This is a genomic window from Halomonas jincaotanensis (assembly GCF_018448785.1).
Taxonomy (GTDB): Bacteria; Pseudomonadota; Gammaproteobacteria; order Pseudomonadales; family Halomonadaceae; genus Halomonas; species Halomonas jincaotanensis.
In genome coordinates, this window is record NZ_JAHCLU010000027.1 from 1 (window position 1) to 45,810 (window position 45,810).

Consider the following 45,810-nt stretch of genomic DNA (forward strand, 5'->3'; position numbering starts at 1 on the left):
GAAGAGGACGAGATGCAGGCCCTGCGCCGGCAGCCGGAGGACGAGGACGAGATGCAGGCCCTGCGCCGGCAGCCGGAGGAAGAGGACAAGACGCAGGCCCTGCGCCGGCAGCCGGAGGAAGAGGACGAGATGCAGGCCCTGCGCCGGCAGCCGGAGGACGAGGACGAGATGCAGGCCCTGCGCCGGCAGCCGGAAGAAGAGGACGAGATGCAGGCCCTGCGCCGGCAGCCGGAAGAAGAGGACGAGATGCAAGCCCTCCGGCGCCAGACGGAGGTGGAAGAGGAGCCTGTTCATATGCTCCGCCGTGCCGGATCGCGGCTTGGGCTTGACCCGGAAACGGCGCCCTTCCCCGAGGAGATGCGCGACGAGGGGGAGCCTTCCCCCCTCTCTGCGCTGCGCCGTGAGGATGCGGTGGCGGTCGGGATGCCGCCGGCCTTCGATCCCGTCGCGATGCCGGGAGCGCCGCCGATCGACCCCCCACACGGCGACCGCTTCACACGCCCCGCTGTCCATATCGACCAACTCGACGTGCTGATTCACGAACCCGCCGCCGCACCCGGCGCGGGGCATAACGCCGACCGCAGCCGCGCCATCCGCGCGCGTTACCTCAGGAGGCTCTGACCCGATGCCGGTTCCAGTCTCGTCCCTCTCGGTCGCGGTACAGGGCATCGCCGATTTTCTCGACAGCCAGTTCGGGGAGGAGGTGACGATCACGGTGGCGCATCCGCAGCGCGCCTCGGAGATCGCGCGCGGGGCAGGGGTGACGGCCCATGTTCTGAACATCTTCGCCTATCGGGTGGCGCCCTCAGGCTTCCATGCCGATCTCGGTGCCCACCAGACTCAGTTCATCCGCATCAACACGCTGCTGACGCCGTTCCCGGCGGATATCGACAACGCCGCCGACGATGCCGACATGCGGATCCTCGGCCATGCCATCCGGGCCCTGCAAAGCCATCCCGTCCTGCCGATCCCCACCGAGCCGCCGCTGCCCGGCGCGGCGATCACCGAGCCGCCCGACCGCAAGGAGTATCGGCTCGAGGCGATCATGCAGGCCCCGCTGATGGAAGAGATCAACCATATCTGGACGACGCAGGGGGGCGAGCTAGCTTATCGGCTGTCAGCCGTCTACGAGTTCGCCCTGATCCCGATCGAGCCGCTAGAGCCCAGGGGCGAGGCCGCGCCGCCCGAGACGCTGATCATCGACACCCTGCCGAACATAGCGAGAGCACTGGCGGGTTTCCAGGAACTGGGACCCGACAGCCACATCGTGCCAGTGGGCGATGGCGTGACGCCCCCGCCGGTGAACTGGACGCCGGTGCAGATGTTCGTCGAGGGGGGCACGTTGATCAACACGATCTCGGTGCTCGCCACGGCGACCGAGGCGACCGTGGCCGTGGCGGGACCGGCCGGGGGCGAGGCGGCGCTGCAGGTGATCTGGCGGCTGGGTGACGACAGCGAGAGCCCGCAGGCAGTGCAGATCATCCCCGTCGGCGCCCCCCTTCTCGACAACCCGGACGCGCAGGTGGTGCTGACGCTGTCGGTCCCGGCCAGCGCGGTCACCGGGACGGTGCGGGCACAGCCGGCGGCCAGCGGGGCGCCCGTGCCGGACAGTCCCTTCGGTAACGCCCTGACCCTGACCGTGATGTGAGGTGGCGATGACCTGTCAGCAGGAAAGCCCGGAACTCGACCTTCGCGGCCTCGACATGGAATGGGTCCGGATCGGCATGATGCTGACGCTGGCGGAGGCGATGCGCAGCGGGGTCGAGATCGGCGAGGCGTTCTCGAAGGGGTTCGCCGAAACCGGCGCGGCAGTGGCGGAGAACCGCGGGCGCGGCGTCTGGGCTGGTCTCGCCTCGCTGGTCGACACCGGCCTGCTTCGCGGCTTCCTGCAGATCGACCTCGATCTCCTGACGCTGGCGCTGGCCCCGGTGGCGCGCCCGGCTTATGGCCCCCGCCTGCAATCGCTGCAGCCGCAGGTGAACGCGCCCTGGCCGAGCCTCGCACTGGCGCAGGAACTGCTGATGCTCGATGACGGGGCCGAGATCGGTGTGCTCTACAACCGACTGGACGCGACCGCGCCGCTCGTCGCCGCGGGGCTCGTGCGGGTCACCGGCGAGGGCCCCTACCAGATGATCCAGCCGACGCCCGTCGCGCAGCGTGCCGTGCTGATGCGCTCGGGCGATGTCACCGCGCCGCCGGGGGCTAACCTGGAAACCCGCAGGGGGCGATGGCCGGATCTTGTCCTTCCCGAGAAGACGATGCGGTCCTTGCGCGACTTCACCGCCTGGCTGAAGTGGCGCGACCAGATCGCCGGCTGGGGAGGACGTGCGGCGGGCGGGCCGCTGGCGCTGTTTTCCGGCGCGTCGGGGACGGGCAAGAGCTTCGCTGCCTTGGTCATCGCCGGGGAACTTGCCGAGGCGACGGGCAGCCCTTGGGCGCTCTACACGCTCGATTTGGGCCGGATCATGTCGAAATACGTGGGCGAGACGGAGGAGAACCTGAACCGCCTGCTCGACGCGCTTGACGGCAAGCGCGCGTTCCTGCAGATCGACGAGGCCGACGGGCTGCTGGGCAAGCGCGGCGAGGTCACCGATGCCCGCGACCGGTACGCCAACCTGGAGGTCAGCCACCTGCTGTCGCGCTTCGAGCGGCATGCGGGGCCGGTGATCCTGACCACCAACCTGCGCGCCAATATCGACCCGGCCTTCCTGCGCCGCTTCCAGATGGTGATCGACTTCCCGTCGCCGGACGCGGACGCGCGTGCGGCGCTGTGGTCCACGCTGCTGCCGCCGGGGGCGCCGCGCTGCGCGACGCTGGACGTGGAGATGCTGGCGGGGGCCGCGCGGCTGTCGGGCGGCGCGATCCAGAACGCGGCGCACTATGCCGCCGTCCTGGCCGCCGAGGAGGACGCGCCCATTGCCCCCTGTCACCTCGCCCGCGCCGTCTGGGCGGAACTGGGCAAGGAGAACCGCCAGATCCGCCGCAGCGAGATCGGCGCGCTGGCCGCACACCTGGAGGAGGACGCATGACCCGTATCCGCCGCATGACCATCACCCTGCCGCCGCGCCTGCGCCACGTGGCGGAACACGAGGCACGGCGCATCGCGCGCGAGGCGGCCGCCCAGCTGGGTGACGACGCGCCGCGCCGCCTGTCGGTCACGGTCGAGGGGCGGGGCTCCTCGGGCCACGGGCTCGCCGCCGCCGTCGGGCGGAGCGTTGCTACCAGCACGAAGGGGTGGGGCTGATGGCCGTAGCGACCAGGGGCGTGCTGTTCGAATACGGGCTGTCGATCCCGCCGCTGGCGCTGGTCTTCGACTTCAACCCGCAGTCGATCTCGCGTTCGCGCACGGTGACGATCAAGACCGGCGACGCGCCCGGCAACCGCACCGGCTACGACTTCCTTTCGCCGCTGGAGACCACGCGCGTCGCTCAGGGCGTCGAACTGGCCGCCGAGGGGTTTTCCGTCGATATCCTGCTCGACGCCACCGACAGGATGGACGCGGGCGACAATGTGGCCGCGATGTTCGGGGTGCAGCCGCAGATCGATACGCTACGCTCGATGGTGGAGCCGAAATCGCAGGGCCCCGGGGGCCTGAAGACCCTGTCCAGCCTCGGGATCGGCGGCGCGCGCGCCTTCGAGCGGCAGGAAACGGCCTCGGTCCTGATCTTCGCCTGGGGGTTACAACTGCTGCCCGTCTTCCTGACCGGCGTGACCCAGAAGGAGTCGCTGCACTTGCCGAACCTGATGCCCTACCGCGCAGAGATGGGCCTGACGATGCAGGTCATCGAAAGCAACAACCCCTTCACCATGGCCGACAAGGTGCGTCAGACCGCGATGACTGCCCTGAACGCCGCGACCGGGTTCTGAGGGAGGCGGGGAATGGCATTCTTCAAGGGATCGGCCTACGAGTTCACCCCATTATTCGATCGGACGGAAACAGGGGCGGAGATATTTCGTGGCCTGCGCGCTCGACGCATCCGCCATCCTGATCCGGTCCTGGAACATACCGTGGCGCTGAAGGAGCGGCTCGACGGCGTGGCGCATGAGTATTACTCGGAAAGCCGGGACTGGCGCTGGCTGGTGGAGGCGAACCCCGACATCCTGTTTCCCGAGGACCTTTTATGGGACACGCGCCCACCGGACTATGACGAGGACGGCGACATGACCGATCCCGGCACGCTGGATGAGAACGGCCGCGAACGTGTCGGCCAGGTCATCATCGTGCCCAGGCGTGGGGAGGCGAACTGATGGTTTCGCTCTCTGCCATCGGCGGGCTTCTGGACCCGGGCTTCCGCAACCCGGCCTCCTGCCTGATCGAGGCGGGAGCGGGCTATCAGAACATCGGCGCCATCGCGCCCCTTGTGGCGACGGTCGATCTGCAGATGAGCCGCGAAGAGGCCGGGGCAGGCACCATCGTCATCGAGGACCGCCGCGGCAGCGACGGCAAATGGGTGGCGGCCGATAGCGGTCTTTTCACTCGCTGGGCGCCGATCCGGGTCAGCGCCGATTTCGGCACGCGCCAGGACGTGATCCTGACCGGCTACATCCTGCGGCTGAGCCCCGAATATCCCGGCAACGCCGCGGAGGCCAAGCTGACATTGGAGGTGCAGGACGAAAGCGCGATCCTCTCACGTGAACAGATGCGCCGGGTCTGGGGCGAGGACACACCGATGCCCGATCTCGAAATCCTGCGCGAGCTTGCCTCGGATGTGGATCTGGCCGTCGATCCAATGTCGGGGCAGGGGCAGTCCAGCCGCGCGCTGTCGCAGGAGGGAACCCCGATCCAGTTCCTGCGCGAACGCGCGCGGGCGAACGGGTATGAACTGATCTTCCGCGAAGGCCAGGTCTATTTCGGCCCCAAGCGGCAGGATGGCACGCCGCAGGCGCCGATCATGGTCTATGCCGGCCGGGACACTAACTGCCGGACCTTCAACCTTGGCGATGCCGGGGACACGCCCGACCAGGTCCGCGCCGACCAGGCCCCACGTGAGGAAGGCGCGACGCCCGAGGTCATCACGCTGATCCCGGACGAGCCGGTCCTGGGCTCGACGCCCGCCGGGGCGGAGGGCGCCGGTCTGGGCGCGCCGTCGGTCTGGCGGGTGGGGGCGGAAGGTGACGAGACGATCGAGGAACGCACCGCCCGCGCCCAGGCGCTGGTCAACGAGCACGCCTTCAAGCTGCGCGGCTCGGGCGAGTTGGACGGCTCGCTCTATGGCCATGTCCTTCTGCCCGGCGCGCTGGTGACCATTGACGGGCCGGGGAGGCGATACGGCGGCCTCTATTACGTCGACAAGGTTTCCCATGCCTTCAATACCGAAGGCTATACCCAGACTTTCGAAGTGATGCGCAACGCCACCGGCGAAAGCGCCGCGCCAACCAGCCCGCTGAGCGGCGCGGCCTCGGCCCTGGGGGGTCTGTTCTGAGGAGAGTGCGATGGACGAATTTCAGCTTCTCGAAGATGTCGCTCGCAGGCAGGCCACGAAATACTGGGGCAAGTACCGTGGCTTCGTGACGAATACCGATGATCCGGAAAACCGGGGTCGGGTGAAGGTGACGGTGCCGTCCGTGCTGGGCGAGAGTGAATCACAATGGGCGGAACCGGCCTTTCCCTATGGGGGGGGCGCGGCCTTCGGCTTCGTCGCGGTGCCGCCGGTCGACAGCGCTGTCCTGGTCGAATTTCTCGAAGGCGACGCCTCGGCGCCGATCTGGACGGGGGCGCTGTGGCGCACGGCCGCCGAGGTGCCCGAAGTACATACCGGTCAGGAAACCAAGGTCTGGAAGACAGAAAGCGGCCATCGGCTGGTCTTCGATGATACGGACGGATCGGAGAAGGTCACGCTCCATTCCGCCGCCGATGCGGTGGTTGAGTTGAACCACGAGGGATCCTTGGCCCTGACCGACGCCTGCGGCGCCCATGTCACTATTGACGCGGCGGCGGGCGAGATCGTCATCGAGGACGCCAACGGCAACTCGATCACGCTGTCCTCGTCGGGCATCGCCTGCGCCGACGCGGCCGGGAACGAGATCGTCACGTCCGCGGGCGGCGTCGAGGTCAAGGGCACCACCGTCAAGATCGAGGGACAGTCGGTCAGCCTGGGCGGGGCGGGCGGCGAGCCGCTGATCAAGGGGCAGACCTTCATGGCGATGTTCAATTCGCACACCCATCCCTGCACGGCGCCCGGCTCGCCCTCCGGTCCGCCGCTGGTGCCGCTGACGCCTGCCGCGCTGACCATCAAGACGGTGGCGTCATGACGGGGCAGCACGAAACCCGGCTGCTGCGCGTGGCCTACATGAAGTTTCCCTTCCGTCTGGAGCGCGAGGGCCCGGCCACATCGACGCGGATGGACCATATCCGTGAGCAGGTGATGCAGGTCCTGTTCACCAGTCCCGGCGAGCGTGTCTTCCGCCCCGAGTTCGGCTTCGGCGCGCGCAGGCATGTGTTCGAACCCAACGCTGCGCCCTTGTGGGAACTGGCGCGCAACCGGTTGTTCGGATCGCTGGCCGAGGCGCTGGCGGGCGAAGTCGATCCCAAGACCTTGAAGGTGGAGGTTGGGCCGGGTCCGAACGAGCCCGAGGTCCTTCTGGTCACCATCACCTACACCATCGCGGCGTTGCAGAAGGAGGAGAGCCTCAGCTTCACCTTGTGAAGCGGGCATCAAGATCATGGCAGAGCTTCCCCCCCCCAAGCTCGAATTCGATCGCGGTTGCCCCGATTGCGGCGAGCGTCGCGTTGTGCTTCCGCCGCCGCTGCCCGGCGTTCCGGACGATTTCGACTGGAAGGCCCGCGACTACGACAGCCTGCGGCTTTTCCTGATGCAGGAACTGGCGTATCGCTTCCCGGCCCGCCGCCGCTGGACCCCGGCCGATATGGAAGTGGTCATCGTCGAGCTTCTGGCCGCCGCCTTCGACCGCGCCTCGCACGCGCTGGATGCGGTGCAGGGCGAAAGATACCTGGCCACGGCGCGGCGGCCGCCATCAGTCCGCAGGCTGCTGAAGCTGATCGGCTACGACGCCGCCGAACGCGTCCGCGACGAGGTGCTGGACAGCCTGCCGCCCCCGCCCGAAGGGGTGACCGAGACGCGCGAGGAACAGGTGGAACGTTTGTGGCGGCTGGAGCCGGGGCTGATGGAGGCCGCGCGCGCCGAAGGTCCGCGCCTGATCGCCGAACAGCGCCGGATGGTGACGCTCGACGACCATGAGACGGGTATTTCCGCCCATCCGCTCGTCTCCCGCGCGCAGGCGCGGCTTGTCTGGACGGGGGCGTGGAACACCATCCTCGTCGCCGCCCTGCTGGAGGCCGACCGTCGCCTGGACGAGCCGCTGCCGCTGCCGGAGGCGGGCGGGGAGGCCGACCTCCTCTGGCGGCGGATCGAGGATTTTCACCACGACCAGAGCATCCCCCTACCGGCTGCCGGCGGGTCCGTCACGTCCCGGCATCTCCTGCGGTCGCTGATCGAATTGCGCAGGATGATCGGGGCGGAGGTGTTCCTGGAGGATGCGAAACCGGCCGCCATCACCTTCACCCTCTCTATCCGCGCCAAGCCCGGCTACTTCCGCTCGGAGATGAAGCAGGCGCTGGCCGATGTCTTCTCCGCGGATGAAGGCGACTTCTTCCAGCCCGGGCGGCTCGATTTCGGCGACGACCTGTTTGCCTCCGATATCATCGAGGCGGCCATGGCCGTCGATGGTGTTGCGGTGGCCTGTCTCAACCGGTTCAAGCGTGTGGGCTCCGGCTGGCCCGACCGCAGCGCGCAGGGCTTCATACCGGTAGAGGCCGATGAATACGTCCGCTGCCTGAACATCCGGGGTGAGCCGGAGAAAGGCTATTTCCGCCTGATCGTAAATGGGGGAGAGACCGGATGAACGGCAACCCGGACCGTTTGAACAAGCTTACGGATCTCACGCACTGGAACAGGGCGGGGCTACCGCGGTTCGAGTATGTCGATGGGGACGCGGCGGTCTGGCTCGAAGAACTCCGGATCGCCATGATGGGTCTGGCCGCCCGCGGCGCGGAGATGGAGGAGCGCCTGCCGGAAACCTGGCGCGGTCGCTTCTCCCTGGACATGGACCAATGGCCCGAACCAGCGGAACGCGAGGCCTTCGTAGAGGCGCTCGTCTGGAAGACCCTGGCCCGTGCCTTCCCTGACCGGCCCGAGACTGCGCGGCGGCACAATGCCCGGCTGCTGAACCAATATGCGTTGAACAGCGGCGAATACGGCTGGGAGATCATGCGTGCGGCGGCGCGGGCGTCCCATGTGCTGCTCGGTCATCTGAACGCTTACGCGAACGAAGGGTATCTGCGGACCGCGACCCAGTGGGAGAACCTCGTAAGGCTGTCCTTTATGGTCAATCACCAGCCGGCGCCGCCGACCTCGGCCGTGACCACGGTGGGGTTGATCGTGGATCCCACCGATGACGGCAAATCCGTGGAAATCGGCCGGGGGCTGGCGATGAAATACACGCCGCCCGAGGGCGGGGCACCCGTCCTCTTCGAGACGCTGTCGCCGCTCAAGGTCCATCCCGATCTCAATGCCACCCGCGTGATCGGGTGGAATAGCGATCCCGATACGCTGCAGAAAAGAGATGACTGGATCGATGACCCCGAGGCCGATATCGCGCCCGGCTCGGTGGCAGTGCTGTTCGGTTCCGGGGCCTCACAGGCGGTGTCGGTTATGCACGCCGAGCGAAATGAGGAGACCGGGGTCGCGGATATCACGCTGGACGCGGCAGGACCGATGCCGACCCGGGGCAGCGCTATCCTGCATCTAGGCCCAAAGGCGGTCACCACCGCCGCGCCGCGATCGACGGACGGGGTGCTGGTTCTCCGGCTCGACACGGCGTCGAACTACCCGATCAACTCGATCATCCGGCTGCAAGACGCGGGGCTGTCGGGGCTGGACCGGCACCGCCGGGTGCTGGCGAATACCGACGGGTTCCTTAAACTCGATTTCGACGGCGTGCCCGCACTCGGCTCGGGCGACGTGGTGACTATCGAGTCCATGGTGCCGGTATCCGACGTGGGTTCGGGCGCGACAGCGTCGCGGGATTTCGGCAGCATCGCCTACTATGCCGATATCGACGGTGTCGTGCACGAGGCCGAGGGCGACCCGCTCTACGCCGAGGTCGGCAACGGTGTGCAGCTGTTCTCGATCCGGGCGCAGGACGAGATCGCCGATGATATCGTGAACCGTGGGATCGAGAGCGTCATCATCGGCTACAGCTATGCCGAGTATGTTGATGCCGTGGGGCCACTGTTCTCGCCCGTGCCCGGCTCCAAGCAGGAACGCGCCGCAGTCGTCAACGCCCCGCCCTGCGTTGTGCCGGACATCGACGCGCCCGAGCGTGTCGTCAGTTTCACGGGCAAGCCGCCGAAATCGCTGGAGGTGGGATCAGTCTATTTCCGCCGCGCCCGGGCCGGTTCCGATCCCGAGCTGCAGGGTGTCGAAGTGCTGAACGCCGCCCTTGTCGTCGCCGGGGTCGCCGTGACTGCGGATGGCTATGCGATCCAGTTCGACGGCCGGGTGTGTACCGGTATGGCCGTGTTCAAACCCGATGCGCACGATTTCCACGGCCCGATGACGCGACGTCTGCGCCCCGTCGATCATGACCGCAATCCGACACCGGCCTTCGACGGACCGGAAATCATCCTGACCGGTATCGGGCAATTCGCGCGCGAATTAATCCGGCTGGGCAAGCCGTGCCTGGTCGAGGACGAAACCGGCGCGGTCGATCCGGTGCGCGCGGTCCTGGTCGAGGCGGTCGAGGTGGAGACCGGCGGCACGGGGCTGTTAAAGCTTCTCTTCGAGCCGGCCGAGGGGCTGGCCGGGTTCCGCAAGGGCTGGACCACCCTGAACCTCAACGCGGTCGAGTGCAGCCATGGTGAAACGAAGAGTCCCAAAGTTCTTGGATCGGGCGACGCCGAGAAGGCCGCGCAGCGTTTCGCCCTCGGCGCGCGCGAGGTCAGCTTCGTTCCCTCGACGGTGGCGGAAACCGGCGTGGCGCCGGATATGGACATCTCCGTTGACGGAGTGCTTTGGTCCTATCGCGACCTGATCGATCCGACGGCGGACGGCACCGAAAGTTACGCGGTGTCGATGACCGAGGAAGGCCGGCTCGTGGTCCATTTCCGCCGCCGCCTGCCCACGGGCACGGACAATGTCGTCGTCAGCCGCTACCGCACCGGGGTCGGCCCCAAGGGGGCGGTTCCAGCGTGGTCCTTCGCCAAACCGATGAAGAAGCATCGTTACGTGCGCGCTCTGACGCAGCCTTTCGCGGCGACGGGCGGCGCGGATCGCGAACCGGTCGGCGATCTGCGCGTCAATGCGCCCGCGCGACTGGCCGCGAATGGCCGGGCGGTGTCGCTGAAGGATTTCGAGCGGCTCTGCCGACGCCGGTCGGATGTCTGGCAGGCCTGGGCGCGGCCGGTGGTTCAGCCGGGTGTCCGACGCCGCGTGGCCATCGTCATCGTGCCGGCGAATGGCGGGACCATCGGCCCCACCTTGCGAGAAGTGCTGACGGAGTTCGTCGAGGCGCGCGCCTTGCCCGGTATCCGGGTCGATCTGGAGGATTACGAAGCCATCCGCCTGATCATCACCGCCAAGATCCGTATCGATATCGAGACGTTCGACAAGACGGAGATACAGGCGGCGGCCCAGGCCGTGCTGATCACCGAATTCGCGCTTAAGCGCCGGGGTCTTGGCCAGCCCGCCTATATCTCCGAGGTGGCCGCAGCGCTGGAGCGGGTCGAGGGGGTGGAGACGGCAACTGTTCCCGGCTTCGCCGTCCAGCCCACGACCGCCATCCGCCGCACGGCGATGTCCGGCGGCGCGCCCTCGGCCTTCTTCCCCTTCGAGAACCAGGTCATCTTCGCCGCGCCGAAAACCGCCGGTGCCGACATGACCGTGCAGGTGGAGCCGATATGATGGAACCGTCGGACCTCAAATCCCGCGCGGGCCAGCTTCTCTACCGCGAATTGCCCGAGGAGTATCGCTACCGGGACCCGGCTCCCGAACCGGGCGAGTTGGGAGATCTGGAAGCCTATCTCCACGGTTTCGGTCACCTACTGGACCTGATCCGCGGCACAACCGAACAGGCCTATGCCGACGCCTTCGCCGAAACCGCGGATAACGGCCGTGAGATCCAGGCCTGGCTGATCCCATACCTTGCCGAACTGGTGGGCGCGGAGCTCCGCGCGCCCGACCCGCCGGCGCGGCGGCGGGAATTGAACGAGACGGTCGCCTGGTACAAGTCCAAGGGAACGCTGACCTCTGTCGACGAGATTTCGGACGTGATCAGCGGAGCCGAGGCCGTGGTGGTCGAGGGCTGGCGCCGCACCCTGACCACGCCGCGCATGACCCTGCCGCCCTTCACCTCACCGGCCGTCTCGATGGGCGACGGAAGCCCGATGGCGGCCCCCGGACTGCCGCAGGGGACACCGGATATCCGCTACGCGAACCGCGCGGCGATCGACGAGGACGGCGCCAATCCACTCTACGCGATCCGCGTGCCGCAGCGCGACGATTTCGGCCGCGAGATCGAGCCGCTCGTCCTTCATTGGCAGCCCCGGAACCGGCGCGGAGCGCCCTGCTTCCCCGGCGCCTACGACGATACCTCACTCCGTTCGCCCGACCTGCGCGCACCCACGGTCCGCGACGTCGGTCCTCATCCTAACCGCACCATCGTCCATGTCCGCCCGCCCGAGGGGTTTTTCGCCAGCGGGCTTAACGGCAGCGAGTTCGCGCCCACGGTGGACGATATCCAGATCGACCCGGACGAGACCGCACAGCAACCCTTCGGACCGCAAAAGGTCTTCGAGGCGCTCGGGTTACTGGACGACGAAACGGCTGGGGCCCTGATGATCGACGGCGAGATCATCCTGCCCGACTCGCTGGTGGTAGAGGGCAACCTGACGATCCCGGCGGGCACCGACATCCTGTTCCACGACCTGATCTTCACCGGCGCGCTTACGCTGGACGATCCGGAAACCCGCCTGACCATGAACCGCTGCGCCGCCGAGCGGGTGGTGCTGAATCACCTGACAAACGACCCGGCCCTCACCGCAACCGACTGCCTGTTCAACACTCTTAGCGGCGGAGTGGGGTTTGCCCAGCTCATCTACTGCACGGTGATGGAGAGCACGGAACTGGAGCGCATCTGGGCGTCGGACTGCATCTTCAACGGACCGATGGTGGATCTGGATTGTTCGGGCGACGACACCTGCATCCGCTACTCGCGCGTGCCGAGCCTGACCGAACTCGGCGATTGCGGCGCCGACAAGTCGCCCACAAACACCGATGACGACCCGAACTTCATCCGGCTGTGGTTCGAGGCGGGCGACGACTGCATCTTGCGACCCGCGCTTTACGGCGAGCCGGGGGCTGGGGTGCTGGACCTCACCTCCTCGGACCGGCTGCGTGCCGAGGACGAGGGCGAGATGGGCGCCCATCATCACATGTTCCACGTCGCATCCATTCGCGCACTCGAACTGAAGCTGACCGATTACCTGCCGCTGGGGCAGGAGATCTCGATCCGATACGACCCGTATCTTTCGCGCCCGCCGGTCCGGGCCGAATAGCAAGGAGGCCGACCGATGAAAGGCAATATCTCGCGTGACAGCCACCGTCCGGGGAAACGCTATTCCGGGGTCTTCCAGGTTCAGGGCGGCATGGTCACCGATGCCGATCTGGGTGAGCAGGCGAAGATCGCCCGCGGGCGCACCAACGGTCTGGGCGATGACACCGCCGGAAGCGGCGTTCCGGTGGATGGCGGCGCAGTGGAACTGGAGGGCACACGGCTGGTTCCCGGTGTCGTCTATGCCGAGGGGCGGCGCGGCGAGGTGCAGGCAGCCGGGGAAGTGTCTGGTCCGCTGGAACTGTATGGCGTGCAGGTCGATTTTCCGCTTGCCCCGCCGATGCCGGAGGACGGCGAACACGTCGTCTACGCCGATATCTGGGACCGGATGGTCAGCCAGTTGGAGGAGCCGCTTCTGTCGGATCCCGGCCTCCATGGAGCAGAGACGGCCTTCCGCGCACGCACGATGGCCCAGATCAAGTTCGCACCGCTGGATCAGACCGACGCGCTCGGTCAGCCGGACGGACCGATCCCCGAAATCGGCACGGGCGAGATGACCGTCACCCCGGCCGACCCCGAAACCATCGCCGACGAGTGCGACCCTTGTGCCGACACCGTGGCTGCCGAGCAGACCGTGGCCAATGCACTGTTCCGGATCGAGGTCGTGCATGTCTTGGGCGATCCTCAGAACCCGGACAGTATCCGCATCGCCTGGTCGGCGGAAAACGCCGCCGCCATCGCGCCGGCCACCGTCAACACCGAGGATTTCGGGCGGGCAGGCGCGGTCTACGAGTTCTATTCCACCGTCACCGAATGTCATCTGGGTGTCCATGAGCAGAACGGCGAAATGGCACGGTCGAGCTTCGCCATCAGTCTGACCGAGGGACCCGAAGATCCGGCCCCGCCGGAGGGTGGCGACTGGCCCTTCGTCCGTCGCTGGGACGGAATGGCGGTGATCGATTTTGCCAACGGCAATGTCGAGGACGAGGGCAACGGAACCGTCAGCCTGTCGGGCGGCACGGTCAGCCTGACCAATGACATCTTCACCGCGGAGATCGCCTTTGATGGACGGGCCATTGTCGCGGGCGACTACTGGCTGATCGAGTTACGCCGCTTCGCCGATGAACCCGTGCGCGCCGTGCAGGCCCTGCCCATCGGAATCCTCCACAGCTACTGCCCGCTGTTCCGGGTCACGGACGGTGCGATTGAACCACTGACAGACGCCGAAACCCGCCGCTTGTCCTTCCCGGCGCTGGCGAACCTGCCGGCGACACATGTCGGGTTCGTCAACCACTGTCCGACGCTGTACGACGACGCCGAGAACGTGCAGGAGGCGCTGGATAACCTGTGCTCGATCGAGGCGGCCGATATCGCCTTCGATCCCTCGGACTGCCCGCGCCTCTATGACGAGGTGGACAATGTTCAGGACGCGCTGATCAACCTCTGCCGCGTCGATTTCGGCAACGAGCGGCTTCTGCGACTCCTGCATGACTGGGGCGTGGTCTGCGGGGTGATCCCTCGACGGGTCACGCAAGGCCCGGCGATGGTTGCCATCTCGGGGGGCGCTATCCTCGACCGGGGCGGCGTGCTGGGCGATGTGCGAGCGCAGACGGTGGAGCTCAACGAGATCCTGCGCGGCGACAGCTTCCATTTCGGCGGGATCGAGGCCTTCCAGCGCGCGCTCCGGCAGCGCGACGTGTGCCTTGCCTTGTCCATCGGCGAGGGCGGCGTGATCCGCACCCATCTTGCGCCACGGTCCCGTGCCTTCGGGTCGAGCGATCCGACCTTCATGTCCGTCCTCGCCCAGTGCCGCCAGACCCGGCCACCCTTCGACATCAAGGAAGACCTGACCAATCGTAGCGAGGCCGAGCGCGCCACGCTCGACAAGGTGTTCTACGGCGCGGCCTATTCCAAGATGGCTGCCACGCAGCGGCTGAATTCCCGCGAACAGCAGATCGCGCGCGCCTATAACAACGGTCTCGTGGAACGCTACAGGACTCATCTGAACGACGAGGCAGAGACGGCGCAGTTCGACCGGAAGATCGCCGCGATCGACGATGAGATCCGCCCCGAGGAGGCCGATGGTGAGGTGCGCGAGACGCGTTTCATGATGCGCGAGGCGCTGGTCTACCGTGCCGTGCAGGAAACCGAGGCCGAACGCTTGCGCCGCTGCCTGTGTGACGCGCTGATCCCGCGCTGCCCGGAACCCGGTGAACGCCCGTATCTGGTGCCTATCGCCTGCGTCGAGGGCTCGATGGACGGCAATACGTTCTTCCTGAGCGATATCTGCGTCTGGTGCTGTCGGAAACAGGCAATGTCCTGGCGCATGGTGCAGTACTTCATCTCGGAGACGCGCGACCGGTTCGCCGGGCAGCTGCGCGAGCTGTGCTGTCCGGAGAAAGGTGATGGCGGCGTGGATTTCGAACGGCCGAACGATTTCGTGGCGGTGGCCGAGCTTGACCGGCGACTGACGCCCGAGCGCGCCTGGAGGGATGTTGAACGCGGAGCACGGATCCTGACCGGTCGCAATCCGCCCAGCGACTACGCCATCCAGCCCGATATCGGCAATCTCGGGCTCGACCAGGCACGGGCGGCGCTGGCCGGCAACGGAATCGAAGTGGCCGAGACCATCAACGTTGGCGATGCCGAAGCCATCGCCAAGATCAGGGGCGCGACCGTGGGGCTCGACGCCCGCGACCTGGTGGCCGACCGTGGCGAGGTGATGCCCGGCGACAAGGTCGCGCTGATCATGCAAGAGGGCGTCGCCATCGACTACGTCAAGGTCGAGACGGGCGGCGGAAAGTTCATCTTCGAGCGTCCGGCGGCGCCCGACGCGGATTTCAATCTTTCGGAGGAGATCCTGGCCCAAGCCTCTGCCCTGGACGAACGACTGGCGGGGCGCATATCCGAGGCCGAAACCACCGCCTCGGACCTGGAAGCCGAGTGGACCGCCGCCTCGGCCCGCCGAAGCGAGGAACTGGCCGCGCAGACGGCCGAAGCCGAGCGCGGCCTTGACGCCGTGCGCACGGAGCATGCGGAACTGTCCGGCCAGGTCGAGGCGTTGCGCGGGGAGCTTCAGCAGCTCGAAACCGCGCGCGCCGATCTTGCCGCTTTCGAGCGGGAACAGCGGGTGCTGCTGGATCAGACGGCGCAGGAACGCGATACGATCCTGACCTCGCTGCGCCGGGAGATGCCTGTCTCCGCGGTCGTGGGTGAAGAGACGAACTTCATAGCCGCCTTGACGCGCAGCGGTGTAACGAATGTCGCCGGGTTTGCCGAAATGTCCGATACGCAGCTTCGCGAGGTCGCCGGCAATGCCGGGCTGAACCTGAACACTGCGCGACGGCTGCAGCGCGAGGCGGCGGCGATGCTGGAGGGCAGGCCGAGATAGGAGGCGGATCATGAAGACCAGACTGCGCAGACGCATCGCCCGGCGTTCCGGTGCCGGAAAGCCCCGCCGCCATGCCGCGCCCGGGACCGCGGCCGCGCGAACCGAGGCCAAGAAGGGCGCGCGAGATGAGGGCGGCATACTGATCGGCGGTGCCCAGGATCCAGCGGAGAAAGCTGCCGACCGGATGGCCGCGCAGGCCTTGGGAGGCGGGCCGGTTCTCGCCTCTCCTGCGTTCGCGCCATCAGTGCATCGGAAATGTGCCGAATGCGAGGCCGAGGACAAGGACAAGGAGAAGGCAAAGCGCAGTGCCGCCCCCGGCGCCGCCATCGCGCCCGGCCGCGCGACCGCACCAGCCGGGCCGGCGGCCAGCTACGCGATCCGATCCCTGGGTGCGGGAGATCCCTTATCGCCCGTGTCGCGCGCGTTCTTCGAACCGCGCTTTGACCGGGATCTCTCGGGTATCCGCGTCCACGACGGAGCCGCTGCCGACAGGGCCGCGACCGCCATCGGTGCGAGGGCCTTCTCTTATGGCAGGGAAATCGCCTTCGCCAAGGGCGAGCGAGAGAAGGGCGGCGCACCGCTCATGGCGCACGAACTTGCCCATGTCGCTCAGGCCGAAGGACAGGCACGCCGCGCCGTCCGGCGCGCGACACTTGCGGCATCGGACGGCACCGGCGACTACAAGGCGGTGCCCGCCGCGCATCACGCCCGGGTCAATGCCGCGCTGGACCTGATCGATAATGCTTTGAATGCAAGACGTTGCAGAGATTTCTTCGAGGACAATTGCACAGGTGGCGCCGCCACTTCGGCGCGTGACACGTTCAATGCCGCCACGGTCTACTACCTCGACGATCACAGCGAGCGCTTCGGTCTCAGTGATATCCGCAGCGTCGCCGCAGATCCCCATGTCGTGGCCTATAACGACTACGCCTACGCTATCAGCCACTGGGAAATCGCCTCGACGCTGCTGCACGAGCTTTTCCACACTTGCGACATGGTCGAGGACAACCTCGACGAGGTGCTGGCCGAAACCTCGACCGAGACTTGCGGTTTCTACAGCCCGTGGATTCTGGAAGCCAGCCCGACGCAACTCGACGTAGGTGACACGATGAGTCTGCGGGGCTTCCAGTTCGGCCTGACCCAAGACTCGAACCACTATATCGAGATGGGTGGGGTCGACATAGCGTCCTACGACCGGTGGGAATTCGACCGGAGCGCCTCTTGGGTCAATGTCGAGTTCGAAGTGCCCGAGGCCGTGAACACGAACCTCTTCTGGTCGAAGGATGTGGATCTGGTGGCGGTGAACCATGGGACGCGCAGCAACATCAAGACGATCAATGTAGACCCGTGAGGCGCGGCGATGGGCGATGTCAGCGCAACTATCCGCACGAAGAAGCCCGCAGGCCCCACCAGGAGCGCGAGGATACCTGTGCTGCGCCCGGCGCCGACGGTTGTTCACCGGCAGGAGGCAGCCCCGATCCAGCCCGCGCTGAAGGTCGGTGCCGCGAACGATCCCATGGAACACGAGGCCGAGGCCACGGCCGAACGCATCGTCACGATGTCTGCGCCCAGCCACGACACCGCGCCCCCGCCTGTGCAGGGGGGGCCGCCCGCCGAGGCGCGGCGTTTCCCCAAGGTGGATCAGGAAAGCCAGCCCGACACCGACGCCTTCGAAAGCGAGCCCGCGATCCCCGCCGACCACCAGGATCCGGAGGTCCCGTCGGGCGAGGATGTCGATACCGCCGGGCTGGCGAACGACGAGTTCGCCGAGATCGAGGCAGGCGAGCCGGACGATCCTGAAGGCGCGGTCCGGATGGCACCGGGCGAGGCCGTGGCGGTAGGGCCGCAGGGTGGCGACGCGCCTGCCAGCGTGACGCGCGCGGTTGCCCAGTCGGGACCGGGCCGCCCGCTGCCCGCCTCCGTCCGCAGCTTCATGGAGCCGCGTTTCGGTGTCGATTTTTCCGATGTCCGCCTCCATGATGCGCCGTCCGACCGCCGCGCGGCGGACCGGATCGGGGCCCGCGCCTTCACCCACCGCCATCATATCTGGATGGGGCAGGGCGAAAGCGTCGATAGCCGACGCCTTATGGCACACGAACTGACCCATGTCGTGCAGCAGACGCGTCGCGAGCCGGTCCGTGCCCCTGAGCGGCCAGAGATTGAGGGCGAAGACACCGATCCGAGCCTTCAGCGCGGCTGGATCGCAGACAAGGCCGAGAAGATTGCCCGCAATGTGCCGGGTTACACACTGCTCACGGTAATCCTCGGAAAGAGCCCGATCACCGGCGGCCGGGTGGAACGCAACGCCGAGAACCTGATCGGCGGGTTCCTGGGGCTTCTTCCGGGCGGCAACCTGATCTTCGAGCGGCTGAAGGAAACCCGCGCGCTGGAAAGGGCCTTCGAGTGGGTGTCGACGCGGCTGTCGGAACTCAACATCACCTGGAGCCGGATAAAGGGGCTGGTCTCGGACTTCATCGACGAGATGCCCGCCTGGTCGCCGCTGAAGATCGCCAAGCGCATCTTCAAGCCGCTCGTTGACGACATCATCACCTTCATCACCGAGATAAAGGACAAGATCCTCGAATTCATCATCCGCGGCGCGCTGAAGCTGGCCGGACCTTACGGCGAAAAGGTCTGGGCCGTGATCGAGAAGGTCCGCGACGTGATCTCGCTGATCCTCAGCGATCCGCTGGACTTCGCCAAGAACCTTGTCCACGCGGTGGTGAACGGCTTCAAGCAGTTCGGCAACAACATCTGGCAACATCTGAAGAAGGGGCTGATGGGCTGGCTCTTCGGAACGCTTCAGGGGATGGAGATCGAACTGCCCGAGAAGCTCGACTTCAAGGGCATCATCAACATCGCGCTGCAGATCCTTGGCCTGACCTATGCCAATTTCCGCAAGACGCTAGTCAAGCGCCTCGGCCGCGGCGGCGAGAAGAAAGTGGCCTTCCTCGAAAAGTCCGTGGAGGTCGTGAAGATCCTCGTGAAGGAGGGCTTCCTGGGCATCTGGCAGCGGGTGCTGGAGATGATCGAGGGATTCAAGACCACGGTCATTGATGGAATCCGCGACTTCGTCATCAACACGATCGTCATGGGCGCGGTGTCCTGGATCGCCGGGCTGTCGAACCCCGTGGGTGCCATCGTCAAGGTCGCGCTGTCGATCTACAACATGATCAAGACCTTCCTCGAACGTCTCGATCAGATCATGGAGATCGCGAATTCGATCTTTTCCTCCATTGGCGCCATCGCCAAGGGAAAGGTCAAGGACGCCGCCGACTTCATCGAGAAGACGATAGCGGGGGCCATTCCCGTCTTCCTGGCCTTCGTCGCGGCGCTGATCCCTGTGACCGGGATCACAAAGACGATCCGCACCATCATCAAGAAGCTGCAGACGCCGGTTAAGAAGGCGATGACCAAGATGGTCACCTTCCTGGTCAAGAAGGCGAAAAAGCTGTTCTCCAAGATCCTTGGAAAGATCAACCGCAAGCGCAAGCTTCAGGAAGCAGGGTTTGTCGTGGGCAAGGAGCCGCACAAGCTGAAGCCTGAGAAGAAGGGCAACAAGTTCACGCTCAAGATCGCCTCGGACAACCCGCGCCCTGCCGACCAGGTTCAGGCGGAGATGAACAGCGAAGGCAAGAAGGCCGCCGATTTCGGCGACGATTCCAAATGCATGAACGCGTTCGAGAAGGCTTTCAAGACCGAGATCGACGAGGCGGAGACCGCGCTGGCGAAGGTCAAGCCCGAGCAGCAGCAGACCTCGACCAAGAGGACCGGGGACAAGGCCGATGCCGAGGTGAAGGATGCAGGCGCGAAACTGGCAAAGCTCGGACCCTGCATCGCCGACAACCCGTTCCTGGAGGACGAGCCGCAGGACGGCGCGATCATCCGCGCGCGCGAGCCTCGCCTGCCGGAGATCGAGGGCGATGCCGGTTTGTATGCGGATCGCGGCAAGATCACTTCGCAATCCATTGATGCGGTGTCCGAAAAGGCGGGGCTGGGATCCAAGGGCAAGCAGCGCCTGTCGAACTATTACGAGAATGATCACATCCCCGAAAAGAGTCTTGGCTTCGAGGTGCAGACTTACGTTCAGGGCAAGATGAAGGAGGAGATCGCCGAAGGTCAGCGCGACGGCAAGGCGATCCCCGATCCTCTGCTGGGCGAGATCGACACTCGTGCTACCGGTAAGGAGGGCCAGCAACTGCCCGCGATCACGATCTACCGCCCCGCGCACCGGCAGAAGACGGCGAAGGACGCGGGTCGGCGCAATCACAGCAAGATCATTTCGGAAGCCAGCGCCGAGACCACGGCGGCCGAGAAGATCACCAAGCTCCGCGCCGGGATCAATGCCGAGATGCAGGCGGAGCTGGACAACATCGCCGGGCTCTACAGCAGCGATCCAGCCGCGACCAAGGCGATCCGGGGCAAGATCCGCAAGGGAATACGCGTGCTCGGTGATCTCAACAAGACGCTCTACGGTTTCGAGCCCGGCAAGGCGCCCACCATCAAGCGCGGCAATGACGGGGCAGAAGGCTCCGACCTGCCGATGGAGGGTGATCCCGCCAGCGGTCTGCCGGATTTCGCCGATCTCGAAGGGGCGCACGCGGTCTATAAGGCCAAGCCCAAGGGCGTCGGCAACTACTTGGAGTACGACCATGTCGTCGAGGCCACGCTGGCCGAGAAGGCGCGCGAGCTGACCCTCTCCGATCCAGCATTCTCCGGCGGACTGGAGGATGCGGTGGCGGCGGGCGCCAAAGCCCGCGCCGATACCGCCGCGGCGGATGCCGGAGCGCCGCCGGAGCCCAATACGGAACCCGCCAAGAGGGCGCGGCCTAAGACCACGGAGCAGATCACGAAGGACGCGATGACCCGCCTGTCCGGGTTGTCCGGTCCTGCCTTTGCGGGCAAGGGGGTCGCTGGCTACGACCGCGAAACGGCGGGCACCGTCGCGCTCTACCGCCCGGTTCACCGCGAGGTCACGGCACAGCAATCGGGGATCCGGGGCAGCATCCTGGACGGTGTCGACCTGACACAGGCGCGCGAAAAGCTGGTGAACTGGGCGCTGTCGGATCCAGAGGATAGAGCCCAGAGGGAAGGCGCTATCTCAGATCTTCAAGCCGGGATCCGCAAGCGCTTCACCGGCGAGATCGAGGCTCATGCCGGGCATATCCGCGATGCCTATCAGATCGAACTGAAGGAGTTCATGGCGATCAACCGCTCGAAACAGGCCACCGCGAAGATGGGCGCGGTGATCGAGCGGGCCGGGGCGAGTTTGCGGACGCTGCGGCAGGAATCGCTGTCGCTGATCGACTGAACGAAGTGACGGCGACCCGGGGGGCGATCAGTTCTTCGACTTGTCGACCATCTTCCCAGCCGAGATCCAAGGCTCCTGGGTATTCTCCCAGGAACACCTGTGCGGTGTTCGATAACCGAGCCGTTTCCTGGGGCGACCATTCTAGAGAATAGTGAAAAGAAAGATCAATGATGGATCAAGGGGTTGCCTGGCGGGCCTGGTCGTATGTTGGCCGGGATGTCATCGATATTCCTGGTCAATATGAGAGAACCATGAACTTCGGTTGGGATCTGACGCTTGATCCCCGGGGAGTGGACACTCCGGTTCATGAGATCGGTCATACCTTGGGTTTTCCTCACGGAACATCAGAACCCCTTCGCCGGTATTGTTTGGGACGAGGAAGCTGTCTATGAATACTTTGGAAATCCGCCAAATAATTGGCCACGACAGACGACATTCCACAACGTGCTTCGCCAACTACCTGCGAGTGATGTAGAAGGCTCGGTATGGGATCCGAATTCGATAATGCACTACGGTTTTCCCGCCGGACTGATCGTGAAGCCGGAGAAGTATCAGAGTGGCCTGCAACCGGAACTAGGATTATCGGACCACGATATTGAAGAGGTTCGCCGCTTCTATCCTGCGTTGGAAGGTGCAGAAAACCCGCTGCTTGAACCGTTCAAGTTAGAATTTCTGAACTTGGCCCCTGCCGAGCAGAAAAATTTTCGAATAGAACCGAGGAGTACAGCGGAATATACAATTCAGACATTCGGGCGCTCCGATACGCTCATGGTGCTGTTCGAGGATGTGGAGGGGCAGCTGAGATATGTCGAGGGTGACGATGATAGTGGGACCGGCCTGAATTCCCAGATCCACACTCGACTACAACAGGGTCGACGCTATGTGCTGCGTATTCGCTTGTATCTGAACTACGCGAGTGGCGACACGGCTATCATGCTATGGTGACTGTCTGAGAGGATAAACAACCCCTAAGCCTCCAGGAGGGTTTATGTCATGATTCTTGTGAAGGGTGTTGAAGGAACTTGGGGTCGGGCAGTAAAACATTGGCGAAACTATTCAAGTTACGCTTCCCGTCCCTTAACTAGATTGGTGACTTTGTGCGTGATTTTTTACCTCATTGCCATTCTTTCTTTGTATCCCAAAGATGGCGGCATCGCAGCAGCAGCTTTGCCCGAAAACAACCCTGCTACAGTTGAAACGATTGCCGCCGGTTGCCCGCCATACGAATATGGTCAAGTCTCCGCGATGCATTCTTATTTGAGGTTGGCTCAATCTTGTCCACCTCCCCCACAATGTGCCCAGAACCAGCGACCCTGCAATATACGACACGATGAAAATAGTTGTATCACTTGGAATTGCTGCGAGAAGTAGCCATGGAGGGAAGCTATGGACACTATCGAAGCCACTATGAGAGATTACTCATTCTGGATCGGAATGGTAGCCGTTTTCGTTTTCGCCTGGGATCGATTTGGTCAACAACAAGTTGAAATTGACCAGCTTGGGTTGCCAGTATCCCTACGCTTTTTTACAACCCGCTTTCGCTACAATTTCGCTGCGGTTGTTTACAGCGGCATTTATGCGACGGTATATTCTGCTTTGGTGTCCCTTAGCGCGTTTCCCGCGGCGCAAGAAGTTATCATGCAGTGGCTGGGCGCAGTGGGCAATGGTGTGGGCGACCAGCCTGATGTTGCAACGCCTCTTGGGGCCGCTATCGTCGTCAATGGAGTTCTGCCCTCGGTTCCGGGTATTCATAAAATAGATATCCGACTCCGCGCAGTACTTCAGGATTTTGCCAGCATTCCATTAAAGGCTCTGCAGTTAGCTGATATTTTAATTGAAAAACTCGACCCGAAGGGCAACTCCTCCGAACCGTCACAGGATGCTTCCTCATTAGAACAAATTGTCATCTATGATAAAATTAAAAAAATAATCTATGATCTTTGCAATATAAAGAGGCTGCGAACGAGACATAGATATGAGGTATTTTTCAATCGTCATCACCTGGTCTTAGAAGAGATTGACCAGCTTAAAAATGTGATCCAAAAGGAGCTTGATGGCTCTTCTGAGAAGTCGTCGTTTTTAACTAAACAAATGAAGGAGCTCAATGCGAAGTTGTCGCGGTTTTTGGCGTGTGGGCTACTAGCCGTTGAGCCTGATGAATTCCATGGGCTAAAAACTATGTCAGAGAGTCTCGAGCTGCCGGGGATAGATGTGCCAAGCTGGCGTTACAGGGCAACTCACCTTATTATTGGAGCCTTTGTGGTCTTGCTCTTTGGAATTGCCGGCAGTTTGGCAGCTGCAGCATGGGCTACCATACTGACGAACTCTAATTGGAACGTATTGCCTGATCTAGCAATCACTGCATTAACGGTTGGCGTTGCACTGGTGCCGATTTTTTTATTGCCTATAAGTTTTGCAGCCTTTGCAAACCTGCATATGATCGATCGCGAAATCTTTGGTTATCCTGTTGAGCTGGAAGAGCGCATTATTGCTTATGTGATGACGTGTTTGGGTTGCCTATGTGCTGCACTCTTGTTTACTACAGTACTTGGGGTTGTCGCGGTAAGCGTGACTGACCGTCAACTCAGGTTGATACAAATTTTGCCTTGGACGTTACCCCCGGCGGCCGTAGGATTCACATTCTTCCTCGTTTCGCGTAGATATGCCAGAGTGAGACGCAATGCACGCCACGTTCAAGATTTCTTCGTTCATGCACTTGTTGCTAGCCTGGCAGCAGCCCTTGCGACCGCACTCTCGCAGGTGGCTGGACTTGGGTGGGCAGGGCACGTATACATCGACTTCTTCGCGTTATTGCTAGATTTATATTGGCCCATCATTATTTTAGTGGGCTTGCTAGGTGGCACCTTGGGTGCGTTGCAATGCGCAATGTCGAATACTGGCTTTTTTTCGCGAGGAAATTTTATAGGACGTAGAGAAATTCTTTGCAACGTAGATGCATAGAATCCTGGATTCATAGAGTAACTGCAGCACTTTGGACCACACGGTAGCGGCGGGAGGGCCAGCCGACCGCTACCGAGGCCGGCTAGGCGCAGATGACATGCAGGTCCCGCTGGAATACCTCAAGACCTTGTAGGTGAATCATCAACCATGTTGACGCTGAAAGCGTTTACAGCGAGCGAGGAGAGTTCCCATGTTCGTGACCCGACAGCAGTTGATGCAGATCATGCGCCATGCCTCGCATGCCAGACTGGCTCTCTTCGAAAAGCCGCTCAACGAGGCGATGCAAAGATACGACATTGCCACTCTGCAGCGGGTGGCGGCCTTTATTGCCCAACTGGCCCACGAGTCAGGCGAGTTTCGCTATATGGAGGAGATCTGGGGTCCGACTAAGGCCCAGGAACGTTACGAACCCGAAAGCCGCCTGGCCCAGACTCTGGGCAACACGCACCCCGGCGACGGCAAGCGCTTCAAGGGTCGGGGCCCGATCCAGCTCACCGGACGCGACAACTACAGGCGCTACGGTGAATTGCTGGGGGTTGACCTGATCGAACTCCCCGAGCTTGCCGCCACGCCGGAGATCGGCTTCAGTACCGCCGGCCTGTTTTGGCAGAAGAACGGGCTCAATGAACTTGCCGATGCGGGTGACTTGAAGGCGATCACCAAGCGCATCAACGAGGGCTACAATGGTCTGGCCGAGCGTCAGCATTTCTACGACCTGGCACTGCAACAACTCGTGAATGCATTTCCGGCGACGGCCCCGCAAGACAACAAGCCACCGCCTGAGCCAGCCTCAGATTTTCCCCGCGGAGCAGAGGCGATTCGAGAAGCTTCCGCGGAGGCCGATCAGGATGCAGGTGGTCAGCGGAATGTATCCGGTCAGCGTGCTGGGAAGGGCAAAAGCCGTTCGAATTCGACGAGCTTCGAACACAACCTCGATGCTCGGCCCGACACGATGGACTTCCGGGATCGCATGTTCGAGCCCACGCTGGTCGAGGTGCCTACGCATATTCCGCTGGGCAATTACCTGGATTACGATGTCCCCATCCTCGACCAGGGCCAAGAAGGCGCATGCACGGGCTACGGCCTCGCCACCGTGGCCAACTATCTGCTGCGCCGACGCCGGGTGGTCCCTGATCCCCAACCGGTCAGTGCGCGCATGCTGTATGACCTGGCACGCCGCTACGATGAGTGGCCCGGGGAAGACTACTCGGGTTCCAGCGCGCGCGGCGCGATAAAGGGCTGGCACAAGCACGGCGTCTGCCCCGAAGAGCTTTATCCTTCCGACCGGCCCGACCCCAGGGGGCTGAACTGGGAGCGTACCTCCGAAGCGCGGCGTCGCCCGCTGGGCGCGTACTTTCGCGTCAACCACAAGGACCTGGTGGCGATGCACTCGGCAATCGCCGAGGTCGGCATTCTCTACGCGACCTGCGCCGTGCACACGGGATGGAACACGGTAGGACCCGATGGCCTTATTACGATGACCGAGCAAATCCAGGGTGGCCATGCGTTCGCCATCGTGGCCTACGACGATGGGGGCTTCTGGTTACAGAATTCCTGGGGCCCCGCGTGGGGGCGCGGTGGCTTTGCACGCATCAGCTATGATGACTGGCTGCGCAATGGTACCGATGTCTGGGTGGCGCGTCTGGGGGCGCCGGTGACGCTGTACAGCGTGGAATCCACCGCTACGGCTCATGCCGTCACTTCCGGCGAGTCCGTGGCCTATACCTACGTGGATCTGCGTCCGCATATCGTTAGTGTGGGCAACGACGGTTATCTACGCGCCGGCGGTGATTACGGGGTGACGGCCGACGAGTTGCAGCTGATCTTCAAGGACGACATCCCCCGTGTGACCGAAGGTTGGGATAAGGTTCGGATTCTGCTTTACGCTCATGGCGGGCTGGTAAGCGAGTCTTCCGCTGTGCAGCGGCTGGCCGAGTATCGGGCCGCGCTGCTCGGTGGAGAGGTCTATCCTCTCGCCTTCATCTGGCGCAGCGACTTATGGACGACCATTACCAACATTCTTGCCGATGCCATGCGTCGACGCCGTCCCGAGGGCTGGCTCGATGAGAGCAAGGACTTCATGCTCGACCGGCTGGACGATGCGCTGGAACCCGTGGCGCGTATCCTTGGCGGGCGATTGGCCTGGCAGGAAATGAAAGAGAATGCCCTGGCCGCGGGCAAGCCCAGTCGCGCTGCCTGGCAAGTGGCTGGCTGCCTCGCGGTCATCAAGGATCAGCCCTGGCTTAAGGGCCGTGACGTGGAAATTCATCTGGCAAGCCATAGCGCAGGCTCGATCCTGCACTCAGGTCTCGTATCGACGCTGGTAGAAAATGGTATGTCGATCGAAAGCTGTACGCTGTGGGCACCCGCCTGCACCGTCAATCTTTTCAACCGGCGCTATCTCCCGGCGATCAAGAGCGGACACCTCAAGCAACTGAACCTCTTCGCACTCAGCGACAAGGCCGAACAGGATGATCACTGCGCGCGCATCTACAACAAGTCGCTACTGTATCTCGTGTCGCACGCCTTCGAGGACAAAGTCAGGATTCCGGGCTTTCGTGACGGTGAGCCCATTCTTGGCATGGAGCGCTGGCTCGACAAGAAAGTGAGGGCACTGTTCAGTCCAGACGGCCCACACCGGTTGATCATCGCCCCTAACAGCGAGGCAAGCGCAACCGGTTATACCTCACAGGCCCGCAGTCATGGGGACTTTGACGATGATCATCACACGGTGGCCAGTACGTTTGCCGCCATTACGGGCTTGGCCACGACTCGGGTGGCGCAAGAACTGGGCGAGCCTCGGGCAGGCAAGAATCCGCAGTTCCACCGCAACAGTAGTTCGCTGCGGACTCGGCGTCTGGAGATCGATGCACACAGCGAGCCGGACGCAAGGCGGTAACGCGCCACCAAGACTGCCAAGCAAGCCTGGATCCAGGCGCCGGCCATGCCGGCGCCTTGAACCGAAAGGGGAATGCCAAGGGCCGCCGATCAATGATCGGCAGCCCTTTTTCTTTGCTGCGTGCCAGGCAAGGCGATCTCCATGCCGAGCAAAAGAAAGGAAAGTGTCTTGCCGTGGCCGTCGAGGTTCAGCGCCCCATTGACCCCGCCCTGCAGCACATCGTCAAGTACCAGATTTATCCCGGCCAGACCCGGCAGCGGATAGCGCCGCACCCGGCTGACACCGCGGTGGGAGAACAGCGCCTTCACCCGAACCTCGGTGACCTGGGCCAGCAGAATGTCGTAGTGACGCGGGTCATAGGCGAACAACGCCAGGTTGAGCCGCTCGCCCTTGTCGCCGGCGCGAGCGTGCGCCAAGCGGTGTAGCGACACGGTGACCTCATCTTCACTGCGCACCATGGTCGTGGCTCCTCTCGTTGTTCCACGTGGCGTCGTACAGGGTTGCGAAGGCTTCGACGTCGCTGCGCTTGACCAGGTAGGAGGCCGTACAGACCCGGCGTTGGAACTGGCGTCTTACCCCGCCCCCACCGGCCGGGCCGGCGCAATAGAGCGCCAGCAGCTCCTGCGTGGCGCGCTCCACCCAGCGCCGTTCAGGGTGCTCGACGGCGAGCCGCAGGCGGTAGTCGCCGTTCTCCTGCCCCGCTGTCTGCTGCTGCAGATCGCCGGTATCGCTGTCGAACACGCTGGCGTGACCGATGATGTCGAGTCGCGAGCGCAACTCGGGCGGCGCGCGAAAGGTGAGCCGTTCGCGCAGCACCTCGGCCGCCAGCCGCGCTCGGCCGAACGCATTGGGGCCGGCGTAGGAGATCTCCGCCTCGCCCTGCCAGCCACCGGCGTAGCACACGGTGGTCTTGAGCCGTTCTGGTGCCGGCCTGCCTCGGATACCGCTGACCGCGACCCGATCGGGACCGATCTCGACGACTCGGGCGTCGGAGAGATCCACGACCACGTCAGGCGTCAGGTAGCTGCCCGGGTCGTGCACCTCGTAGAGAAGCTGCTCCTTCACCGTGCGCTCGGTCACGCAACCGCCGGTGCCCGGGGGCTTGGTCACCACCAGGCTACCGTCCTCCTCCACCTCGATAATGGGATAGCCCACCGTGGCCAGACCGGGCACGTCCTTGAGCCCCGGGTCGGCGAAATAGCCGCCGCTCACCTGGGCCCCGCACTCGCCCAGGTGCCCCGCCATCGTGCCCGCCGCCAGGCGATCCCAGTCGTCCCAGGCCCAGCCGAAGTGATGCATCAGCGGGGCCAGGAACAGCGCCGGGTCGGCCACACGACCGGTCACCACCACCTCGGCACCCTGGCTCAGCGCCTCGACGAGTGGCGCAGCACCGAGATAGACGTTGGCCGAGATCAGTGCCTCCTCGCCGGGCATCTCGCCGCTCTCCGTCTCCCAGTGCAGCAGGTCGATAGAGGACAGGCGCGAGCGGATGTCGTCACCTTGCACATGGCCGATACGGATATCGCCCCGCCCGGCCTGCTCGGCTAGCACGCGGACCCGCTCGCAGGCACCCGCGGGGTTGGCAGCGCCGAAGTTGCCCAGAATGGCGATGCCGTTGTCCAGGCAGTCGGCGAGCACGGGCTCCAGCAGCTCATCGAGCAGCGGCTCGAAGCCGCTCCCGGGGTCGTCATGCCGCGCCCGGTGGGCGGCGGCCAGGGTTCGCTCTCCCAGGGTCTCGAAGAGCAGCGCGGCGGGCTGGCCGCGGCGGATCAGCTCAGCCACCACGGGAATCGCCGCATCGGTGCGGTCGCCGGAGAAGCCGGCACCGCTGCCCAGCAGAAAGGTCATGGGTGGGTCTCCTTGGTGGGAACATCACGCGGCGTGGGGCCGGCACCTCTCGGCCGGCGCCGGTGCAAGGCGTACATGCCCATCAGCGTCAGCAGCGCCGCCGCCGTGGTCAGCCAGCCAGGCGTTAGCGCCAGCACGATCACCACGATCAGGCCGATGATATCCAGCACGCGATAACCGGTGATCGCGACCCGCGACATCAGCGAGGCGAAGGCGAACACGAAGACCACGCCCTGACAGCTCGCCAGTGCGATGTCGACTGCGCCACCGAAGCCGGCCAGCGCCGGATAGATCAGCAGCAGGAAGGGGATAACGTAGATCGCCGCCGCCAGGCGCACGGCCTCACCCGCCGCCGGTAGCCAGTTGGTGCCGGCGATACCCGAGGCGACAAACACCGCGACGCACACCGGCGGTGTGATCACCGAGAGGGTGGCGAAGTAGAACACGAACAGATGCGCGATCAGCGGCTCCACGCCGATGGTGGTCAGTGCCGGTGCCAGCACCGAGGCCACCAGCACGTAGGCGGCGGTGGTGGGGATACCCATGCCCAGGATCAGGCACACGCCGCCCACGATACCCGCCACCAGGAACAGCGACTCGCCACCCACGTTGACGATCAGGCTGGCGAGGGTCACGCCGATACCGGTCATGCCGATCATCGCCACCAGAATCTGCGCCCCAGCCAGCAGCACACCGATGATCACCATGCCTCTTCCGGCATCCATCAATCCCGAGAGCAGCTTGCCGAGGATCTCGTGCGGCGGCATTTTCGCCAACAGAGAGAATGGCACGAAGGTGAGCACCGTCATCAGGATGCCGTAGAACGCCGACAGCTGGATCGAGCGGCCGCTAAGTACGCCGAAGAAGAGGCCACCCAGCGCCGCGAGGATCGGCACGATGCGCTCGGGGCGCAGCACGTCGCGCCAGCCGGGCAGCTCATCGCCAGGGACCACACGCAGGTTGCGCCGCTGCGCGACCAGATGAATGGTCAGGAACACGCCCAGGTAGAACAGGATCGCCGGCAGCAGCGCCGCCAGGGCGATGCGCAGGTAACTCTCGCCGAGGATCTCTGCCATGATGAAAGCCGCCGCGCCAAGGATCGGCGGTGCGATCTGCCCCCCCGTCGAGGCGACGGCCTCCACGGCGGCGGCGAAGGGCCGTGGGTAGTCGAGGCGCTTCATCATGGGAATGGTGAAGTTGCCGGTCGTGGCCACGTTGGCCACCGCACTGCCGCTGACCATGCCGAATAGCCCCGAGGCGACCGTGGCCACCTTGGCGGCCCCGCCCGGCGATCGGCCGCTGATGCGCAGCGCTAGGTCCATGAAAGTCTGACCACCGCCAGTGTGCAGCAGCAGGCTGCCGAACAGCACGAAGGCAGCGATGGTGGTCGCGGCAACGCCTACCAGCATGCCCCACACCCCAAGATCACCGAGGTAGATGGTCTCGGTGATGTAGGCCAGGCCGAAGCCGCGGTGCCCCAGCGGGCCGGGGATGGCGGCACCGAACCAGGCATAGCCCAGGCCGGCCACCACCAGCAGCGGAAAGATCAGGCCGATGGCGCGCCGCGACAGCTCGAGGATCGCCACCAGCAGTACCCCGGTGAAGAGCATGTCGCGGGTCGACGCCCAGGGGAGCTCCACCAGGATGCGCTCGGAGTTCATCGCCACGTAGCCACAGGCGAGCACGGCACCCACCGCCAGGACGAGATCGAGGGCTATGCCCAAGGGGCGCCAGCGCGTGCCGGTCCCCAGCGGATAGACCGTCAGCCCCAACAGGATCACCAGCGCAAGGAAGATGCTGCGCTGGATCAAGCTCTCGAAGGGACCTGTGGCGGCGGTATACAGAATCAGCCCGCCCAGCGTGAGGGCCAGTCCCCGGGTCAGATGCTCGCGCACGGAAAGCTCCTAAGGCGGCCGTTATTCGGCGGGCTGCAGGTTATCGGGGATTTCCATGCCTTGCTCTTCGAAGTAGCGAGCGGCGCCGGCATGCAGCGGAACGGTACCGACATCAAGGGTCATCTCCGCCATGTCGGCATCCTTGATCGCGGAGAAAGCGTTGGCCTGGGGCTCGGGATTCTCCATCACCGCCTTGACGATCTGGTAGGCGGTCTCTTCATCTATGTCCGGATGCGCGTGAACGGCCACGCCGAAGGCCCAGGTGGTGAAGGCCGGAATGCCATCTGCGGCGCCCTCGGGAATGTCCACAACCGCGATATCGGGCATCTCGCTACGCAGGGTATCGGCCTGCTCGTCAGTGAGCGACAGCACATTGATCGGTGTGAAGGTGGCGATGTCCATGGTCGAACCGTCCAGGCGATTGCCCACTCCGGACTTCACGTAGCCGGCGATGCGACCATCCTTGATGGAATCGACTACGTCGGTGGTAGAGCCGCGCACGTAGTCGGGGGTGATTCCCAGCGTTTTCATGACCGCCTCGGTGGTGCTCTCGGTGGCCGAGCCGGTGATGCCTGGGTTGAGACGCACCCCGTCCAGCTCCTGCATGCTATCGACCCCGGCATCCTCGCGCATCACGACGTTCTGCGGCGCCACGGTGTAGACCCAAAGCAGTCGCGTATCCACCGGACGCTCCTCGAAATCGCCCTGGCCGGCGTAGGCGTGATAGCCGGTGTTGGTGGTCACCAGACCCAGGTCCATCTGGTCGCGGCTGAGCCGACGCAGGTTATCGACGGTGGCACCGGTCTCGGCAACTGAAGAGCTGACGCCTTCAAGCTCGCTGTTGATGATCTGGTTGACCGCCACGAAGTAGCCGTAGTGGCTCGACGAGCTGGAGGTCGAGCCGATCAGCAGTCGTTCCTGGGCAGGGGCGGAAGCGGCGGCGAGAAGTGCGGCACTGGCGGCCACGGCGGTGAGCAGCGTTTTCATGGTTGGCTCCTAGCCCGCTGACGGGCTTGTTCTTGTAAAGGATCGTGTTGTGTAGAGGCTTGTCGTGACGATGCACGGTCGACCCGGCGGCGCTTCAATCGCATTTCAGGAGAGCGCCACTCTATGCAGGGTGGTCAACGCTCCTAATTTTGTACATTGAATTGTTTTTAAAACCTGTTTTACTTTCTAAATGAATCCCAGCATCCGACAGCTCGGCGCCTTCGTCGCGGTGTCGCAGTCGTGTAGCTTGGCCGAGGCCAGCGAGCGCATCCACCTCTCCCAGCCGGCCATCTCGATTGCCCTGCGCAAACTGGAGGAGTCGGTGGGTGGCGCACTGTTCTCGCGCAGCACGCGGCAGCTCACTCTCACGCCGGAAGGTGAAGCCTTCCTGCCGGTGGCGATCCGCCTGCTGAATGACTGGAGCGAGGCTTTCGAGGACCTTGATGAGCTGTTCTCGAAGAAGCGCGGCAAGGTCGCGGTGGCGGCGCTGCCCACCCTGGCCGCCGGCCTGCTGCCGGGTGTCATTGCCACCTTCCACGCCCGCCACCCACGCATTAACTTCGCCCTGCACGACGTACTAGCCGAGCAAGTGAGTTTAATGGTGCGTGAAGGGCGCGCCGACCTGGGCCTCTCGGTGCCGCCTCTCGGTGCAGAGGATCTCGCCTTCGAACCGGTGCTGGAGGATCGCTACGTGGTCGTCTGCCCGCTGGGCCACCCGCTGCTCGAGCGGCCGCGAATCGCCTGGCGTCAACTGGCCGACTTTCCCTTTATCGGCATCAACCGGCTCTCGAGCTCACGGCAGGATATCGACCGCATCATGGCCGAAGTGGGCCAACCGCTGGACATGATCTGCGACGCCAGCCAGATCGCCACCGTGGGGCGCATGGTGGCAGCCGGTGTGGGCATCAGCGTGCTGCCAAAATTCAGCTTCCGACAGATCGCCACCCACGGGATCGACCACCGCCCCTTGGTATCGCCCAATGTGGGCCGCCCGCTCGGCATCGTCCAGAGTCGCCGGCGCGCGCTCTCCACGGCCGCCGTAGCGCTTCGTGAGATGATTGTCGATGCCGCCCGGGAAACAACTGCCTGAATCATCGTGGCCTGGTTTGCAGTTCCGTTGAAGTATGGCGCTGCTGGATACCATTTCTTTTAACCGGCCACAAACGCAGCAACAGGTGGTTTGTGGTCGATAATCGAGTTGAGTCTTGAGGATGCCATAAGCAATGTGGATCAGCTTTTGACTTGCTGCACCCAAGGCCTAGATCCTGCGTGTCGCTCTGTCGATGGCTTCCTCGGATTGCTAGTCGGAGCGGGAAAACCGAGGTTTCAGGAACTCGTTTGCTGAAACCGGCAGGTAGTACCTCTTCCTGTTCGGTCGTAAGCATGGCCAGCAGTTCGTGTCGGATGTTTCGCTGGTTATTATGGGCATCATTGAGAAACGGCAAATGGACGATACCGTACAGGCGGACTAGCTCACTTTGATCCTACAGGTGCCACATGATTCTCGGCACAGATTTTGGATGTCGTGGTCGGTTGTCTGCAAAGTTTGATCTGCATGTCCCTGCTCCCGAATGCACTGCTCTGTAAGCTCTCTTGCTGCCAGCAGAGGATAACTTCTATAGCTCATCTGATCATCAGGGACCCTACACCCTCACCCGTCCCGCCCTGTCAGGTGGTCGCCGCGCACCAGGAACCGGCCCTCGATGCGCAGGGCAAGCGGATCGCCCGAGATCGTCGGTGCGCCGTCCGGCACGGGACGCTGGGCGTGGATGTGCAGGTGTGGCTCGGTCGAGGCACCGGAATTGCCGACCTCGCCCAACCAGCCGCCGACGCCCAACAACACGAGCGAGAGGGCAAGACCCGACCACCCCCAAAGCCCCGCAGGCAGCAGCGGCAGGCCGCTGACATTCTTGCGAAGTGGCCAGGCCACTACCGCGGCCAGCCAGAAACCAGCATAGACCCACGGCAACCACCAGACCGGCAGCGCCCATTGCGCCACGCGCGCCAGCGCAAAGAGGAACGCCCCGGTGCCAGCAGCCTGCAGAGCGAACCCTGAAACGCTACCCGCCGGCGCCAGCGCAAGCCAGAGCAGCAGCGCCAGTGGCAGCGCGACCTGCGTGATAAGGACGAGCGCGATCATTGCTCTACCCGCGGAAACCGAATCTCGGTGACGTCGGCGATGAAGAAGGGAAAATAGTTATCGGTTCCGAACATGTTGCCGGCCTCCACGCGGAACGGCAGACGATAGCCCGCCACCTCCCTGAAGTCCGGCATGATTGCCCCGAAGGGCTGCAGACGGTGGACCTTCTCGGGGTTGGCATCACTCCAGCGCTGAAAGGTAACCTCGACCGGCCGGCCCTCGGCGTCGACGGTCACATCGACTGCCTGTTCCAGGTCTTCATGTCGGACCGTGACCCGCGTGCTATCCGCTTCCAACCCCTCCCACGACACCGCCGGACCGGGCAGCAGGGCGGCGGGGGACCAGATCACGGCCTCGGCCACATAGCGCCCAAAGGCTGAGCGTCTGTGGTCTGGATTGCCGCCAAGCCGTGCGACCGGGATCAGCCAGAAGATCCGGAATCGCGTCCAGCCAGCCGAATCCGAGCCCGAGACGGGCATCCCTCCGCGCGTGCGCATTGCCCAGACAAAACCTTCCGGGGCGGCAAGGATTTGGCGGGCCTCCATCGGCCGATAGGCCGGGTCGTTCCTGGTGCCGAGGCTGAAATGGCCGTCCATATCGATCTCGGCCACCGGCAGGAGCGGTGTTCCAGGTTGGATGGTGAAGGAGAAGTAGCGCCGCACCGGCTCTGGCAGTTCTGCGATCACCTCCGGCGTGAAACGCTCTGGCGTGACCGGCTTTAGGGCTGCCAGCCTGTTCCATTCAGCGCGATCGGCTCGCTGGTCCCACACAAGGAGGGCACTCAGAGTCAGGATGCCGAACAGGGACAGCAGGCCCAGGGCGATGATGAACTTCATAGTCTCGATAGCTCGAAAACAGAGTCTTTGCCTAGAGCATTGAAATGGATTCTGCCGCCCGACGCGTTGACCTGAATCAAAAGCCGGCACAGCGTAGGGGTGTTGATGCCCGCAAAGCAGACATTGGCACACATGACACAGCAAGGGCTCGCCGGGGCGCTGAACGCTCTCGAGCGTGCCTGACACGAGGAGATCCCATGGAACATAACTGGCGCTGGTACGGCCCCCATGACCCCATCCGCCTGGACGAGATTCGTCAGACGGGTGCCACCGGTATCGTGACGGCGTTGCACGAGATCGCCAATGACGAGGTCTGGCCGATCGCAGCGATCAATGAGCGCAAGGCGCTGATCGAGGCCGCCGGCCTGAATTGGTCGGTGGTGGAGAGCGTGCCGGTTCCTGAGGCGATCAAGCGGGGGCTGCCCGAACGCGATGGCCTCATCGCCACCTACTGCCAGACCCTGCGCCACCTGGCGGCCTCCGGCATCGACACCGTCTGCTACAACTTCATGCCGGTACTCGACTGGACGCGCACCGATCTTTCCTGGCGCCTGCCGGACGGCGGCCGGGCGCTACGTTTCGACCAGGTGGCCTTCGCCGCCTTCGACCTCTACCTGCTCGCCCGACCGGGTGCCGATACCGAATACACCGATGCCGAGAAGGCCGCGGCCAACACGTATCTCGAGACCCTGGACACGACCGGCCGCGATACGCTGATCAACACCTTGATCGCCGGCCTGCCGGGCGCCGAGGAGCACTATACGCTCGAGCAGTTCCGCCGCGTGCTGGCCGCTTACGCCGACATCGATCCCGCGCGCCTGCGCGAGCACCTGGGGTACTTCCTTGAGGCGGTGATCCCGGTGGCCGAGGAGGTCGGCATCCGCATGGCGATCCATCCCGACGACCCGCCCCGGCCAATGCTGGGGCTGCCGCGAGTAGTCTCCACCCCGGACGATGTCCAGTGGCTGCTCGACGCCGTGCCCAGCCCGGCCAATGGCCTGACCCTGTGCACCGGCTCCTACGGGGTCCGCGCCGATATCGACCTGGCCGCGATGGCGCGGCGCTTCGGGCCGAACATCTATTTCGCCCACCTGCGCGCTACTCTACGTGATTCGCCGGATCCGCGCTCCTTTCACGAGGCAGCGCATCTCGACGGCGATGTGGACATGGTCGCGGTGATCGCGGCGCTGGTGGCCGAAGAGCGGCGCCGCGAGCGGGAAGGTGGCCCGCGCCTACCGCTGCGCCCCGATCATGGCCACCACATCCTCGACGACCAGCATCGCAACACCGCGCCGGGCTATCCGCTTTACGGACGCCTCAAGGGGTTGGCGGAGCTGCGTGGGGTGGAGCACGCCGTACGGCAGCTGACCTGATCTACACGTAGAGCGGGTTCGGTTTCCATACGCTGAGTGTGTAGGCGCTGAACAGGTTGCCCTCAAATGATGGGTGACGTCGAAGCTCCCAGTGGGTTTAGATGAAATCCGGCACCAGCAGACGCGGAATTGCAAGGACCAGTTCGGGGTAGACGATCAACAACAGGATCACCCCGAGCATGATGACCAGGTAGAGCATGGTGGTGCCCAATGCCTTGAGCAGCGGGATGCCACCGATCTTGGCCGAGATCATCAAGCACAGGCCATAAGGCGGGGTAATCAACCCCAGGCCGAGCGCCATCACGCCGATCACGCCGAACTGCACCGGATGGATGCCGGCCTGCATGGCCAAGGGTTGGAAGATCGGCGCCATGATTGCCATGGCGGGCAGCGAATCCATGAAGGTACCGATCACCAGCATCACGGCGGTCATGATCAGTAGTAGCACGACGGGATCGGAAATGTTCACCCCGGCCATCAGCTTGGGGGGGATCTGGTAGAAGCTGATCAGGTAGCCGAAGATCGCCGCGCCCACCAGGCTGAACAGCGACAGCGAGCAGAGCCTCACGGTGGCAGTGGAGGCATCGAGTACGTCACGGAACTTGAGCTCACGGTAGACGATGAACCCTAGCGCCAGGGCGTAGAGTACCGCGATCATGGCTGCCTCGGTGGGTGTGACGATACCCAGTGTGATGCCACCGATGATCACCACGGGAATGCCCGCCGCCATCATGCCGTCCTTGCCCGAATGCAGGATCTCGCGTAGCGAAGCGCGCGGCCGGACTGGCACCTGATAGCGTCGAACGTAGCCCATGTTCACGGCGATCTGTGCCACGCCGATCATGAGACCCGGAAGAATGCCCCCCAGGAACAGGCCGGCGATCGAGGTATTGGTCAGTGCACCCCATACGATCATGTTGATCGAGGGCGGAATGATGATGCCCATCACGGACGAGGCGGCGGTAACCGCTACGGCAAAGTGGGTGGGGTAACCCTCCCGCTTCATGGCCGGGATCAGCACCGTGCCGACGCCGGCACTATCGGCCGTGGAGGAGCCGGAAACCCCGGCGAACAGCATGCTGACCATGACGTTGACGTGGGCCAGGGCGCCCTTGAAGTGGCCGACCAGCAGCATGCACAGGGTGATCAGGCGATCGGTAATCCGCGCGGCATTCATCAGGTTGCCGGCCAGCAGGAACAGCGGTACTGCCAGCAGGACGAACGAATCCATGCCGTTGTACATGCGCTGGAACATGATCCAGTAGGTCAGTCGTGGATCGAGCACGATGATGCCGAAGGCGGTGAGGATCAGCGACATGGCAATCGGCACGCCTGCCACGATCAGCACGCCCAGCAGGCCGAACAGCAACCAGGGCAGCAGGAACATCCAGTCCGAGGGCATCATGGGCGGGGTCCTTGGTCCTGGTGGGTGACGTCGGCACTTGGATAGCGGCTATCGAGTAGGGTCGTCTCGTGATCGGTGTCGAGGGTCTCGATTTCATGAGGGGTGTTGAGGGCGGCCTCCATGGCGTCCATACCGTGCAGGGCGGCATGCAGCAGGCGCTGGAGGCTGAACAGCACGATGAACACGCCACTGACCATAAAGGCCGAGTAGATATAGACCATCGACATGCCCGACGCAGTGGCATGGCGGCGCAAGCCGGAGAGTCCGAACTCCTTGCCGTGGTAGACGAAGATGATCCCCAGTGCCAGACACGCCAGGTCGCGAATGACGCGGGTAGTGAGATCGGCACGGGTGCCCCGCGGGAACGCTTCAAGCACGAAGTGATCGGCATGCAGTACGCCGACCGCGGCGCCCAGCATCACCATCCACTGGAAGGCGAAGCGGCTGAATTCTTCCGTCCAGTAAAGCCGCGGCATGAACGGCAGGTTGCGGCTCATGACCTGATAGATAATGAATAGCGTGAAGCCGAACACCAGCGCCAGCAGCACGACATGCAGCACGCGTTCGAGGCCGCGGTTGAACCATGCCAGGGCATCGAGCAAACGGGACATGGCAGGTTTCCTGTAAGAGGCGGGGAGCAGGGCGCCCGGCATGGCCGGGCGCCTCACGTTCACTCGGCGTTGACGATCATCTGGTGCAGGTCGGTGAGGCCCATCTCTTCGATCACGCCCTGCAGCGGCTCGCGGACCTGTTCCTGCATGCGTTCACGGTCGAGTTCATGCAGCGTGGCGCCTTCCTCGACCAGCAGGTCGAGCGCTTCGGCATCCTGTTTAAGCTGGATGTCTCGAGCATAGCTGGCGGATTCTTCGGCTGCCGCCATGACCATCTCCTGCTGCTCCTCGGAGAGACGATCCCAGCTCATTTGCGACATGGTCAGCAGGCGCACGGTGATGTCGTGCTCGGACAGCCCGATATGAGGGGCTACCTCATGGAAGCGCATACGATGGATCCACTCGGCTTCGTTGAGCAGACCATCGATGGCCCCTACCTGAAGGCCGGTATAGATCTCGCTCCATTCCATGACCGTGGGGTCGGCACCCAAGGCCTCCCACGCGGTGATCAACGGCTTGGTCGGGTTGGTACGCAGTTTCATGCCTTCCAGATCATCGAGACTCTCGAGGGGCTCGGTGCTGACGATCTGACGCTTGCCGCCTCCGTAGAAGGCCAGGATGCGGACATCGGTCTCCTCGGTGATGCGGTCGGCGATCTCGCGGCCGACGTCACCATCGAGCACCGTGCGCCAGTGATCTTCATCGCGATAGAGGAACGGAACCGAGAACACGTTGGCGGTAGATGAGAAGTCGGTGATCAGCCCGGGATTGATGATCGAGATATCCAGTGCCCCGGCCATCTGTTGTTCGAACATCTCGGTCTCGTGGCCGAGCACCGAGTTGCCGAGAATCTCGACGCCGATCTCGCCGTCGCTCTTTTCGTCGAGCAGTTCCTGAAACTTGGTCGCGCCCAAATGATAGGCGGTGTCCTCGGTGCCGCCATGACCGAAGCGCAGGTCTACGGCTTGGGCTGCGGTGGAGAGGCCCAATGTGGCGCTGAGTAACGCGCTGGCGACCAGGCCCTTGTGCAGGCGACGGGAATCGCCATGCATTGGATCGATCCATTGATGAGTCATATATCACCTCTTGTTATGCTGCGCCCCTGACTTCGGTGGCGTCGTGTGGCTGGCGGTTGGCGGCAGATGCCGCATTACGATGCGGGTAGCAGAACCTCGTCGCGGCGCACGGGGGCACCACAAGATTCACGTACCCGGAGTTGGGGCGAGAGAACGACTTGTTCCCGCGCCCCATTGGGGTTCTTGATGCGGCGCAGCGCAAGGCGGGCCGCTTCCTGGCCGACGGCATGCGGATGCGTGCCGATGCTTGTTGAAGTGTAAAGCGTCGTTAAGCATCTCGGGTGCGATCTTCAGGCTAGCACCGACCAAGCCGTGAGTCTCGGCGAGGGCCTTGCAAAAGCGGGGTCGTCACCGCTCTCTAAAGCCTCGAAATAGTTGACATGGAACGCCACGGCCAGCTGGTCGAGTTGAGCCTGATTAAGACGGTGAAAGGCGACGATACGTTTCTTCATTTCAAGGCTCCGGTCTGGTCTTGTCAGGGCTCCACCCGTTGGGCTTAGCTCATGGGTGGTAGGTTGTCTTCGAGTTCTGCCAGGCGCTGGCGGCTCGGCAAACCCTCCATATCGCCCAACACCTGGACAGCTTCGGCGCCGATCAGGTTGCCGCGACGCACGGCCTCGCGGGGTGACCGGCCATCGAGCAATGCGCTGATCACGCCCACCGCGAAACCATCCCCGGCGCCGACGGTATCTATCACTGTGTCGATCTTGAAACCGGGCACACTGAATGATTCATCGTGTCCGTCGAGAACCCCTCGATAGTAGCTGCCCTCGGGGCCGAGCTTGATGACAACGGCCTTGGCGCCACGCTCGAGATAGAAGCCCGCGATATCGTGGGGTGACGCCAGACCAGTAAGCAGTCGGCCTTCGGCCAGGCCCGGCAGGACCCAGTCGGCCTTGGCGGCCATGGCGTTTAGTGTCTCGCGCATCTCGTCCTCGGTGGGCCACAGGCTGGGACGCAGGTTGGGATCGAAGGAAATGCTGGCGCCGTGCTGGCGCGCCTGGTCCAGCATGTGCCAGGAAAGCTCACGGCAACTGGCCGAAACGGCGGGGGGGATGCCGGTGGCGTGCAGGTGACGAGCGGCCGAGAAGTCCACGGACTCGGCATCGACCGGCGACAGGTAGCTGGCGGCACTTCCCCGTCGGAAGTACTCCACGCGAGGGTCGGCACCGCCGGCCGCGCGCTCCTTGAACACCAGCCCGGTTGAGTGTTCGGGATCATGGGCCAGGTGTCGGCAGTCCACGCCCTCCACCTCCAGGGTGCGCTGAATGTAGTCACCGAAGCTGTCGCCCCCCACGCGGCTCAACCAGCCGACATGGAAGCCGAGCCGGGCCAGGCCAATGGCGACATTGGTATCGGCGCCGGCAATGCCGCGTTGGAAGTGCTCGATATCGGGCATGGCCCCTGGCGCATCGGCCACGAACAAGGTCATGGCCTCTCCGAAGGTGAGAAGCTGGGGGGCGGATGAAGGCTTGGCGGACATGGGGACCTCGCAGTCTCTGGAAGCGTTGCTGGCGTGTCATTGCTTGACGTTGGCGTCGCAGCCACCCGGGTTCACCGTCGTCATGGAGTACCACCGCCGGTCGTGGGGGGTAACCTGTCTAGTCTACCCGCTGCTATAGTGCCTGTAGAGCCGATCAGCGCCCGCCACACGCTCAACGGCAACCGGCTGGTCGTCGCCATGGTCTGGAAACTTCACACGATGTTCGGCATTCTCGCCGAGAGCCTGATCAAGCAGGCTCACCATGCCTGATAATCGCCTGCGTATCGAACTGCTCGACACCGATCCCTTAGTCTGGCGCCGCGTTCACTACGGCGAGCCGGACGACTAGCAGGCGACGCAATTCTCCGCCGGAAATAGCCGGGGCAGTGGGTAACGCGATTTCAACGGTCCAGGGGTCGAGAGAAAGAGTCCCGGAAACGCGCATTGCCGGCGGGGAGGTCGGCGTTTTACAAGGAGATGGGCATGCTTCTCGCATGTCAACCAGGTCATCGCCGACCTAGAACCGGTTGGCGTACCCCGGGTCGGAACGCCTAACCTATATTATTGACTTTCGACTAGAGCGACGACATCCGAGCCGGCTCATTGACGCTGTGTGTCGGGTAGTGAGGAGAGATTGACCATGAACGAAGCAAACCTTCACCTGCAGGGTGACGTCAGCGAGCTTCGCTCGCGCATTCGCGACCACTATTCGGCCGCCGAGGCAGATGTGCTGCACGGACTCGTCGAACGACTCAAGCTGTCGGAAGACGACCGCCGCAAGGTCGCCGATATCGGCGCCAATTATGTGGATCGAGTGCGCAAGGAAAGATCGCCCTCGATGATGGAGGCCTTCCTGGCCGAGTACGGGCTCTCGACCGCCGAGGGGGTCGGCCTCATGTGTCTGGCAGAAGCGCTGCTGCGCGTGCCCGATGCAGAGACCATCGACGATCTTATCCACGACAAGATCGAGCCGTCCGACTGGGGCGCGCACCTGGGCAAGTCCTCCTCGTCGATGGTCAATGCCTCGACCTGGGCGCTGATGTTGACCGGCAAGGTGCTGGACGACGACCCCAAGGGTCCGGCGCGGGCGCTGCGCGGCCTGGTGCGCCGCATGGGCGAGCCGGTGGTGCGCAGGGCGGTCGGCCAGTCGATGAAGATCCTCGGGCGGCAGTTCGTGCTCGGCCAGACCATCGAGGAGGGCATGAAGAATGCCCGCGAGCTCGAGAAACAGGGTTACACCTACTCCTACGACATGCTGGGCGAGGCGGCGCGCACCGATGAGGATGCCGTCCGCTACCATGAGGCCTACGCTAAGGCGATTACTGCGATCGCTAAGCAGGCCAAGGGCGACGTGCGCGGAAGCCCGGGCATCTCGGTGAAACTCTCGGCGCTGCATCCGCGCTATGAATACACCCACCGTGACACGGTGATGGCCGAGCTCGTGCCACGAGCCAAGGCGTTGGTACAGCAGGCGGCCAAGGCCAATATCGGTTTCAATATCGATGCCGAGGAGCAGGACCGGCTGGACCTGTCGCTGGATGTGATCGAGGCACTGATGTCAGACCCCAGCCTCGAGGGATGGGACGGCTTCGGGGTCGTGGTGCAGGCCTACGGACGTCGCGCCGCGCCGATGATCGAGACACTCTACGAGTTCGCCGAGCGGTACGACCGCAAGATCATGGTGCGGCTGGTGAAGGGCGCCTACTGGGATACCGAGATCAAGCTGTCGCAGGAAATGGGGGTCGAGACCTTCCCGGTCTTCACCCGCAAGGTCAACACCGATGTCAGCTACATGGCCTGTGCCCAGATGCTGCTCGACCGGCGTGACCGCATTTATCCGCAGTTCGCCACCCACAACGCCCATACCTGTGCCGCCGTGGTAGAAATGGCGGGCGACGACAAGGACAGTTACGAGTTCCAGCGCCTGCATGGTATGGGCGAATCCTTACATCACATCGTCAAGCAGTCGGAAGGCACGCACTGCCGTATCTACGCGCCGGTCGGCGCGCACCGCGACCTGCTGGCCTATTTAGTACGCCGTCTGCTCGAGAACGGGGCGAACTCCTCGTTCGTCAACCAGGTAGTGGATAGCTCGATTCCGCCGAGCGAAGTGGCCCGCGACCCGGTGGCCGAGATGCAGCGTCTGGGCGACGCCATCCCCAGCCCATTAATACGCCAGCCCGGCGAGCTGTTCGCGCCCGAGCGCAAGAACTCCCGCGGCTACCGGATCAACGAACCCGCCTCGATCCTCCCGCTGCTGGCCGCGCGCGAGACCTTCGCCGACACGACCTGGACCGCCGGCCCCATGCTGGCCGGAAGCCCGGCACCTCAAGGGCCGGCGCGCGATGCCGTGTCGCCCGCCGACGGCTCGCGCGTGGTCGGCAAGGTGCATGAGGCAACGCCGGAGGAGGTCGCAACCGCACTCGATGCCGCCGAGGACGGCTTCCGCGACTGGTCGGCGCGTCCCGCGGCCGAGCGCGCCGAGGTCCTGCGCCGCACCGCCGATCTCTACGAGCAGCACATCGCCGAGCTGACCGTGATCGCGACGCGCGAGGCCGGCAAGATGATGTTCGATGGTATCGCCGAGGTGCGTGAGGCGGTGGACTTCCTGCGCTTCTACGCCAACGAGGGCGAGCGGCTGGAGGCGGAAGAGCCCGGCAGTGCCCGCGGCATCTTCGTCTGCATCAGCCCGTGGAACTTTCCGCTTGCCATCTTCACCGGCCAGATCGCCGCAGCGCTGGCGGCCGGCAACGCCGTGCTCGCCAAGCCCGCCGAGCAGACCTCCCTGATCGCCGCCCGCGCCGTCGAGCTGATGCGCGAAGCCGGCCTGCCCGAGGCAGCGCTACAGCTGCTGCCCGGTGACGGGCCGACAGTAGGCGGACCGCTGACCAGTGACCCACGAATCGCGGGCGTCTGCTTCACCGGCTCGACGCCGGTGGCGCAGATCATCCACAAGACCCTGGCACAGAACGCAGGGCCGGATGCCGTGCTGATCGCCGAGACCGGCGGGCTGAATGCCATGATCGTGGACTCGACGGCGCTGACCGAGCAGGCGGTGCGCGACATCCTGATTTCCTCCTTCCAGTCGGCCGGCCAGCGCTGTTCGGCGCTGCGGATGCTGTACGTCCAGGAAGAGGCACGCGAGCGGCTGCTCAACATGCTCGATGGCGCGATGGACGCGCTCACCATCGGCGACCCCTGGAATACCGACACCGACGTATCGCCGGTGATCGACGCCGAGGCCCAGACCGATATCAGTGCCTATGTCGCGGCGCAGAAAAAGGCCGGTAAAGTATTGAAGTCGCTCCCCGCGCCCGGCGTCGGCACTTTCGTCACCCCGGCCGTGGTCGACGTAGGAGGCATCGAGGATCTCGAGCGCGAGATCTTCGGCCCGATTCTGCACGTGGCCACCTTCAAGGCGCGTGACATCGACAAGGTGGTCGACGCGATCAATGACCGCGGGTACGGGCTGACCTTCGGCTTGCACACCCGGATCGACGACCGTGTGCAGCAAATCGTCGAGCGCGTCCATGTCGGTAACATCTATGTCAATCGCAACCAGATCGGTGCCATCGTCGGCTCCCAGCCCTTCGGTGGGGAGGGCCTCTCGGGCACCGGCCCCAAGGCCGGCGGACCTCTCTACGTCAACCGCTTCCGCCGCACTACCACCGAGGAGCGCCACGACGCGCCGAAGGGCAATGTGGTGACAGTCGGGGATCTTCAGTCGGCCATCGACGGGCTGGATGCGCGCAACTGGGCGGCGCGCACTAATCGGGTCGAGGTGCTGCGCAAGGCGCTATCCGGCAAGGGTGGCGTGGTTCGCCGGGCACTCAACGATACCGCGGCCCTGGACATGACGCCGCAGACGCTGCCGGGGCCGACGGGGGAAAGCAACCGACTGGCAATGTACCCGAAGGGCCCGGTCCTGTGCCTCGGGCCGACGCTCGACATCGCCGTCGCCCAGGCAGTGCAGGCGCTCGGTGCGGGCTGTCCGGTAGTGCTCGCAGTCCCTGGCGCGGCCCAGGCCGTGCAGCCGCTGATCGAGGCCGGGGCGCCTGTCGCCGCGCTCGACGGCAGTGTCGCGTCCGAGACGCTGACTGGGGTCAGGGACATCGCGGCGGTGGCCGCCGCCGGCGCCAGTGACTGGACCCGCGAGCTGCGCGTAGCGCTGGCCAGGCGCGACGGCGCCATCGTGTCGCTCGAGACCCAGACCATCGCGCCGGAACGCTATGTGGTGGAACGCCATCTGTGCATCGACACCACCGCCGCGGGAGGCAACGCCAGCCTGCTGGCGACGGCCGAATAGCCGCGCCGGCCCGAGAGGGCCGGCGTTTTTTTCGGTCACACCATCTGATCGATGATCAGTGCGTGGGCATGGTGAAGTGGTTGGTCTCCTCGCGGATGCCGCTGGGCCAGCGCTGGGTGATGGTCTTCATACGAGTGTTGAAGCGCACGCCATCGGGGCCGTGCATGTGCAGCGGACCGAACAGCGAGCGCTTCCAGCCGCCGAAGCTGTGGAAGGCCATGGGCACCGGGATCGGCACGTTGACGCCGACCATGCCGACCTGGATCTGCTCGCAGTACTGGCGCGCGGCGTCGCCGTCACGGGTAAAGATGGCGGTGCCGTTGCCGAACTCGTGGGCGTTGACCATCGCCACGGCCTCGTCGAAGCTCGCCGCTCGCGCAATGGCCAGCACCGGACCGAAGATCTCCTCGCGGTGGATGCGCATGGCCGGCGTGACGTGATCGAACAGTGAGCCACCCAGGAAGAAACCGTCGCCAGCGCCCTCGACCGCGGTGTCGCGGCCATCGACCACCAGATCGGCGCCCTCGTCCACGCCGACCTGGATATACCCCTTGACCTTCTCCAGGTGCTCGCGGGTGATCAGGGGGCCCATGTCATTGTCGGGGCCCTCGACCAGACCGGGCCCCACGGTGAGTTGTCCAAGCTCGGCCACCAGCTTCTCGCGCAGGCGGTTGGCGGTCTCCTCGCCCACCGGCACCGCCACCGAGATCGCCATGCA

General features: G+C 64.2%; 35 protein-coding genes. 22 read left to right on the top strand and 13 right to left on the bottom strand.

Annotation, left to right across the window (positions count from 1 at the left end; translation table 11 throughout):
• The 18 genes from KG088_RS17445 to KG088_RS17530 all read left to right on the top strand — a co-directional run.
• The coding region (locus KG088_RS17445) for a hypothetical protein (RefSeq protein WP_213827596.1) at positions 1–621 on the top strand (621 nt) is incomplete at its 5' end.
• A gap of 4 nt (positions 622–625) precedes the next feature.
• Entirely contained in the window at positions 626–1,648 is a 1,023-nt protein-coding gene (locus tag KG088_RS17450; protein ID WP_213827598.1) for a Pvc16 family protein, read from the top strand.
• Positions 1,649–1,655: 7 nt separating this feature from the next.
• Positions 1,656–3,029 (top strand): ATP-binding protein, encoded by a 1,374-nt coding sequence (locus tag KG088_RS17455; RefSeq protein ID WP_213827600.1) that lies wholly within the window; start codon positions 1,656–1,658, stop codon positions 3,027–3,029.
• Positions 3,026–3,244 (top strand): hypothetical protein, encoded by a 219-nt coding sequence (locus KG088_RS17460; RefSeq protein WP_213827602.1) that lies wholly within the window; start codon positions 3,026–3,028, stop codon positions 3,242–3,244. The genes KG088_RS17455 and KG088_RS17460 overlap by 4 nt, the downstream gene beginning before the upstream one ends.
• Positions 3,244–3,867 carry a hypothetical protein gene (locus KG088_RS17465; RefSeq protein ID WP_250148352.1) on the top strand — a complete coding sequence of 208 codons (624 nt, stop codon included), beginning with the start codon at positions 3,244–3,246 and terminating at the stop codon, positions 3,865–3,867. Before KG088_RS17460 ends, KG088_RS17465 begins: the two co-directional genes overlap by 1 nt.
• A 12-nt stretch (positions 3,868–3,879) precedes the next feature.
• Positions 3,880–4,248 carry a hypothetical protein gene (locus KG088_RS17470; protein WP_213827604.1) on the top strand — a complete coding sequence of 123 codons (369 nt, stop codon included), beginning with the start codon at positions 3,880–3,882 and terminating at the stop codon, positions 4,246–4,248.
• Positions 4,248–5,423 carry a phage late control D family protein gene (locus KG088_RS17475; RefSeq protein ID WP_213827605.1) on the top strand — a complete coding sequence of 392 codons (1,176 nt, stop codon included), beginning with the start codon at positions 4,248–4,250 and terminating at the stop codon, positions 5,421–5,423. The genes KG088_RS17470 and KG088_RS17475 overlap by 1 nt, the downstream gene beginning before the upstream one ends.
• A 10-nt stretch (positions 5,424–5,433) precedes the next feature.
• Positions 5,434–6,252 carry a phage baseplate assembly protein V gene (locus KG088_RS17480; protein ID WP_213827606.1) on the top strand — a complete coding sequence of 273 codons (819 nt, stop codon included), beginning with the start codon at positions 5,434–5,436 and terminating at the stop codon, positions 6,250–6,252.
• The gene (locus tag KG088_RS17485) at positions 6,249–6,647 is read left to right on the top strand and encodes a GPW/gp25 family protein (protein WP_213827607.1); all 399 of its coding nucleotides are present in this window, start codon (positions 6,249–6,251) and stop codon (positions 6,645–6,647) included. The genes KG088_RS17480 and KG088_RS17485 overlap by 4 nt, the downstream gene beginning before the upstream one ends.
• 16 nt (positions 6,648–6,663) lie before the next feature.
• Positions 6,664–7,863, top strand: coding sequence for a baseplate J/gp47 family protein (locus KG088_RS17490; protein WP_213827608.1), 1,200 nt, complete (start codon positions 6,664–6,666; stop codon positions 7,861–7,863).
• Complete coding sequence (locus KG088_RS17495) at positions 7,860–10,922, top strand: baseplate J/gp47 family protein (RefSeq protein WP_213827610.1); 3,063 nt, start codon at positions 7,860–7,862, stop codon at positions 10,920–10,922. The genes KG088_RS17490 and KG088_RS17495 overlap by 4 nt, the downstream gene beginning before the upstream one ends.
• Positions 10,919–12,574 carry a hypothetical protein gene (locus KG088_RS17500; RefSeq protein WP_213827612.1) on the top strand — a complete coding sequence of 552 codons (1,656 nt, stop codon included), beginning with the start codon at positions 10,919–10,921 and terminating at the stop codon, positions 12,572–12,574. Before KG088_RS17495 ends, KG088_RS17500 begins: the two co-directional genes overlap by 4 nt.
• Positions 12,575–12,589: 15 nt before the next feature.
• Positions 12,590–15,961, top strand: a complete 3,372-nt coding sequence (locus tag KG088_RS17505) for a DUF6519 domain-containing protein (protein WP_213827614.1) — start codon at positions 12,590–12,592, stop codon at positions 15,959–15,961.
• Between the two features lie 10 nt (positions 15,962–15,971).
• Positions 15,972–17,312, top strand: a complete 1,341-nt coding sequence (locus KG088_RS17510; RefSeq protein WP_213827616.1) for an eCIS core domain-containing protein — start codon at positions 15,972–15,974, stop codon at positions 17,310–17,312.
• Between the two features lie 9 nt (positions 17,313–17,321).
• Positions 17,322–21,272: an eCIS core domain-containing protein gene (locus tag KG088_RS17515; protein ID WP_213827618.1), complete on the top strand. Its 3,951-nt coding sequence runs from the start codon at positions 17,322–17,324 to the stop codon at positions 21,270–21,272.
• A gap of 306 nt (positions 21,273–21,578) precedes the next feature.
• Positions 21,579–22,217: a zinc metalloprotease gene (locus KG088_RS17520; protein ID WP_213827620.1), complete on the top strand. Its 639-nt coding sequence runs from the start codon at positions 21,579–21,581 to the stop codon at positions 22,215–22,217.
• A 441-nt stretch (positions 22,218–22,658) separates the two neighbouring features.
• Entirely contained in the window at positions 22,659–24,233 is a 1,575-nt protein-coding gene (locus KG088_RS17525; protein WP_213827622.1) for a hypothetical protein, read from the top strand.
• A gap of 190 nt (positions 24,234–24,423) precedes the next feature.
• Positions 24,424–27,132, top strand: a complete 2,709-nt coding sequence (locus tag KG088_RS17530) for a glycoside hydrolase family 19 protein (protein WP_213827624.1) — start codon at positions 24,424–24,426, stop codon at positions 27,130–27,132.
• An 89-nt stretch (positions 27,133–27,221) separates the two neighbouring features.
• Here KG088_RS17530 and KG088_RS17535 read toward each other — a convergent pair whose 3' ends face one another.
• From KG088_RS17535 to KG088_RS17550, 4 genes are read right to left on the bottom strand one after another with little or no spacing between them, the layout of a single operon-like run.
• Entirely contained in the window at positions 27,222–27,590 is a 369-nt protein-coding gene (locus KG088_RS17535; RefSeq protein WP_213827626.1) for an AtuA-related protein, read from the bottom strand.
• Positions 27,577–28,980 carry an acyclic terpene utilization AtuA family protein gene (locus KG088_RS17540; RefSeq protein WP_213827628.1) on the bottom strand — a complete coding sequence of 468 codons (1,404 nt, stop codon included), beginning with the start codon at positions 28,978–28,980 and terminating at the stop codon, positions 27,577–27,579. Before KG088_RS17540 ends, KG088_RS17535 begins: the two co-directional genes overlap by 14 nt.
• Positions 28,977–30,875 (bottom strand): TRAP transporter permease, encoded by a 1,899-nt coding sequence (locus KG088_RS17545; protein ID WP_213827630.1) that lies wholly within the window; start codon positions 30,873–30,875, stop codon positions 28,977–28,979. Before KG088_RS17545 ends, KG088_RS17540 begins: the two co-directional genes overlap by 4 nt.
• 21 nt (positions 30,876–30,896) lie before the next feature.
• Positions 30,897–31,862, bottom strand: a complete 966-nt coding sequence (locus KG088_RS17550; protein ID WP_213827632.1) for a TAXI family TRAP transporter solute-binding subunit — start codon at positions 31,860–31,862, stop codon at positions 30,897–30,899.
• Positions 31,863–32,052: 190 nt separating this feature from the next.
• On the opposite strand from KG088_RS17550, the gene KG088_RS17555 reads away from it, so the two are divergent.
• Entirely contained in the window at positions 32,053–32,952 is a 900-nt protein-coding gene (locus KG088_RS17555; RefSeq protein WP_213827634.1) for a LysR family transcriptional regulator, read from the top strand.
• Positions 32,953–33,513: 561 nt separating this feature from the next.
• Here KG088_RS17555 and KG088_RS17560 read toward each other — a convergent pair.
• A complete protein-coding gene (locus KG088_RS17560) occupies positions 33,514–34,002 on the bottom strand; it encodes a hypothetical protein (protein WP_213827636.1) in 489 nt (162 codons plus the stop codon).
• Positions 33,999–34,838, bottom strand: coding sequence for a DUF6544 family protein (locus KG088_RS17565; protein ID WP_213827638.1), 840 nt, complete (start codon positions 34,836–34,838; stop codon positions 33,999–34,001). Before KG088_RS17565 ends, KG088_RS17560 begins: the two co-directional genes overlap by 4 nt.
• Positions 34,839–35,035: 197 nt before the next feature.
• Here KG088_RS17565 and uxuA point away from each other — a divergent pair, with 197 nt between their 5' ends.
• On the top strand, positions 35,036–36,211 hold the full coding sequence (gene uxuA, locus KG088_RS17570; protein WP_213827640.1) for a mannonate dehydratase: 1,176 nt from the start codon (positions 35,036–35,038) through the stop codon (positions 36,209–36,211).
• A 97-nt stretch (positions 36,212–36,308) separates the two neighbouring features.
• Here uxuA and KG088_RS17575 read toward each other — a convergent pair whose 3' ends face one another.
• The 6 genes from KG088_RS17575 to KG088_RS17600 all read right to left on the bottom strand — a co-directional run bounded on the left by KG088_RS17575 (position 36,309) and on the right by KG088_RS17600 (position 40,786).
• On the bottom strand, positions 36,309–37,616 hold the full coding sequence (locus KG088_RS17575; protein ID WP_213827642.1) for a TRAP transporter large permease: 1,308 nt from the start codon (positions 37,614–37,616) through the stop codon (positions 36,309–36,311).
• Entirely contained in the window at positions 37,613–38,227 is a 615-nt protein-coding gene (locus KG088_RS17580; protein WP_213827644.1) for a TRAP transporter small permease, read from the bottom strand. Before KG088_RS17580 ends, KG088_RS17575 begins: the two co-directional genes overlap by 4 nt.
• A gap of 59 nt (positions 38,228–38,286) precedes the next feature.
• Entirely contained in the window at positions 38,287–39,303 is a 1,017-nt protein-coding gene (locus KG088_RS17585; RefSeq protein WP_213827646.1) for a TRAP transporter substrate-binding protein, read from the bottom strand.
• Positions 39,304–39,377: 74 nt separating this feature from the next.
• Positions 39,378–39,548: a hypothetical protein gene (locus KG088_RS17590; RefSeq protein WP_319941470.1), complete on the bottom strand. Its 171-nt coding sequence runs from the start codon at positions 39,546–39,548 to the stop codon at positions 39,378–39,380.
• 45 nt (positions 39,549–39,593) lie between these two features.
• Positions 39,594–39,755 (bottom strand): hypothetical protein, encoded by a 162-nt coding sequence (locus tag KG088_RS17595; RefSeq protein ID WP_213827648.1) that lies wholly within the window; start codon positions 39,753–39,755, stop codon positions 39,594–39,596.
• 44 nt (positions 39,756–39,799) lie between these two features.
• Positions 39,800–40,786 carry a sugar kinase gene (locus KG088_RS17600; RefSeq protein ID WP_213827650.1) on the bottom strand — a complete coding sequence of 329 codons (987 nt, stop codon included), beginning with the start codon at positions 40,784–40,786 and terminating at the stop codon, positions 39,800–39,802.
• A gap of 33 nt (positions 40,787–40,819) precedes the next feature.
• On the opposite strand from KG088_RS17600, the gene KG088_RS17605 reads away from it, so the two are divergent.
• Together KG088_RS17605 and putA are read left to right on the top strand one after the other, a co-directional pair.
• Complete coding sequence (locus KG088_RS17605) at positions 40,820–41,056, top strand: hypothetical protein (protein WP_213827651.1); 237 nt, start codon at positions 40,820–40,822, stop codon at positions 41,054–41,056.
• 370 nt (positions 41,057–41,426) lie between these two features.
• On the top strand, positions 41,427–45,092 hold the full coding sequence (gene putA, locus KG088_RS17610) for a bifunctional proline dehydrogenase/L-glutamate gamma-semialdehyde dehydrogenase PutA (RefSeq protein ID WP_213827653.1): 3,666 nt from the start codon (positions 41,427–41,429) through the stop codon (positions 45,090–45,092).
• Positions 45,093–45,147: 55 nt separating this feature from the next.
• Here putA and KG088_RS17615 read toward each other — a convergent pair.
• On the bottom strand, positions 45,148–45,810 hold a 663-nt coding region (locus KG088_RS17615; protein WP_213827655.1), incomplete at its 5' end, for an aldehyde dehydrogenase family protein.

Excerpts from the sequence above, each read along its gene's own strand:
- KG088_RS17450 (WP_213827598.1), top strand. The coding sequence starts at position 626 with ATGCCGGTTCCAGTCTCGTCCCTCTCGGTCGCGGTACAGGGCATCGCC.
- KG088_RS17455 (WP_213827600.1), top strand. The coding sequence starts at position 1,656 with ATGACCTGTCAGCAGGAAAGCCCGGAACTCGACCTTCGCGGCCTCGAC.
- KG088_RS17460 (WP_213827602.1), top strand. The coding sequence starts at position 3,026 with ATGACCCGTATCCGCCGCATGACCATCACCCTGCCGCCGCGCCTGCGC.
- KG088_RS17465 (WP_250148352.1), top strand. The coding sequence starts at position 3,244 with ATGGCCGTAGCGACCAGGGGCGTGCTGTTCGAATACGGGCTGTCGATC.
- KG088_RS17470 (WP_213827604.1), top strand. The coding sequence starts at position 3,880 with ATGGCATTCTTCAAGGGATCGGCCTACGAGTTCACCCCATTATTCGAT.
- KG088_RS17475 (WP_213827605.1), top strand. The coding sequence starts at position 4,248 with ATGGTTTCGCTCTCTGCCATCGGCGGGCTTCTGGACCCGGGCTTCCGC.
- KG088_RS17480 (WP_213827606.1), top strand. The coding sequence starts at position 5,434 with ATGGACGAATTTCAGCTTCTCGAAGATGTCGCTCGCAGGCAGGCCACG.
- KG088_RS17485 (WP_213827607.1), top strand. The coding sequence starts at position 6,249 with ATGACGGGGCAGCACGAAACCCGGCTGCTGCGCGTGGCCTACATGAAG.
- KG088_RS17490 (WP_213827608.1), top strand. The coding sequence starts at position 6,664 with ATGGCAGAGCTTCCCCCCCCCAAGCTCGAATTCGATCGCGGTTGCCCC.
- KG088_RS17495 (WP_213827610.1), top strand. The coding sequence starts at position 7,860 with ATGAACGGCAACCCGGACCGTTTGAACAAGCTTACGGATCTCACGCAC.
- KG088_RS17500 (WP_213827612.1), top strand. The coding sequence starts at position 10,919 with ATGATGGAACCGTCGGACCTCAAATCCCGCGCGGGCCAGCTTCTCTAC.
- KG088_RS17505 (WP_213827614.1), top strand. The coding sequence starts at position 12,590 with ATGAAAGGCAATATCTCGCGTGACAGCCACCGTCCGGGGAAACGCTAT.
- KG088_RS17510 (WP_213827616.1), top strand. The coding sequence starts at position 15,972 with ATGAAGACCAGACTGCGCAGACGCATCGCCCGGCGTTCCGGTGCCGGA.
- KG088_RS17515 (WP_213827618.1), top strand. The coding sequence starts at position 17,322 with ATGGGCGATGTCAGCGCAACTATCCGCACGAAGAAGCCCGCAGGCCCC.
- KG088_RS17520 (WP_213827620.1), top strand. The coding sequence starts at position 21,579 with ATGAGATCGGTCATACCTTGGGTTTTCCTCACGGAACATCAGAACCCC.
- KG088_RS17525 (WP_213827622.1), top strand. The coding sequence starts at position 22,659 with ATGGACACTATCGAAGCCACTATGAGAGATTACTCATTCTGGATCGGA.
- KG088_RS17530 (WP_213827624.1), top strand. The coding sequence starts at position 24,424 with ATGTTCGTGACCCGACAGCAGTTGATGCAGATCATGCGCCATGCCTCG.
- KG088_RS17535 (WP_213827626.1), bottom strand. The coding sequence starts at position 27,590 with ATGGTGCGCAGTGAAGATGAGGTCACCGTGTCGCTACACCGCTTGGCG.
- KG088_RS17540 (WP_213827628.1), bottom strand. The coding sequence starts at position 28,980 with ATGACCTTTCTGCTGGGCAGCGGTGCCGGCTTCTCCGGCGACCGCACC.
- KG088_RS17550 (WP_213827632.1), bottom strand. The coding sequence starts at position 31,862 with ATGAAAACGCTGCTCACCGCCGTGGCCGCCAGTGCCGCACTTCTCGCC.
- KG088_RS17555 (WP_213827634.1), top strand. The coding sequence starts at position 32,053 with ATGAATCCCAGCATCCGACAGCTCGGCGCCTTCGTCGCGGTGTCGCAG.
- KG088_RS17560 (WP_213827636.1), bottom strand. The coding sequence starts at position 34,002 with ATGATCGCGCTCGTCCTTATCACGCAGGTCGCGCTGCCACTGGCGCTG.
- KG088_RS17565 (WP_213827638.1), bottom strand. The coding sequence starts at position 34,838 with ATGAAGTTCATCATCGCCCTGGGCCTGCTGTCCCTGTTCGGCATCCTG.
- uxuA (WP_213827640.1), top strand. The coding sequence starts at position 35,036 with ATGGAACATAACTGGCGCTGGTACGGCCCCCATGACCCCATCCGCCTG.
- KG088_RS17575 (WP_213827642.1), bottom strand. The coding sequence starts at position 37,616 with ATGATGCCCTCGGACTGGATGTTCCTGCTGCCCTGGTTGCTGTTCGGC.
- KG088_RS17580 (WP_213827644.1), bottom strand. The coding sequence starts at position 38,227 with ATGTCCCGTTTGCTCGATGCCCTGGCATGGTTCAACCGCGGCCTCGAA.
- KG088_RS17585 (WP_213827646.1), bottom strand. The coding sequence starts at position 39,303 with ATGACTCATCAATGGATCGATCCAATGCATGGCGATTCCCGTCGCCTG.
- KG088_RS17595 (WP_213827648.1), bottom strand. The coding sequence starts at position 39,755 with ATGAAGAAACGTATCGTCGCCTTTCACCGTCTTAATCAGGCTCAACTC.
- KG088_RS17600 (WP_213827650.1), bottom strand. The coding sequence starts at position 40,786 with ATGTCCGCCAAGCCTTCATCCGCCCCCCAGCTTCTCACCTTCGGAGAG.
- putA (WP_213827653.1), top strand. The coding sequence starts at position 41,427 with ATGAACGAAGCAAACCTTCACCTGCAGGGTGACGTCAGCGAGCTTCGC.